The organism is Ruegeria sp. C8, from assembly GCF_056537565.1.
The window spans coordinates 280226-335883 of sequence record NZ_JBQFRV010000002.1; the positions used below are offsets into that span (position 1 = coordinate 280226).

At 59.2% G+C, this 55658-nt stretch carries 55 protein-coding genes (2 of these 55 running past the window's edge); 26 read left to right on the forward strand and 29 right to left on the reverse strand.

Translation table 11 applies throughout. The features are described 5' to 3' along the window. Positions 1–262: the 3' portion of a nicotinate-nucleotide--dimethylbenzimidazole phosphoribosyltransferase gene (cobT, locus tag ACR0KL_RS05020; protein WP_480776690.1), read on the forward strand. The gene continues 749 nt to the left of window position 1, outside the view; only the last 262 of its 1011 coding nucleotides appear in the window; its start codon lies off the left edge, out of view; its stop codon occupies positions 260–262. Positions 263–292: 30 nt separating this feature from the next. Here cobT and ACR0KL_RS05025 read toward each other — a convergent pair whose 3' ends face one another. Together ACR0KL_RS05025 and ACR0KL_RS05030 are read right to left on the reverse strand one after the other, a co-directional pair. Further along, positions 293–2173, reverse strand: coding sequence for a monovalent cation:proton antiporter-2 (CPA2) family protein (locus ACR0KL_RS05025; RefSeq protein ID WP_170677655.1), 1881 nt, complete (start codon positions 2171–2173; stop codon positions 293–295). A 19-nt stretch (positions 2174–2192) separates the two neighbouring features. Beyond that, positions 2193–2648: an Lrp/AsnC family transcriptional regulator gene (locus ACR0KL_RS05030; RefSeq protein ID WP_170376867.1), complete on the reverse strand. Its 456-nt coding sequence runs from the start codon at positions 2646–2648 to the stop codon at positions 2193–2195. A gap of 147 nt (positions 2649–2795) precedes the next feature. Here ACR0KL_RS05030 and hppD point away from each other — a divergent pair, with 147 nt between their 5' ends. Continuing rightward, positions 2796–3893: a 4-hydroxyphenylpyruvate dioxygenase gene (gene hppD, locus ACR0KL_RS05035; protein WP_170665317.1), complete on the forward strand. Its 1098-nt coding sequence runs from the start codon at positions 2796–2798 to the stop codon at positions 3891–3893. Positions 3894–3977: 84 nt separating this feature from the next. On the opposite strand, the gene ACR0KL_RS05040 is transcribed toward hppD, so the two are convergent. Continuing rightward, on the reverse strand, positions 3978–4613 hold the full coding sequence (locus ACR0KL_RS05040; RefSeq protein WP_480776691.1) for a class I SAM-dependent methyltransferase: 636 nt from the start codon (positions 4611–4613) through the stop codon (positions 3978–3980). After that, positions 4606–6477, reverse strand: a complete 1872-nt coding sequence (locus ACR0KL_RS05045; protein WP_170677658.1) for a hypothetical protein — start codon at positions 6475–6477, stop codon at positions 4606–4608. The genes ACR0KL_RS05040 and ACR0KL_RS05045 overlap by 8 nt, the downstream gene beginning before the upstream one ends. A gap of 164 nt (positions 6478–6641) precedes the next feature. Here ACR0KL_RS05045 and ACR0KL_RS05050 point away from each other — a divergent pair, with 164 nt between their 5' ends. Then, positions 6642–7337 carry an SIMPL domain-containing protein gene (locus tag ACR0KL_RS05050; RefSeq protein ID WP_170677660.1) on the forward strand — a complete coding sequence of 232 codons (696 nt, stop codon included), beginning with the start codon at positions 6642–6644 and terminating at the stop codon, positions 7335–7337. Positions 7338–7339: 2 nt separating this feature from the next. Here ACR0KL_RS05050 and ACR0KL_RS05055 read toward each other — a convergent pair whose 3' ends face one another. From ACR0KL_RS05055 to ACR0KL_RS05065, 3 genes are all read right to left on the reverse strand, one after another. Next, complete coding sequence (locus ACR0KL_RS05055) at positions 7340–8050, reverse strand: GNAT family N-acetyltransferase (RefSeq protein ID WP_170677662.1); 711 nt, start codon at positions 8048–8050, stop codon at positions 7340–7342. A gap of 4 nt (positions 8051–8054) precedes the next feature. Next, entirely contained in the window at positions 8055–9347 is a 1293-nt protein-coding gene (locus ACR0KL_RS05060; RefSeq protein ID WP_170677664.1) for an O-acetylhomoserine aminocarboxypropyltransferase/cysteine synthase family protein, read from the reverse strand. A gap of 84 nt (positions 9348–9431) precedes the next feature. After that, complete coding sequence (locus ACR0KL_RS05065) at positions 9432–10421, reverse strand: hypothetical protein (protein ID WP_480776692.1); 990 nt, start codon at positions 10419–10421, stop codon at positions 9432–9434. A gap of 127 nt (positions 10422–10548) precedes the next feature. Here ACR0KL_RS05065 and ACR0KL_RS05070 point away from each other — a divergent pair, with 127 nt between their 5' ends. From ACR0KL_RS05070 to ACR0KL_RS05090, 5 genes are all read left to right on the forward strand, one after another. Beyond that, positions 10549–11181: a cupin domain-containing protein gene (locus tag ACR0KL_RS05070; protein ID WP_170677668.1), complete on the forward strand. Its 633-nt coding sequence runs from the start codon at positions 10549–10551 to the stop codon at positions 11179–11181. A gap of 157 nt (positions 11182–11338) precedes the next feature. Beyond that, positions 11339–12673: an NAD(P)-dependent oxidoreductase gene (locus tag ACR0KL_RS05075; protein WP_170677670.1), complete on the forward strand. Its 1335-nt coding sequence runs from the start codon at positions 11339–11341 to the stop codon at positions 12671–12673. Between the two features lie 46 nt (positions 12674–12719). Next, entirely contained in the window at positions 12720–13556 is an 837-nt protein-coding gene (locus tag ACR0KL_RS05080; RefSeq protein ID WP_170677672.1) for a methyltransferase domain-containing protein, read from the forward strand. A gap of 18 nt (positions 13557–13574) precedes the next feature. Then, positions 13575–14879: an NAD-dependent dihydropyrimidine dehydrogenase subunit PreA gene (gene preA, locus ACR0KL_RS05085; RefSeq protein WP_170677674.1), complete on the forward strand. Its 1305-nt coding sequence runs from the start codon at positions 13575–13577 to the stop codon at positions 14877–14879. A gap of 73 nt (positions 14880–14952) precedes the next feature. Continuing rightward, positions 14953–15432 carry a PAC2 family protein gene (locus tag ACR0KL_RS05090; RefSeq protein WP_170677676.1) on the forward strand — a complete coding sequence of 160 codons (480 nt, stop codon included), beginning with the start codon at positions 14953–14955 and terminating at the stop codon, positions 15430–15432. A 3-nt stretch (positions 15433–15435) separates the two neighbouring features. Here ACR0KL_RS05090 and ACR0KL_RS05095 read toward each other — a convergent pair whose 3' ends face one another. Then, complete coding sequence (locus tag ACR0KL_RS05095) at positions 15436–16050, reverse strand: TetR family transcriptional regulator C-terminal domain-containing protein (RefSeq protein ID WP_170551383.1); 615 nt, start codon at positions 16048–16050, stop codon at positions 15436–15438. Between the two features lie 171 nt (positions 16051–16221). On the opposite strand from ACR0KL_RS05095, the gene ACR0KL_RS05100 reads away from it, so the two are divergent. From ACR0KL_RS05100 to ACR0KL_RS05145, 10 genes are all read left to right on the forward strand, one after another. Continuing rightward, positions 16222–17472 carry a Zn-dependent hydrolase gene (locus ACR0KL_RS05100; RefSeq protein WP_480776693.1) on the forward strand — a complete coding sequence of 417 codons (1251 nt, stop codon included), beginning with the start codon at positions 16222–16224 and terminating at the stop codon, positions 17470–17472. Positions 17473–17563: 91 nt separating this feature from the next. Beyond that, positions 17564–19018: a dihydropyrimidinase gene (hydA, locus tag ACR0KL_RS05105; RefSeq protein WP_170677678.1), complete on the forward strand. Its 1455-nt coding sequence runs from the start codon at positions 17564–17566 to the stop codon at positions 19016–19018. A 54-nt stretch (positions 19019–19072) separates the two neighbouring features. Next, entirely contained in the window at positions 19073–19870 is a 798-nt protein-coding gene (locus ACR0KL_RS05110) for an ABC transporter ATP-binding protein (RefSeq protein ID WP_170376555.1), read from the forward strand. Then, positions 19860–20303 carry an N-acetyltransferase family protein gene (locus ACR0KL_RS05115; protein ID WP_480554576.1) on the forward strand — a complete coding sequence of 148 codons (444 nt, stop codon included), beginning with the start codon at positions 19860–19862 and terminating at the stop codon, positions 20301–20303. The genes ACR0KL_RS05110 and ACR0KL_RS05115 overlap by 11 nt, the downstream gene beginning before the upstream one ends. Then, the gene (locus ACR0KL_RS05120; RefSeq protein WP_170376556.1) at positions 20300–21232 is read left to right on the forward strand and encodes an ABC transporter permease; all 933 of its coding nucleotides are present in this window, start codon (positions 20300–20302) and stop codon (positions 21230–21232) included. The genes ACR0KL_RS05115 and ACR0KL_RS05120 overlap by 4 nt, the downstream gene beginning before the upstream one ends. Beyond that, positions 21229–22074, forward strand: coding sequence for an ABC transporter permease (locus tag ACR0KL_RS05125; protein WP_170677680.1), 846 nt, complete (start codon positions 21229–21231; stop codon positions 22072–22074). Before ACR0KL_RS05120 ends, ACR0KL_RS05125 begins: the two co-directional genes overlap by 4 nt. Positions 22075–22130: 56 nt before the next feature. Next, positions 22131–23120 (forward strand): ABC transporter substrate-binding protein, encoded by a 990-nt coding sequence (locus tag ACR0KL_RS05130; RefSeq protein WP_170376562.1) that lies wholly within the window; start codon positions 22131–22133, stop codon positions 23118–23120. Positions 23121–23279: 159 nt separating this feature from the next. Next, positions 23280–23993 (forward strand): ABC transporter permease, encoded by a 714-nt coding sequence (locus ACR0KL_RS05135; protein ID WP_480776694.1) that lies wholly within the window; start codon positions 23280–23282, stop codon positions 23991–23993. Beyond that, positions 23986–24720: an ATP-binding cassette domain-containing protein gene (locus tag ACR0KL_RS05140; RefSeq protein ID WP_170677684.1), complete on the forward strand. Its 735-nt coding sequence runs from the start codon at positions 23986–23988 to the stop codon at positions 24718–24720. The genes ACR0KL_RS05135 and ACR0KL_RS05140 overlap by 8 nt, the downstream gene beginning before the upstream one ends. Before the next feature lie 20 nt (positions 24721–24740). Beyond that, a complete protein-coding gene (locus tag ACR0KL_RS05145) occupies positions 24741–25556 on the forward strand; it encodes a substrate-binding domain-containing protein (RefSeq protein WP_170677686.1) in 816 nt (271 codons plus the stop codon). A 39-nt stretch (positions 25557–25595) separates the two neighbouring features. On the opposite strand, the gene ACR0KL_RS05150 is transcribed toward ACR0KL_RS05145, so the two are convergent. The 10 genes from ACR0KL_RS05150 to ACR0KL_RS05195 all read right to left on the reverse strand — a co-directional run bounded on the left by ACR0KL_RS05150 (position 25596) and on the right by ACR0KL_RS05195 (position 34772). Beyond that, positions 25596–26468: a helix-turn-helix transcriptional regulator gene (locus ACR0KL_RS05150; RefSeq protein WP_170677688.1), complete on the reverse strand. Its 873-nt coding sequence runs from the start codon at positions 26466–26468 to the stop codon at positions 25596–25598. Then, positions 26469–26594: a hypothetical protein gene (locus ACR0KL_RS05155; protein WP_256439764.1), complete on the reverse strand. Its 126-nt coding sequence runs from the start codon at positions 26592–26594 to the stop codon at positions 26469–26471. 13 nt (positions 26595–26607) lie between these two features. Further along, the gene (locus ACR0KL_RS05160; protein WP_170677690.1) at positions 26608–27870 is read right to left on the reverse strand and encodes a c-type cytochrome; all 1263 of its coding nucleotides are present in this window, start codon (positions 27868–27870) and stop codon (positions 26608–26610) included. Next, complete coding sequence (locus tag ACR0KL_RS05165; RefSeq protein WP_170677692.1) at positions 27871–29076, reverse strand: formate dehydrogenase subunit gamma; 1206 nt, start codon at positions 29074–29076, stop codon at positions 27871–27873. It lies immediately after the preceding gene. Between the two features lie 70 nt (positions 29077–29146). Continuing rightward, the gene (gene fdh3B / locus ACR0KL_RS05170; RefSeq protein ID WP_170376582.1) at positions 29147–29743 is read right to left on the reverse strand and encodes a formate dehydrogenase FDH3 subunit beta; all 597 of its coding nucleotides are present in this window, start codon (positions 29741–29743) and stop codon (positions 29147–29149) included. A gap of 16 nt (positions 29744–29759) precedes the next feature. Beyond that, entirely contained in the window at positions 29760–32654 is a 2895-nt protein-coding gene (locus tag ACR0KL_RS05175; RefSeq protein ID WP_170677693.1) for a formate dehydrogenase subunit alpha, read from the reverse strand. A 133-nt stretch (positions 32655–32787) separates the two neighbouring features. Then, the gene (locus tag ACR0KL_RS05180) at positions 32788–32976 is read right to left on the reverse strand and encodes a ubiquinol-cytochrome c reductase iron-sulfur subunit N-terminal domain-containing protein (RefSeq protein ID WP_170376587.1); all 189 of its coding nucleotides are present in this window, start codon (positions 32974–32976) and stop codon (positions 32788–32790) included. Positions 32977–33033: 57 nt separating this feature from the next. After that, positions 33034–33645 carry a molecular chaperone TorD family protein gene (locus ACR0KL_RS05185; RefSeq protein WP_170376589.1) on the reverse strand — a complete coding sequence of 204 codons (612 nt, stop codon included), beginning with the start codon at positions 33643–33645 and terminating at the stop codon, positions 33034–33036. 3 nt (positions 33646–33648) lie between these two features. Continuing rightward, a complete protein-coding gene (locus ACR0KL_RS05190) occupies positions 33649–34221 on the reverse strand; it encodes a DUF3306 domain-containing protein (protein WP_170677695.1) in 573 nt (190 codons plus the stop codon). Next, the gene (locus ACR0KL_RS05195; protein ID WP_480776695.1) at positions 34218–34772 is read right to left on the reverse strand and encodes a DUF3305 domain-containing protein; all 555 of its coding nucleotides are present in this window, start codon (positions 34770–34772) and stop codon (positions 34218–34220) included. Before ACR0KL_RS05195 ends, ACR0KL_RS05190 begins: the two co-directional genes overlap by 4 nt. Before the next feature lie 262 nt (positions 34773–35034). On the opposite strand from ACR0KL_RS05195, the gene ACR0KL_RS05200 reads away from it, so the two are divergent. Next, entirely contained in the window at positions 35035–36990 is a 1956-nt protein-coding gene (locus tag ACR0KL_RS05200) for a 4Fe-4S binding protein (protein WP_480776696.1), read from the forward strand. On the opposite strand, the gene ACR0KL_RS05205 is transcribed toward ACR0KL_RS05200, so the two are convergent. Then, positions 36984–37712, reverse strand: coding sequence for a c-type cytochrome (locus ACR0KL_RS05205; RefSeq protein ID WP_480776697.1), 729 nt, complete (start codon positions 37710–37712; stop codon positions 36984–36986). The genes ACR0KL_RS05200 and ACR0KL_RS05205 overlap by 7 nt on opposite strands. 108 nt (positions 37713–37820) lie before the next feature. Between ACR0KL_RS05205 and ACR0KL_RS05210 the strand changes: the two genes are divergently transcribed. From ACR0KL_RS05210 to ACR0KL_RS05220, 3 genes are read left to right on the forward strand one after another with little or no spacing between them, the layout of a single operon-like run. Beyond that, positions 37821–38882, forward strand: coding sequence for an Mrp/NBP35 family ATP-binding protein (locus ACR0KL_RS05210; RefSeq protein ID WP_170677704.1), 1062 nt, complete (start codon positions 37821–37823; stop codon positions 38880–38882). After that, positions 38879–39574, forward strand: a complete 696-nt coding sequence (locus tag ACR0KL_RS05215; protein ID WP_170677705.1) for a biotin/lipoate--protein ligase family protein — start codon at positions 38879–38881, stop codon at positions 39572–39574. The genes ACR0KL_RS05210 and ACR0KL_RS05215 overlap by 4 nt, the downstream gene beginning before the upstream one ends. After that, a complete protein-coding gene (locus tag ACR0KL_RS05220; protein WP_480776698.1) occupies positions 39574–40053 on the forward strand; it encodes a DUF6505 family protein in 480 nt (159 codons plus the stop codon). Before ACR0KL_RS05215 ends, ACR0KL_RS05220 begins: the two co-directional genes overlap by 1 nt. Before the next feature lie 6 nt (positions 40054–40059). On the opposite strand, the gene ACR0KL_RS05225 is transcribed toward ACR0KL_RS05220, so the two are convergent. From ACR0KL_RS05225 to acs, 8 genes are all read right to left on the reverse strand, one after another. Further along, on the reverse strand, positions 40060–40560 hold the full coding sequence (locus tag ACR0KL_RS05225; protein ID WP_170677709.1) for a flavin reductase family protein: 501 nt from the start codon (positions 40558–40560) through the stop codon (positions 40060–40062). A gap of 89 nt (positions 40561–40649) precedes the next feature. After that, a complete protein-coding gene (locus ACR0KL_RS05230) occupies positions 40650–42062 on the reverse strand; it encodes an exonuclease domain-containing protein (protein WP_170677711.1) in 1413 nt (470 codons plus the stop codon). Positions 42063–42064: 2 nt separating this feature from the next. Then, positions 42065–42583, reverse strand: a complete 519-nt coding sequence (locus ACR0KL_RS05235; protein ID WP_170677713.1) for a hypothetical protein — start codon at positions 42581–42583, stop codon at positions 42065–42067. 84 nt (positions 42584–42667) lie between these two features. Further along, positions 42668–44491, reverse strand: coding sequence for a DUF294 nucleotidyltransferase-like domain-containing protein (locus ACR0KL_RS05240; protein WP_170677715.1), 1824 nt, complete (start codon positions 44489–44491; stop codon positions 42668–42670). Between the two features lie 102 nt (positions 44492–44593). After that, positions 44594–46378 carry a sodium:solute symporter family protein gene (locus tag ACR0KL_RS05245; RefSeq protein ID WP_170551306.1) on the reverse strand — a complete coding sequence of 595 codons (1785 nt, stop codon included), beginning with the start codon at positions 46376–46378 and terminating at the stop codon, positions 44594–44596. Positions 46379–46393: 15 nt separating this feature from the next. Further along, positions 46394–46678, reverse strand: a complete 285-nt coding sequence (locus tag ACR0KL_RS05250; RefSeq protein ID WP_170376639.1) for a DUF4212 domain-containing protein — start codon at positions 46676–46678, stop codon at positions 46394–46396. 181 nt (positions 46679–46859) lie between these two features. Next, positions 46860–47543, reverse strand: a complete 684-nt coding sequence (locus ACR0KL_RS05255) for an adenylate kinase (RefSeq protein ID WP_480776699.1) — start codon at positions 47541–47543, stop codon at positions 46860–46862. Between the two features lie 7 nt (positions 47544–47550). Next, a complete protein-coding gene (acs, locus tag ACR0KL_RS05260; RefSeq protein WP_170376645.1) occupies positions 47551–49515 on the reverse strand; it encodes an acetate--CoA ligase in 1965 nt (654 codons plus the stop codon). Between the two features lie 416 nt (positions 49516–49931). Between acs and dctP the strand changes: the two genes are divergently transcribed. From dctP to ACR0KL_RS05275, 3 genes are read left to right on the forward strand one after another with little or no spacing between them, the layout of a single operon-like run. Continuing rightward, positions 49932–50948: a TRAP transporter substrate-binding protein DctP gene (gene dctP, locus ACR0KL_RS05265; protein WP_480539717.1), complete on the forward strand. Its 1017-nt coding sequence runs from the start codon at positions 49932–49934 to the stop codon at positions 50946–50948. A 58-nt stretch (positions 50949–51006) separates the two neighbouring features. Beyond that, positions 51007–51636, forward strand: a complete 630-nt coding sequence (locus tag ACR0KL_RS05270) for a TRAP transporter small permease subunit (RefSeq protein WP_170376651.1) — start codon at positions 51007–51009, stop codon at positions 51634–51636. Between the two features lie 3 nt (positions 51637–51639). Then, positions 51640–53043 carry a TRAP transporter large permease gene (locus ACR0KL_RS05275; RefSeq protein ID WP_170376654.1) on the forward strand — a complete coding sequence of 468 codons (1404 nt, stop codon included), beginning with the start codon at positions 51640–51642 and terminating at the stop codon, positions 53041–53043. 262 nt (positions 53044–53305) lie between these two features. Here the strand turns inward: ACR0KL_RS05275 and ACR0KL_RS05280 are convergent, their stop codons facing one another. Together ACR0KL_RS05280 and rocF are read right to left on the reverse strand one after the other, a co-directional pair. Further along, positions 53306–54349, reverse strand: a complete 1044-nt coding sequence (locus ACR0KL_RS05280) for an ornithine cyclodeaminase (protein WP_170677718.1) — start codon at positions 54347–54349, stop codon at positions 53306–53308. Next, the gene (gene rocF / locus ACR0KL_RS05285; RefSeq protein WP_170677720.1) at positions 54349–55269 is read right to left on the reverse strand and encodes an arginase; all 921 of its coding nucleotides are present in this window, start codon (positions 55267–55269) and stop codon (positions 54349–54351) included. Before rocF ends, ACR0KL_RS05280 begins: the two co-directional genes overlap by 1 nt. An 87-nt stretch (positions 55270–55356) precedes the next feature. On the opposite strand from rocF, the gene ACR0KL_RS05290 reads away from it, so the two are divergent. Continuing rightward, a protein-coding gene (locus tag ACR0KL_RS05290) for an Lrp/AsnC family transcriptional regulator (RefSeq protein WP_170376662.1) crosses the window boundary here: on the forward strand, positions 55357–55658 show its 5' portion. 127 nt of this gene lie beyond the right edge of the window; only the first 302 of its 429 coding nucleotides appear in the window; its start codon is at positions 55357–55359; its stop codon lies beyond the right edge, outside the window.

Here is a 55658-nt window from a genome sequence, read left to right on the forward strand (position 1 = left end):
TGGCTTCATCTGTACCTCTGCCGCAGCCTGTCTGGCGCGCGTTTCGCCCTCGGCTCTGGATCACACCATCGCGGGGCACCAAAGCGCAGAAGGCGCGCATGCTGCGATGCTGTCAAAACTGGGCAAGGAGCCGCTGCTGAGCCTCGGCCTGCGTCTTGGTGAGGGATCAGGCGGTGCGCTTGCGATCAACATTCTCAAAAGCGCGGTTGCCTGCCACTCGGGCATGGCAACCTTTGCCGAGGCGGGCGTCTCGGACGGGTAACCTAAGCGCCTGACCGGGCAATTGCTTCGGTCAGGCAGAATCCTTTGCGTGCTGTTCCGCCAATTCCAGCAACGCGGTTTCCAGATCCTTCTCGAGCTTTTGCGCGCGTTCGATGTATTTCGTATTCTCGGACGTGGGCATACCAGGAATCCACAGCTCGGCCAAATCGCGCACGGACGTTCGGTCATGGTGATAGAAGGTCTGTTCGGCCTGCGCGGCCTCGTATTCGCTCAGCCCGATATTCTCCAGCACATAGCGGCCCGCGCGCAAGGAGCTGTCGAACATTTCGCGCACGATGTCATTGGCCCCGGCCTGATACAGTTCATACACATGTGTCCGATCATGAGCTCGCGCGATGATGTGCAGATCGGGGCGCTGGCGGCGGGCGTAGCCGACCAAACGGGTCACCGTCTTTCGATCATCCATCGCAGCGACAAGCACCGAGGCTTTCTCAAGCCCCGCAGCGCGCAGTAGTTCCGGCCGGGTCGGGTCACCCAGAAAGCCTTTTACGCCAAAACGACGCATCAGCTGGATCGTCTCGATATCGTGGTCCAGAACAACGGTCTTGAAGCCGCTGGCCCGGACCAACCGATTGACGATCTGACCAAACCGACCGATCCCGGCGATGATCACGGGGCCTTTCTCGTCGATCTCATCGGGTTCCGGCGCGGCGTTGGTGTCGGCCATCTTGCGAGACAGAAGGTCGTAGATGATGAACAGGAGCGGGGTGATCAGCATGGTCAGCGCTATGATCATCAGCATCTTTTGCGACAGGTCCGGCGGGATGACATTCTGCTGCGTCGAAAACGCCAGAAGGACAAAGCCGAACTCACCCGCCTGGGCCAGTCCAAGAGTGAACAGCCAGTGATCCCGGCCCTTCAGCTTGAAGGCTTTGCCCACGAGATATAGGATGACGCCTTTAACGAGGATGACCAGCAGGGCCAGACCGATCAAGTCGAACGGGTCGTTGAAGAAATAGCCGACGTTGATACCTGCACCGACCGTAATGAAGAACAGCCCTAGGAACAGGCCCTTGAACGGCTCGAGGTCGCTTTCCATTTCATGGCGGAACTCCGAACTGGCCAAAACCACACCCGCCAGAAACGCGCCCAGAGCGGGTGACAGGCCCACCAGTGTCATCAGGAACGAAATCCCGACCACGATCATCAGCGCCAGCGCGGTATACATCTCGCGCAGGCGGGTTGCGTGAATGAATCGAAACAGCGGCCGGGTCAGGTAGACGCCCGCCAGAATGACAAAGGCAATTGCGCCGATGGTGACCAGAGTGACGGCCCAGCCCGGCAGTCCTTCGACCAGAGACAGGCTGTGATGCCCTGCATCATGCAGATGCTCCGCGCCGCGATCGATTGAGCCGTCTGCCTCGATATGCGGCATGGCGGGCAGGGCGAGCAGCGGCAGCAGGGCCAGAATCGGGATGACGGCAATGTCTTGCGTCAGCAGAACTGAGAACGTCGCGCGGCCTCCGTTCGTTTGCATCAAGCCCTTTTCAGACAGGGTTTGCAGCACGATCGCGGTTGAGGACAAACACAAGGTCAAACCGACCGCCAGAGCGACGGACCAGGGGTGGTTCGCGTACATCGCGACACCGGCAATAACGGCGGTGGACAACAGAACCTGAAGCCCGCCAAGACCCAACAGCTTGTCGCGCATATCCCACAGGGCGCGCGGCTCCAGCTCGAGACCGATGAGAAACAGCATCATGACCACGCCGAACTCGGCCACATGTTGCAGGTCCTCGGTCTCGGCACCGACAAGGCCGAGGACGGGGCCGATGATCAGGCCAGCCGCTAGGTATCCAAGAACCGACCCAAGGCCCAACCGAGCCGACAGGGGCACGGCGATAACGGCCGCAGCCAGATAAATAGAAGCCTGATATAGGAAATCGTCCATCTATGTCCTCATTGCCCGCTCAGGTTGGCAGGGGTGCGTCGCGTTTGAGTTGGTCCATCACGATCTGGCTTTGTACCCGTGCCACTGCAGGATGCGGCAGGATCACCTCGTGAAGCAAGCTGTTGAGTGCAGAAAGATCGTCACAATAGACGTGAAGCAGGTAGTCTGCCTCGCCTGTCATCGTCCAGGCACTTGTGATCTCGGGTTGGGTGTTAACCATCCGGGCAAAGCTGGCGGATTGATCAGGGCCGTGAGTGCCCAGATGGACCTGAACGAAGCCCTGAACCTGCAAGCCGAGTTTCAGCGGATCCAGCCGAGCCGCGTAGCCGGTGATATAGCCCTCAGCCTCAAGGCGCTGACGGCGGCGACCTGCCTGGCTGGGGGATAGGTTCAGCAGCTCACCCAATTGATGCGCGGTCAGATGCGCGTCCTTTTGAAGCGCTGAGAGCAGGCGTGTATCGGTTGCATCAAGCATATGCGGCAAGATCTCAAATTTCAGGTCATTCATGCGCAGTTTGCGCACACTTGGATAGTTTACATGAAAACAATGCGCGGAAACAGCACTGCTTAAGGCGTATTTTGGAATCAGCAAAGAAATTCCTGTTTTCGAAGGAGACGCGCCATGGGTCCTTTCCCGCATAACGCCCCGAAATCTATCATCAGTCCCGAAAACCCCGCAGGTACCGACGGGTTTGAATTTGTCGAGTTCGCGCACCCCGAACCGCAGGAGTTGCGTGATCTGTTCGCCAAAATGGGCTTCGATCTGGTTGCGCGCCACAAAACCAAACCTCTGGTCGAGCTGTGGCAGCAGGGCGATGTCACCTACATCCTGAACGCGGACCCCGACAGCTTTGCCGACAAGTTCGTCGCGGAACACGGGCCTTGCGCACCGTCGATGGGCTGGCGCGTTGTGGACGCGCAGAAAGCCTACGAACATGCCGTCTCAAAAGGGGCAGAGCCGTATGATGGCGCGGACAAGACGATGAATGTCCCGGCAATCAAGGGGATTGGCGGATCGCTGATCTACTTCGTCGACCAGTATTACGATACCTCGCCCTACAATGAGGAATTCGCGTGGATTAAAGAATCGAAACCGCGCGGCGAGGGGTTCTACTATCTCGATCACCTCACCCACAATGTCTATCGGGGCAATATGGACAAGTGGTTCAAGTTTTATGGCGACCTGTTCAACTTCCGTGAAATCCGGTTCTTTGACATTCAGGGCAAGTTCACCGGTCTCTATAGCCGCGCGCTGACATCGCCCTGTGGCCGCATCCGTATCCCGATCAACGAGGATAGGGGCGAAACGGGTCAGATCGTCTCTTACCTGAAAAAGTACAAGGGCGAGGGCATTCAGCACATCGCGGTGGGCAGCGAGGACATCTATGCCTCGACCGATGCCATTGCAGAGAACGGGTTGAAGTTCATGCCGGGTCCGAACCAATCCTACTATGACATGTCCAAAGACCGAGTGACGGACCATGACGAGCCGCTGGACCGGATGATGAAGCACGGCATTCTGATCGATGGTGAAGGCGTTGTGGATGGGGGAGAGACGCGGATTCTGCTGCAGATCTTCTCAAAAACCGTGATCGGCCCCATCTTTTTCGAGTTCATCCAGCGCAAGGGGGATGATGGGTTCGGTGAGGGTAACTTCCAGGCCCTGTTCGAATCCATCGAACGTGAACAAATCGAAAGCGGTGAGATTTCGGCGGCCTAAAGCGTTTCGGTTTTACCTGAATCGCCAAGTGGCACGAATGTCCCGAGAACGCTGAAAGCGTGGCAGGGTATTCGTGTCGCAGGTTTAAACCGAAACGCTAAAAGCTGCGCCAAATACCAGCCATGTCCAGGTCACACCAGCGCTCTGGTTGGCCGGTTGTATCGAGTCGGTTCGGGACCTGTGGTGCACCTGCAGGCCCGAACCTAACGCTTGATCAACGATTGCGTCGTTCGAAATCACATAACCAGGTCGGTCCGGAGGGCAGGGGCCATGTCTGAGCGACAAAATCATCCGCCCTTGCGGTCTCAGGCGTTCAGACAGAACACTCATAGCCGTGTGTTGATCGCGCGGCGGCAGGTGGTGCAGGACGCCGATGACCAGAATGGAGTCGAAAACAACACCATCTGGCAGAGCGCTTAGTCTAGGCAGGCAAGCATCAAGCCACCGAACGGATTGCGCGGCATCAACGCGTATCGCGTGGTTGCGAAAGGCATCGACTGGCTCGATCGCCGTCACGTCGCAGCCTCGTTTGGCCAGCCATCGCGCCACCCTTCCAGTGCCCGCGCCTACGTCCAGAACGCTCGCCCCGGTATCCGGCAAGTGATCCAAAACGGGGCGCAGGACATCGGTAGGAGAAAGGCTGTCATAGGCCGGGATCAACTGTTGGGCAGCGTGTTCGTACCCAGCTTTGACTGTCTGAAAATACAGGTCCTCAGCCACGCGGCATTTTCAAAGTCAGGTTGCGGCCCTTCTTCTCATACCGCAACTCACTGTCGCTGATGGCGATGACCTTGCCGCCGTCAATCCGGTCTCCGATCTTGAGCTTTTTGTACCGACCACTCGGAAGCCGGACGAGGGCACGGCGATTTGCAGGTGTGCCATAAACGCCGATCAGGTTCAGCTTGCGCAGGTTCAGAGCATTGTCGATTGTGGCCTGTCGTGCGACCGAGGCCGTTGTCGGGATTTTGGGGGCCACGGATTTCGGCTGGAAGGACCCGGCCTCGTCATTGCTGGACGCGACTGCTGCGGTTGATCCCAGATTTGATCCGCTAGTGCTGGCCGAGGCCACAGCTCGTGCGGGCCGTAGTTTGGGGCGAGGGACGCGAACAACCGCCAATGCAGTGGGTGTGTCGTCGACCTCGGGCTGTACCTGTAGGCTTTCGGGCCGCAATTTGGGTCGCACGACCGCAAGCTCTTCAAGGCTGCGCCCACCCAATTGCGTGCGTTCGAAATTCTCGACCAGATTGCCAGGGCGGGGCCGGGGTCGGAGTTCGGCCAACCTTTGGTTGACCTCATCGACCACGGGTTCTTTTTCGAACCGCACCGGTACTTCAGGCGGGACCTTGGATGGGCGCCCCTGATAAACCACGATACCTTCGGGCGACAGTGCACCTTCTGCGGTCGGTACGACCAGCCCGCGTTCGTCCAGTTCGTATTGTGCGCCTGCTATTGCGGAGCCGGGGATGCGTTCAAAGGCGGCATCCGTGTCGAAACTGCCTTGATCGGGCAGGGCAATCGCGTCGCTGGACAGATCCGGGTTGTGAATAGACGCGAGGTAGAGGTCATCCTCGGAAATCAATGCCGGGGTAAGCGGCGCTTCGGGGGCCTCCACTAGGGTGCCCGCGACCTCTTCGATGTCGCTTTGTGCTTCGGGGTCCTGTGCAATCTGTTCCACAGGCGTCGGCGCGACTTTCAGCGCTTCGAGAATGGCCGCATCTGTCGGGGACAATTCTGGCTGTGCTTCAGGTTCTGGTTTTTCTTCCGCTGCCGGTGCCGCCGCTATTTCGGTTTCAGGCTCTGGACCGGTCTCAGGCAGTGAGGTGTCCTGAGACTGCGGTGCAGACAGTTCGGCCGTGTCATTTTCGGTGGATGTGTCGTTGTCTGGTTCTGCCCCGATTAGAGACCACGCCCAAACACCAACCCCGACGCAGATCAGCGCGGCAATCGCAGGAAACGCCCAACGTTGTCCCTTGTTCGATGCGGGAGGCAACGAGATTGCGGTCGTAGCAGGTTCGGGAGAGCGGAACGCCGTAGGCGCCGCGTCATCCGCTATGGCGTGAACCGTGGGTCTTTCTAGCTCGGGCTCGGGTGAAGGCGCAGCGACCTGCGGTTCGCTGGTCATTTCAAATACAGGCTCGCGCGGAAATTCGGCCTCAGTCGTGGCTGCACTATAGGTGACTGGCAGGAACCCGTGCTGCGCCGCAAATGCCTGCGCTTCGTTCAGCGTCTCGCATGCAACGGCGGCGACAAAGGTGGTCGACCCCTCGGTCGCGCTGTCGTAGGACAGATCGGCCAACTCATACGGCGTTGCCTCGGCGACTGCGGCTTGAACCTCGGACGCGATCTGATCTTCGCTTTGGCCTTCCGTGGGCAGAGCAAGATACCGCACCTGATCTGCGGGCAGCACCAGTTTGCAGCTGAGGTCGTTTTCCAGCGCAAACGCTTTGTCGTGCAGAGCTTTGATCTGGTCACTCAAGTCCGGGGCCGACAAAGGCACTTCGCCAATGTCGTACCATTCACCATCCGAATGGTGTTGAAGGGAAATTCCGGTCGCAGAAAAGGTCAGCGCAAAAGCGGGTTTCATAATCCGGAGGAACCACAGTTAACCATATCAACGCAAATACCTTTGTATTCGCAGGATGATACTAAAGCAGGAACCCGCCGAGGGAAAGAAAAAGCCGGGACTTCCCCTTGTGCGTGTGTGCCCCTCGGACCCATGTTGAGACAGAGTAAGTTGGAGGGATCACCTTGAAGACATTCGCTTTTCTGGCCGCGATGATGGCCGCAACCACCGCCGGGCTGGCACATGCGGAAGAACGTCGCATCAACGTGGATGCCACCGGAACCGTTCAGGTTGCCCCTGATATGGCGACGATCACCCTGGGTGTGACACATCAGAACCCCGAGGCCTCAGAGGCCATGAAGGCCACCTCGGACGCTGTGGCGCAGGTGCTTGCGCGGTTGGGGGAAATGGGCATCGAAGATCGGGATTTGCAGACCCGCGATCTGTCTTTGTCGCCCATCTGGTCGAAACGGAATCAGCAAAATGGGGAACCACCTGAGATCACCGGATTTGTCGCCTCGAACCGTGTATTTGTGCGGGTGCGTGATCTGACCCAACTGGGTGAGGTCATGGACGCGGTCATTCAGGACGGGGCAAACGATTTCAGCGGGTTGAGCTTTGGTCTGCAAGACCCTGAACCGATTGAGGTTCAGGCCCGTGCAAAAGCTGTGAGCGAGGCAACCGCAAAGGCTGAACAACTTGCCCAAGCCGCCGATGTCACATTGGGGCCAGTTCAGACGATCTCGGAGCGTGGTGGCAGTGTGCGCCCGATGGCCGAGATGCGGAACATGGCCATGGCAGACACAGGTGGAGTGCCGGTTGCTGGCGGAGAGATCTCGGTTTCTGTCAGTGTCTCGATGGAGTTCGAGATTTCAGAATAGGCTCACGTTTCCGCGCGGGCCTTCAGCGGTTTTCGTTGCTGGCCCGTTTCGTCAAAATTACCCGGGGACAACCAGTCTTCAAACGCATCTCGAATACGCGGCCATTCGCTGTCGAGGATCGAATACCAGGCCGTATCGCGATTGCGCCCCTTGTAATGTGTCGCTTGGCGGAATGTCCCCTCATAGGTGAAGCCCAACCTCTGGGCTGCACTACAAGATGGCGCATTCAACGCGTCGCATTTCCATTCATAACGGCGATAGCCCAGCTCATCGAACACACGGCGCATCATCAGATACATGACCTCGGTCGATTGCGGCTTGCGCTGCAGCAGGGGCGAGAAGTGGATATGCCCGACCTCGATCACACCGGCGGCCGGTTCGATCCTGAGGTATGATGCCATGCCAACGGGGACATCGTTTGCATCCAGAACCGTGTGAAACATCGGGTCGGCGTCCATGCAGTTCGCGCGAGCCCAGGTTTCGAACTCCTGCTCAGATCCAAACGGCCCATAGGGCAGGTAGGTCCAGTTTCGGTGATCGGCGTCATTGGCAAACGCCCGGAACAATCCGGGCGCATGCCTGTTCACATCAAGCGGCACGACCGAGCAATACTGGCCCTCCATCGGGGTATAAGGCGGCGTGGGGCGCGGGAATTCGCCCGTGACCGGCCGTCCGATGGGTTGACCAAGTGCGTTGGTGTCGTGTCCGCTCATGGCTTTATGCGCTGGCTTTGGCCAAAGCCTGATCCAAATCAGCGATCAGGTCGTTAGCATCCTCGATCCCGATCGAGACTCGCACAACGTTGGGGCCCGCGCCTGCGGCCTCTTGCTGTTCAGGCGTCAGTTGCCGGTGCGTGGTCGAGGCCGAGTGGATGATCAGCGAACGCGCATCGCCGAGGTTGGCAACGTGGCTGAAGATCTCCAATGCGTTCACCAGTTTGATGCAGGCGTCATAGCCACCCTTGACCGCAAAGGTGAACAGGGCACCGGCACCGCGCGGATACTGCGCCTTGACCCGGTCGTGATAGGGCGACGAGGGTAGGCCCGCGTAGGTCACGTAGTCGACCCGGTCATCCGCCTCGAGCCAGGAGGCGATCTTCTGGGCGTTCTCAACGTGGCGCTCCATCCTCAGCGAAAGCGTCTCGATCCCCATCAGCGTGTAATGTGCCGCCTGCGGGTTCATGGTCATACCCAGATCGCGCAGGCCAATGGCGATGCCGTGGAAGGTGAAGGCCAGCGGGCCGAAGGTCTCATGGAATTTCAGCCCGTGATAGGCTTGCTCGGGCTGGCTGAGGGAGGGGAATTTGTCATTCGCCGACCAGTCGAACTTGCCCGAATCCACGATGCAGCCGCCGGTGACGGTACCATTGCCGGTCAGGTATTTGGTGGTCGAATGTACGACCAGAGTCGCGCCGTGTTCAATCGGGCGGCACAGGTAGGGCGTGGCCGAGGTGTTGTCGACGATCAGCGGAATGCCTGCGCCGTCCGCAACATCGGCCAGAGAGCGGATATCGGTGACATAGCCGCCGGGGTTGGCGATAGATTCGCAGAATACCGCGCGGGTGTTTTCGTCGATAGCGGCTTTCACGGCCTCCAGATCATCAGTGTCGACAAATTTGGCCGACCAGCCGAAGCGTTTGATCGTCTGGCTGAACTGCGTGACAGTGCCGCCATACAGGCGGGTCGAGGCCACCACGTTGCAGCCCGGCCCCATAAGCGGGAACAGCGCCATGATCTGCGCCGCGTGCCCCGAGGAACAGCAGACCGCGCCAACGCCGCCCTCAAGCGTCGCGACACGTTCCTGCAAAACGGCGACGGTCGGGTTGGTCAGGCGCGAATAGATAAAGCCCACTTCCTGCAGGTTAAACAAAGCCGCCGCGTGGTCCGCATCGCGAAAGACATAAGCCGTCGTTTGGTAGATCGGAGTCTGGCGCGCGCCGGTTGCGGGATCGGGGCGTGCGCCCGCGTGTATCTGCAGAGTGTCGAAACCGTAGGTAGGGCCGTCAGACATCGTGAAAATCTCCTGTTGGAATGTGCGTTGGCGAATCTGTAGGCTATTGCAGGCCCTTGCACAACGATCCTATGGGCGATCCTGTCAGCGCAGCCAGAGACCTTTGGCCTTGATCGCCTTGCGGATGGCCTGTTCGCGCCCGGGCAGGGCGTTTTGGTCGAACATCTCGCGGATTTTGTGGCCTTTGCCTTGAAATATCAGCCTCTTCATCGGGTCATAGGCCTTGAGGACTTTCTTGACTTTGTTGGGGGCTGAGACGGTTTCGAGCACCTCAATCACGCGGTCACTCTCACGGGCGTAAAGCAGCGGAAACAGGCGATAGTGACAACTGACCGACCCATCAAGAAGCCCGTCCGGCAAGGCATCGCGCCCGCCACCGAATGAGTGGATCACCAGCGGCAGGGCAGCCTGATCCAGCCAGGGATCAAGGTTCTGCCCGGTGAGTTCGGGGATCTCTTCGTCGCGAATGGTTTGCGCGTAGTCCAAGAACCGCTCGCCGAATTGGCGCGGGCGTTTGTAGAAGAAATAGCCTGCGTTGAAATACAGAAACCGCTTCCAGTGTTCCTTGGGCTGGCTGTTATCAATCGAGCTGTCGAAATCCAGACCAAAGCGGTGATAGAGCGCGCTCCAAATCCTCTCGAACCCGGGACCGTAGAGAGTGGGTTTCGGCCAAGTCCCGTCAACCTTGAGCGAGGCGCCGGGGCGTTCGAAATCAAACGGGACCGAGGTCAGGTCGCCGGTGATCAGCGTATCGGTGTCGAAGAAGACAAACGGTTCCCCCTCAGGCAGGGCCAGCAGGGCCTCGATCTTGTTGCCATGCGGATAGCTCTCGCCGAAGACGTGGTTGTCGAAGGGAAGGATCTCGGCGTCCAGCTGATAAAGCGCCTTGCGCACATCCTCGTTCTGGATGCTGGGGTTCTGGCTCCAACGGGGGCCGGGGTTTGGGGTGGCGACATAAAGCTTGCCGTCAAAACCGGGGGAACAGTGGCGTAGCGAGGCGGCGAACAGAAGGGCCTCATATTGCAGGCGGTTATTCTGTCCGATGACGACGATGTTGAATTTCTGCGAAGCCATTCGTGCCTGTTCCTGTCGCCCGTTTTCATTGGGATTACAGCAAGCCGCAGAGGGCGTCAAAACTGTTGGATTGATTTTCGCGTTCTCCATCCCATCTCAAGCAGGAGACTCAAAGCAGGAGGCCGCCATGAGGATCAACGCGGATTTCACCAAACGCGCTGCGGTGCATTTTGATCAAACTGAGTGGGTGCAATCGCCAGCGGCCGGGGTCGAGCGCAAGATGCTGGACCGGATCGGTGAGGAAGTCGCCCGCGCCACTACGATCGTGCGTTTCGCCCCCGGCAGTGCCTTCGCGGCCCATACCCATGATGGTGGGGAAGAGTATCTGGTTCTGGATGGCGTCTTTCAGGATGAAACCGGAGATTTTCCGGTTGGCAGCTATGTTCGCAACCCTCCGACCTCATCCCATACTCCTTCGGCGGCCGATGGGGCGACCATTCTAGTGAAGCTGCATCAATTCGACCCGTCTGACCGGACCGAGGTCAAACGCTCGATCAACGGTCGGGGCGATCTGCGCCTGTTCAAGGATGAGCATGAGGATGTGCGCATCGCGCAATGGGTCGCGGGTGAGGCTATTGATCTGAACGCTGAAGGCGGGCTTGAGGTGTTTGTTATCACCGGCAGCTTTGACGAAGGCGGTGAATCATTCGCCGCGTGGGACTGGCTGCGCCTGCCGCCCGGATCGCAGTCACAGGCCGTTGCGGGGCCGGATGGCGCGCGTGTTTGGATGAAATCTGGGCATTTGACGGGCATGATCTGACCCGATCCCGCATCAATTTTGAGCAAAATAACGGAAATCCGGGTCAAAAGCCCGGATTTTTCATTTTTTGACCGAATGATAAAATTTACCAATTGATAAAAAATCAGAATGTGGCAAGCTGATCCTCACAACAAACATATCTACAGGGAGTAGAGTGATGGCACAGGGCCAGATGGCACCCGGGATTGTCCCAGGGCGGCTTTCCAGCGATGAGCTGACCTCGAATTTCACCGATCTGCATCCGCCTTTGGCCCCGCATGAGGCCGCCGTAGCGGCAGATCGCTGTTATTTCTGCTATGACGCGCCGTGTGTGACGGCCTGTCCGACGGATATCGATATTCCGTTGTTCATTCGCCAGATCCAGGCTGGTCAGCCGCAAGCAGCGGGTCGCACGATTCTCGAGCAAAACATTCTAGGTGGCATGTGTGCCCGCGTTTGTCCGACCGAGACTTTGTGCGAGGAAGCTTGCGTTCGCGAAGCCGCCGAAGGCAAACCGGTCGAGATCGGTCGCTTGCAGCGCTATTCGACTGACACCGTTATGGAAGCGGGCGATCACCCCTTCGAACGCGCCGCGCCTACTGGCAAAACGGTTGCCGTGATTGGGGCAGGGCCAGCTGGTCTTGCCTGTGCCCATCGGCTGGCGATGCTGGGGCATGACGTGGTTATTCACGAGTCCAAGCCGAAACCCGGCGGTCTGAACGAATACGGGATTGCAGCCTACAAATCGACCAATGACTTTGCTCAGGCCGAAGTGGACTGGCTTCTGAAAATCGGTGGCATTGCGATCGAGACGGGCTCGGTTCTGGGAGATACGATTTCGCTGGACGGATTGGTCGAGAACTATGATGCCGTTTTCCTGTCGATCGGTCTGGCGGGTGTGAACGCGTTGCGTGCGCAAGGCACCGAAAAGGACGGTGTGCGGGCTGCTGTGGATTTCATTTCGGATGTGCGTCAGGCCGAAGATCTGGCCCACTTGCCGGTCGGGCGGAATGTGGTCGTGATCGGCGGCGGCATGACTGCGGTGGACGCTGCCGTGAAGTCAAAACTGCTGGGCGCTGAGCATGTCACGATTGCCTATCGCCGAGGGCGCGATGCGATGGGTGCCAGCCGGTACGAACAGGACCTCGCAGCCTCGCATGGGGTGCGGATCCTGACGAATGTGCAGCCGGTCGCCGTTTACGGCAATGGATCTGCGGTCGATATCGAGCTGGAATACACGACCACTCGGAACGGCAGGCTAGAAGGGACGGGTGAGATGATCCGGCTTCCGGCTGATCAGGTCCTCAAGGCCATCGGTCAGACGCTTGAAGGCGCGCCCGAAGGTCTGGCGCTGGACGGCAACAAGATCGCTGTCACCGGGGCAGGGCGAACCTCTCTGGACGGTGTTTGGGCGGGTGGTGACTGCGCCGCGGGCGGCGAGGATCTGACCGTGACAGCCGTGGCCGAGGGACGGGACGCGGCGATGGACATCCACGCAACGCTCGTTTCGTGATAAGATGGGGTATTCACCCCATTTTTTTTGCTGCTGAGGTATCGTCATGTCCCAGATCGAACAAGCTGTTGCCCAACACTACACAACCGGTGCCCTGACCGAACGCGTCCGCGCGGCGCTTGAGGCCAGCGGTATTGACCCGGATGCAGCCACCGTAACCGACCTCAAGGCCGGAGACGAGTTTCATACAGGTGGTGTGAAGGCGACCGATAACTTGTTCGCTCAGCTCTCACCCACCCATGCAACGCGTGTGCTCGACGTTGGCTGCGGTATCGGCGGGACATCGCGCTACATTGTGGATCGGTATGACTCGACGGTCACAGGCGTCGACCTGACGCCTGAGTTTGTCGAAACGGCCAAGACGCTCAGCGATCTTGTCGGACATTCCGACAAGTCAGAGTTTCTGGTCGGCAGCGCCCTCGACATGCCGGTTCCCGATGCTGGGTTCGATCTGGCCGTGATGTTCCATGTTGGCATGAACATCGAAGACAAGGCGGGATTGTTCGCCGAGGTCTCTCGGGCTTTGGCGACAGGTGGAACTTTTGCCTTGTTCGACGTGATGGGCGGTGAGGCGGCTGAGCCGTTGGCGTTTCCTCTGCCATGGTCCACCGTGGCCGAGACGTCCTTCGTCCACGCACCCGATGTCTACCGAGATGCCGCAAGTGCTGCGGGTCTGGAACTGGTGACTGAGACCGACCGTACCGAGTTCGCACTCGCCTTCTTTGAGGAAGCCTTTGCGCGCATGGCCGAAAGCGGCCCGCCTGCGTTGGGCATCCACCTGATGATGGGCGAGACGGCACCTGAGAAGTTCCAAAACTACGTAAAAAACCTGAAGGTCGGGCGCATTCGCCCGACCGAAATGATATTCAAAAAAACCGGCTGAGCCGGGAAGGGAGAAGCCATGGCCGATCTGACGACAAACTTTCTGGGCATTTCCAGCCCCAACCCCTATTGGCTGGCCTCTGCGCCGCCGACGGACAAGGAATACAACGTCCGCCGCGCGTTCGAGGCCGGATGGGGTGGTGTTGTGTGGAAAACGTTGGGGGCCGAGGGCCCTCCGGTCGTGAATGTGAACGGGCCGCGCTATGGCGCGATCTATGGTGCTGATCGGCGGCTGCTGGGTCTGAACAACATCGAGTTGATCACCGACCGCCCGCTAGAGGTGAACCTTGAGGAAATGGCGCGGGTCAAGGCGGACTATCCGGATCGCGCGCTTATCGCCTCGATCATGGTGCCCTGCGAGGAGGAGGCGTGGAAAGCCATCCTGCCGCGCGTCGCCGAGACAGGCGCCGATGGGATCGAACTGAACTTCGGCTGCCCGCATGGCATGAGCGAGCGAGGCATGGGGTCTGCCGTGGGGCAGGTGCCGGAATACATCGAAATGGTGACCCGTTGGTGCAAGAAATACTATGACCGCCCGGTCATCGTGAAGCTGACGCCGAACATCACCGACATCCGCAAACCTGCGGCAGCAGCACGGAATGGTGGCGCGGATGCAGTGTCGCTGATCAACACGATCAACTCGATCACCAGCGTCAATCTGGACACGTTCAGCCCCGAGCCTTCGATCGATGGCAAAGGCAGCCATGGCGGCTATTGCGGCCCGGCGGTCAAACCGATTGCTCTGTCGATGGTGTCCGAAATCGCGCGGGCCGAGGCCACGCATGGTATGCCCATCTCCGGCATTGGGGGCGTGACCACTTGGCGTGACGCGGCCGAATTTATCTCGCTTGGCTGCGGCAATGTGCAAGTGTGTACCGCTGCGATGACCTACGGCTTCAAGATCATTGATGAACTGACGGCGGGTCTGTCCGAATGGATGGACGAGAAAGGCTATGCCAGCGTCGATCAGGTCATTGGTCGGGCGGTGCCGAATGTTACCGACTGGCAGTATCTGAACCTGAACTATGTGGCCAAGGCCAAGATTGATCAGGACCAGTGCATCAAATGCGGCCGGTGCTATGCGGCTTGTGAGGATACCAGCCATCAGGCGATCTCGATGTCTGATGACCGTGTGTTCGAGGTGATGGATGACGAATGCGTTGCCTGTAACCTCTGTGTCGATGTCTGCCCGATCGAAGGTTGCATCACGATGGAGCCGATGGTAGCTGGTGAGGTCGATCCGCGCACCGGCAAGACCGTGCAGCCGGACTATGCCAACTGGACCTCGCATCCGAACAATCCGATGGCGAAAGCGGCGGAGTAAGGGAAACCTTCATCCCTAAAACACCGGTTCGGTGCTACACTGCCGCTGACAGACAGGATCAAAGGAGAATGTCATGCCAGCGGCACCACCGGGCCGGAGCAAGGGCGGCAACAAGGTCACCAAGCTTGACCGTGACACGTCCAAAAAGAACGTTGCCCTCTCCAAGGCCAAGCAACGTGATGCGATGGCCGCCAAGAATTTTCTTCAGCATCAGAAGCAGATCAAACGTGACGTGGACAGTCTTGAGAAGCTGAAACGCTCTCTCGAAGAGATGATGGCGAAGTTGAAGGAAGAGCGTCAGCTGGACCAACGGTTCCTTGGACAGGTGGTCAAAAAGGTCAAGGCGCTACAGAATTTTGACGCCTACGTTAAGGCCTCGGCCAAGGATCACATGGCTGTTGTGCAGCAGCCGAAAATGTATACCGCGATCGTCAAGGATGCCGGAAAAGTGCCCAAGATCAATACGGTCAAAACCATGGGCGACCTGACCATTCTGATCGCCATGGTGATCGTGCTTTTGCGCCGTATTCTGGCGCTGAAACCTGCGAAATAGCGGTTACCTCGTCAGAAGGCGCGTGAACACCTGATCAAGGTAGATTTTCGCGTCGGGGTAGGGATCGGCTTCATCCGAGCCAAGAACGGCGCGGATCTGGACGTCGAAATCTGCGTAGTGCTGGGTCAAAGACCAGATCGAGAAGATCAGGTGATAGGGGTTCACTTCGGCGATATGCCCCTCGGCCATCCAGCGGCGGATCAGGGTCGAGGTTTCATCGACCAGCGCTTTCAGATCTGTGGACAGCACGTCATAGATATGTGGAGCGCCGCGAATGATCTCATTGGCAAACAGGCGGCTTTCACGCGGGTAGTCGCGGCTCATTTCCAGTTTGCGGTGGATATATCCCAACAGCTCGCTCAGAGGATCGCCATCGGGATCGATAGCACGCATCGGGTCTAGCCAAGTGTCCAGAAGACGCTCGAGCAGGGCAGCATAAATCGCGTCTTTACTGCGGTAGTAATAGAGCAGGTTTGGTTTGCTCAGCCCGGCAGCGGATGCAATCTGATCCACGGTTGCCCCGCGAAACCCGTGGGTCGAAAAGACCTCGAGCGCGGCTTCCAGAATCGCAGCGCGATTTTTCTTTTGTATTCTGGTGGGTGCGCGGTCTTTCGGCATGTATCCAACGTGTCTGTTTTTGCGCCAGTTCATAGGGGATTTTGCTGAAAACTCCAGCGACGGCGCGCAATTTCTTGACTGATGTCGAACCCGTGATAGCGTGAGTTTGACCAGTTGGTCAAATCAAGACACCAAAAGCGAGCAAACTCGCAAGCAACAGGGAAGAAGACTATGGCAGCTCCGGCGCAGAATCTCAGGATCAATGGCGACAGGTTGTGGGACAGCCTGATGGAGATGGCCAAGATCGGCCCCGGCGTTGCGGGCGGCAACAACCGCCAGACGCTGACCGATGAAGACGCCGAAGGGCGCGCGCTGTTCCAAAGCTGGTGCGAGGACGCGGGCTGTTCTATGGGTTTGGATCAGATGGGCAACATGTTCGCGCGGCGAGAGGGCACGGACCCGGAGGCGCTGCCGGTCTATGTTGGTTCTCATCTGGATACACAGCCGACGGGCGGGAAGTATGACGGGGTTCTAGGGGTGCTTGGCGGTTTGGAGATCATCCGCACGCTGAACGATCTGGGAATCAAAACCAAACATCCGATCGTGGCGACCAACTGGACGAATGAAGAGGGCACGCGCTACGCCCCTGCGATGTTGTCTTCGGGCGTGTTTGCCGGGATGCACACGCAGGATTGGGCCTATGACCGCGAGGATGCCGAGGGTAAAAAATTCGGCGATGAATTGCAGCGTATCGGCTGGCGCGGCGAGGAAGAGGTCGGCGCGCGCAAAATGCATGCCTTCTTTGAGCTGCATATCGAACAAGGGCCGATACTGGAGGCCGAGAGTAAGGACATCGGCGTCGTCACCCACGGTCAGGGGCTAAGTTGGACCCAGATCACGGTGACCGGCAAGGATGCCCATACCGGCTCGACCCCGATGCCGATGCGCAAGAATGCGGGTCTGGCGATGGCGCGTATTCTTGAAAAAGTGGATGAGATTGCGTGGTCAAATGCGCCGCATGCGGTTGGGGCAGCGGGGCATATTGATGTGTATCCGAACTCACGCAATGTGATTCCGGGCAAGGTGGTGTTCACGGTCGATTTCCGCTCGCCCGAATTGGATGTGATCACTGATATGGAAAATCGCCTTCGTGTGGCGGCTGAGGATATCGTGAACGAAATGGGCCTGCAGATTGAATTCGAAAAGGTCGGTGGATTCGATCCGGTCAAATTCGATGAGGGTTGTGTCGCCGCCGTGCGCGACGCGGCAGAGCGGCTGGGGTATTCCCATACGGATATCATTTCGGGGGCCGGGCACGATGCCTGCTGGATCAACCGGGTCGCGCCGACCGCGATGGTGATGTGCCCTTGCGTAGATGGCCTGAGCCACAACGAGGCTGAAGAGATCAGCAAGGATTGGGCGGCTGCCGGGGCGGATGTTTTGCTGCATGCGGTCGTTGAGACGGCGGAGATCGTGGAATAGGGGGCGCTGCCCCCGTCGCCCACGGGCGACTCCCCCGGGATATTTTTAGCCAGATGAAGCAAGCGGCGCAGACCGCAACAGGGAGTTTGAAATGAGTACTGTTATCAAGAACGGGACCATCGTGACCGCTGATCTGACCTATAAGGCGGATGTGAAAGTTGAGGGCGGCTTGATCACCGAGATTGGGCCGGACCTGCGCGGCGACAAGGAGTTGGACGCCTCTGGGTGCTACGTGATGCCCGGTGGGATCGACCCGCACACGCATCTTGAGATGCCGTTCATGGGGACCTATTCCAGCGACGATTTCGAAAGCGGCACGCGCGCGGCCCTGGCAGGTGGTACAACGATGGTTGTGGATTTCGCGCTGCCCAATCCGGGCGAGAGCCTGCTGGATGCGCTCAAGCGTTGGGACAACAAGTCGACGCGGGCGAATTGTGACTACTCTTTCCACATGGCGGTGACCTGGTGGGGTGAGCAGGTGTTTGACGACATCAAGACGGTGATCGAAACGCGCGGCATCAACACGTTCAAGCACTTCATGGCCTATAAGGGCGCGTTGATGGTGAATGACGATGAGTTGTTTGCCTCGTTCAAACGTCTGGCAGAGTTGGGCGGTACCGCGATGGTGCATGCCGAGAACGGTGACGTTGTAGCCGAGCTGAGCGCTAAACTGCTGGCCGAGGGCAATACCGGGCCCGAGGCACATGCCTATTCCCGTCCGCCGCAGGTCGAAGGCGAAGCGACCAACCGCGCGATCATGATTGCGGACATGGCGGGCGTGCCTTTGTACGTGGTGCATACCTCCTGCGAAGAGTCGCATGAGGCCATTCGGCGCGCAAAGATGCAGGGCAAGCGAGTGTGGGGAGAACCTTTGATCCAGCACCTGACCTTGGATGAAAGCGAGTATTTCCACCACGATTGGGAACATGCGGCGCGGCGGGTCATGAGCCCTCCGTTCCGGAACAAGCAGCATCAGGATAGCCTGTGGAACGGTCTGCAATCTGGCACTTTGAGCGTTGTCGCGACCGACCATTGCGCCTTTACGACCGAACAGAAACGCTATGGCGTGGGTGATTTCACCAAGATCCCGAACGGGACCGGAGGGTTGGAGGATCGGATGCCGATGCTCTGGACCTATGGGGTGAATACAGGGCGTTTAACGCCGAATGAGTTCGTAGCTGTTACTTCAACAAACATCGCCAAGATATTGAATTGCTATCCGAAAAAGGGTGCGGTTTTGGTTGGCGCAGATGCTGATCTGGTGGTGTGGGATCCGGACAAGGCCAAGGTGATTTCGGCCGAAACGCAGCAATCTTCGATCGACTACAACGTGTTCGAGGGTAAAGAAGTGCGCGGGTTGCCGCGATTCACGCTGACTCGTGGTTCGGTTGCCGTGCATGATGGTGAGATCCAGACGCAGGAAGGGCACGGGAAGTTCGTGGCGCGTGAGGCCAACACCCATGTGAACAAGGCGCTGAGCACCTGGAAAGAACTGACCGCCCCGCGCCCGGTGGAGCGGACGGGTATTCCGGCGACGGGTGTCTGACGCATTCGGGCCGCTTGTCGGGCGGCCCGCAATCAAATTTTTCAAGGCTATGGAATGAACACTGACTCTACGACCCAGCCTGTGATCGAGGCAAGGCAGCTGGATCTCACCTTCCAGACGAATGACGGCCCGGTTCATGCGCTGAAAGATGTGAACCTGACGATCGACAAAGGCGACTTTGTCAGCTTTATCGGCCCTTCGGGTTGCGGTAAGACCACTTTTCTGCGCTGCATCGCGGCTTTGGAGACCCCGACCGGCGGCACTCTGACCGTCAACGGCATGACCCCGGATGAGGCGCGGCGCAAGCGGGCCTATGGCTATGTGTTTCAGGCGGCGGGTCTGTATCCGTGGCGGACCATCTCCAAGAACATCAAGCTGCCGCTTGAGATCATGGGTTATTCCGCGTCCGAGCAGGAAGAGCGTGTGAATAAAGTGCTAGAACTTGTTGATCTTGCTGGGTTTGGTGGGAAGTTTCCATGGCAGCTGTCGGGCGGTATGCAGCAGCGGGCCAGTATCGCGCGGGCCTTGGCCTTTGACGCGGATATCCTGCTGATGGACGAACCATTTGGTGCGTTGGACGAGATCGTGCGCGATCACCTCAACGAGCAGCTTCTGGCGCTCTGGGCGCGCACTGAGAAGACGATTGGTTTTGTGACGCACTCGATCCCCGAGGCGGTGTATCTCAGCACTAAGATCGTGGTCATGAGCCCTCGGCCCGGGCGGATTACGGATGTGATCGACAGCCCTCTGCCCAAGGAACGGCCCTTGGATATCCGCGACACGCCGGAGTTTATCGAGGTTGCACACCGGGTGCGGGACGGCCTGCGGGCGGGGCATTCCTATGATGACTGATGGGGCTTCGGATATGATCAGGCGCGCCACGTTGCAGGACGTGCCGGCCTGTGCCCAAGTGATCCATGATTGGGCCTGCCAGACGGATTGGATGCCGGAAGAACTGCCGGTTGAACAACTGACAGCCTTGATTGAAGAGGCGTTCGATCATCGTGAGGTCTGGGTCACCGGTAACCCGGTCGATTGCTATATGTCCGTAGACCCGAATGAGCAGAAGATCGGTGCGCTTTATTGCAGACGGACCGGTCAGGGCATCGGCAAGCGCTTTGTCGACAAGGCCAAAGAGGGACGCGCGTTTCTTTGGCTTACGACACACACGCCGAACACGGCGGCGCAACGGTTCTATAATCGCGAAGGGTTCGAGGTAACAAGCGAAGAGCCTCCCGTGCCCCCGGACACCGTGCCGGTCTACCGGATGGAGTGGCACGCATGAAGCAGGTCTTATCGGTTCTGACTGTGCTGCTGGCCATTGCGGTCCTGTGGTATCTGGCCGTTGCACCAATGAATGTTCGTGTCTCGCTTGATCAGGCGGAACGTGCAGGGGAAACTGTGACGCCCGAGACGTCGAGGGACCGTCAGCAGGTTTCGGTTTGGGTTCTGATGGTGCAGAACCCGTCGCATATCGCAGGTGGTTATGAGCTGGACCGACCGCGCCTGCCAACGCCTGTTCAAGTTGGGCAGGAGCTTTGGAAAACCACCGGCGAAATGGTGATGCGAGGGCGGGCGATGTCGAAACGCTCGTTGATCTATCACGGGTGGATCACGCTGCAATCCACGCTCTGGGGATTTGTGCTGGGCACGGCCGTTGGCATCCTGGGGGCCGTGGCCATCGTCTATTCCCGCGTTGTGGATATGAGCTTGATGCCATGGGCCATCATCAGCCAAACCGTGCCGATCGTAGCGCTGGCTCCGATGATCATCGTCCTGAGTTCTCAGTTGGGGATCGAAGGGCGCGGGGTGCCCAAGGCGATTATCTCGGCTTACCTATGCTATTTCCCCGTGCTGGTCGGGATGGTTAAAGGGCTGCGCTCGCCAGCCGTTTCGCAGCTGGATTTGCTTCAGACCTACAACGCGACGGGCTTGCAGGCGTTCCTGAAACTGCGCTTACCGTCCTCGGTGCCTTATCTGTTTACATCGTTAAAGGTGGGCATCGCAGCTGCTCTGGTCGGGACCATTGTGGGTGAACTTCCCACCGGAGCAATTTCAGGCCTCGGCGCGCGCATTTTGATCGGAGATCAATTCGGCACGCCTCTGGCCATTTGGGCGGCGTTGTTCGCAGCGGCCATTCTGGCGGGTATTCTGGTGACTTTGCTGGATATTCTGCAGCGAGTGACCCTGAAACGCATGGGGATGAGCGCATGAGCTGGTTGATCTTTTCCCTCATCTTCTGGGCTGGTGCCTGGTGGCTGAACGCGTGGCTGGCACGGTCGATCTACCGGGAGTCCAAAGGCGTACGCGTCTTTGTGCCCGTGCTCTTTGGTGTCACACTGCTGATCCTGTGGGAGGGGTTGGTGCAGGGGCTGGGCGTCTCGCCCGTGATCCTGCCGCCGCCGTCAATGGTGGCGCAGACCTTTGTGAACTCGACCGACATTCTGTGGCAGGACTTCAAACAGACTGTGTTCAAAGGGGCATTCACCGGATTTGCAATCGGAGCTACCGCCGCTTTTCTAACGGCCGTTCTAATCGACCGGTCCGTCTTTCTGACCCGAGGGTTGCTGCCCATCGGTAACTTTGTGGCCGCGCTGCCTATCGTTGGAATCGCGCCTATCCTGGTCAGCTGGTTCGGGTTCGACTGGCACTCCAAGGCGGCGGTGGTTGTGGTGATGGTGTTCTTCCCGATCCTTGTGAATACGGTGCAAGGCCTGCGTGAGGCGGATGCGATGCAGCGTGACCTGATGCGGACCTATGCGGCCAGCTACACGCAAACGCTGATCAAGCTGCGCCTGCCTGCGGCCATGCCCTTCATATTCAATGGCCTCAAGATCGCCACGACACTGGCGTTGATCGGGGCGATTGTGGCCGAGTATTTCGGCTCACCCACGCGTGGTATGGGCTTTCGGATTTCAACCGGGGTGGGCAGCCTGTCGATCGACCTCGTCTGGGCCGAAATCGCAGTGGCGGCAATCGCCGGAACAGTGTTCTATGCTTTGGTGGCAGGGCTCGAAAAAATGGTAACCTTTTGGCACCCCTCACAACGCAGATAACAAGACCAACCAGACCCCGAAAACGGGGCACAATTCGTAACAAGGAGAAGATGAAGATGAAAAAGCTACTCAGCGGGGCGGTTGCCGCCTTTAGCCTGGCCGCCAGTGCATCACTGGCCGCCGATGAGGTGACGTTGCAGCTCAAATGGGTCACGCAGGCGCAGTTTGCAGGCTACTACGTCGCGAAGGACAAGGGGTTCTACGAGGAAGAAGATCTGGACGTCACCATCCTGCCGGGCGGTCCCGATATCGCGCCCACACAGGTGATCGCAGGTGGCGGTGCGGATGTAACCGTCGAATGGATGCCGGCCGCATTGGCTGCGCGGGAAAAGGGCTTGCCGCTGGTCAATATCGCGCAGCCTTTCAAAAGCTCAGGCATGATGCTGACCTGCTGGAAGGACGCGGGGATTTCTTCACCCGAGGATCTGAAGAACCGCACCCTCGGCGTTTGGTTCTTTGGCAACGAATTCCCGTTCATGAGCTGGATGAGCCAGCTGGGAATCGACACAGGCGGAAAAGCTGAAAACGGTGTTGAGGTGCTGAAGCAGGGCTTTAACGTCGATCCTCTGCTGCAGCGTCAGGCCGATTGCATCAGCACCATGACCTACAATGAATACTGGCAGGTCATTGATGCAGGCGTGAATCCGGATGAGCTGGTGACCTTCAAGTACGAAGACCAGGGTGTCGCGACGTTGGAAGATGGCCTGTATGTTCTGGAAGAGAACCTGAGCGACGAAGCCTTTGTTGAGAAAATGCAGCGCTTTGTGCGGGCCTCGATGAAAGGCTGGAAATATGCCGAAGAGAACCCGGATGAGGCCGCTCTGATCGTTCTCGACAATGACGCCACCGGGGCGCAGACCGAAGAGCATCAGAAACGCATGATGGGCGAGATTGCTAAACTGACCGCAGGATCGAACGGGGCACTGGACCCGGCTGATTTTGAGCGTACGGTCAGCACGCTGCTCGCAGGTGGTTCCGATCCGGTCATCACCGCGAAGCCGGAAGGGGCGTGGACACATCAGGTGACCGACGCGGCGCTGAACTAAACCTGTCAGGCATTTCTGACGCAAAGACGCGGTCCCAAAACGGGGCCGCGTTTTCTGTTTCGACTGTCGGATTCGTGTATGTACTCTTGGTGAATCTGTAGTAGTATTTCCTTGTAATTTAACGCAAATCGTCCATCCAAGCGCACTCGGAAGGATAAAATGCAAGGATCTGCAGAAGAATTCAGTCACGCCCTCTCTCTCATTCTCGATGGGGATGCAGAGCTATGGGCGATTGTTTTCCTGTCTCTGAAAGTGTCCGTGTTCGCGGTGCTGATCTCGGCGCTGATTGGGATGCCCGTTGGGGCGGCGCTTGCCGTGGCGCGCTTTCCCGGCCGCCGCGCGTTGATCGTGCTGATGAATGCTTTGATGGGCTTTCCACCGGTGGTGGTCGGCTTGTTGGTTTATCTGATGCTATCCCGTTCGGGACCTTTGGGAGTGTTGGAACTGCTCTATACGCCCACCGCCATGATCATCGCGCAGGTGGTTTTGGTCACGCCCATCGTCGCCGCACTGACCCGGCAAGTGGTTGAGATGTTGGCCGAAGAATACTCGGAACAACTCCGTTCACTTGGGGTGTCGCGTCTGGCCTCGGTTCCGGTGTTGTTGTGGGATGCGCGCTTGGCTTTGATTACTGCGCTTTTGGCCGGGTTTGGACGGGCCATTGCCGAGGTGGGCGCCGTGATCATCGTGGGCGGCAACATCAATCACGTCACGCGGGTCATGACGACGACAATCGCGCTCGAGACCTCCAAGGGCAATCTGGCTTTGGCGCTGGCGCTGGGGGCGATCCTGATCGGGATCGCGGTGGCTGTGAACGCCATGGTCAGCGCCGCCAGCCTCCGCGCCGAACGGGAGGGGTTGCGTCATGCGTGATCTGACCTTTGAGATGACACAGTCCCTGCAGGTCCGCGATCTGGTCATCCGGCGCAACGGACAGGTCCTTCTGGATGTGGCTGATCTAACACTGGACGGGCCGGGGCCAACACTGTTGTTGGGTCCGAACGGCGCGGGTAAAAGCCTGCTCTTGCGGTGTTTGCATGGGTTGATCTCACCAGATCAGGGGCAGGTTGTGCAGGATGGCACTCCGCTGAATGCTTCTCATACAGCGCGGCAGGCGATGGTGTTCCAGCAGCCCGTTCTTCTGCGCCGATCGGTGTCCGCCAATCTGGACTTCGTCCTGAAACGGCAGGGGCTGGCGCGTCGCGCACGCAAACTTCGGATTGCCGAGCTGTTGGCCGAAGGAGGCCTTGAGAGCAAAGCCCGCCAGCCCGCGCGGTCCTTGTCGGGCGGGGAGGCGCAACGGCTGGCGATCCTGCGAGCCTTGGCGATGACCCCTGAGACCTTGTTTCTGGATGAGCCGACCAGCGCACTGGACCCAAGCGCTGTACAGACGATTGAGCGTATGATCCTGCGGGCTTCGGCGCGTGGGGTGAGGATCGTCATGGTGACACATGACATCGGACAGGCGCGGCGGTTGGCTGCGGATATTGTCATGATGCAGGGCGGGCGTGTGGTGGAACACGGACCGGCCAAACAGGTTCTGGATGCCCCAGAAAGCGACGCATCACGTCGCTATCTCTCGGGTGCATTGGTTACATAACAAAAACATTGGAGCATGTGATGAGACGGGCAGTTTTGCGCGCAGCGGCGCTTGGGCTTGGGATGATGGCTGGCATAGCCACAGCGGAGGAGCCGTTTATCGTGGTGCAATCCACCACCTCGACCCAGAATTCGGGGTTGCTGGACTATCTTTTGCCGGGCTTTGAGGCGGAAAGCGGCATTGATGTCCGCGTCGTGGCCGTTGGCACTGGTCAGGCCATTCGCAATGCGGTGAACGGCGATGGGGATGTGCTGCTGGTCCATTCCAAGCCTGCGGAAGAGAAGTTTGTTGCGGATGGTTGGGGCGTTGAGCGTTTGGATCTGATGTATAATGACTTTGTTCTGGTCGGGCCAAAATCGGACCCGGCGGGCGTCAAAGGGGGATCAGATATCCTCTCCGCGCTGATTGCGATCGAGGCGGCCGAGGCCGTATTCGCCTCGCGCGGAGATGACAGTGGAACGCATAAGGCCGAGATGAGCCACTGGGCGGATGCCGGTTTGAACCCGACCAGCGCGTCGGGCGAATGGTATCGCGAGACCGGATCTGGCATGGGGGCCACTTTGAACATTGCCAGCGGCATGGGGGCCTATACGCTGACCGACCGGGCGACCTGGCTGTCCTTTGGTAACAGAGGCGATCTGGAGATTCTGGTCGAGGGTGATCCACGATTGTTTAACCAATATGGGGTGATCCTGGTGAATCCCGAGCGGCATCCGAAAACGCGCGCCAATGCCGGGCAGAGATTCATTGATTGGCTGACAGGGCCGGACGGTCAGGCGGCGATTGCGGACTTCCGGCTGGAAGGGCAGCAGGTGTTTTTCCCTAACGCGCAGTAAAATGGCCTGCGGTGAGCGTATTCTTGAAACGATGAAGCGCTAGCCGCTGGCGCCATTGTGGTGGACCTGGCCCAAACCGGTCAGGTCGTACCCCCCAAACTCCGACGCGCGCGTGCGGAACTGATCCGAGCGTATGAAGCGCAGCAGTTTTTGCATCGGCTCGTCAAAATACGCCCGCCGCCAGATCGCCAGATCCAACCGTTCCGAGTGGGTCGGCACGAAGCGCAGGCTGTAAAGGCTGGCCAATGCGCCCAGACCAAACCCGGCCTCAGCCTTGTTGTCGTGCAGAGTGATGGCCAGCTCTTCCTCGGTGCGGGCGCAGGTGGGCAGGGCGGTCAGGTCGTCTCGGGTCAGGCCGTGGGTTGTGAGTTCGGCATCGAACAGACGTTGGCTGGCGGCGCTGTTTTGGCGCAGGACGACGCGGCGACCTCTGAGGTCGTCAAAACCTGCAATGTCCGAGGTCTCCGGAGACAGCAAAAGTCCACGTTGTCGCTGCGCGATCTCGATCAGGACCACAGGGGCCTCACCCAAAGCATCGCGCAGGGATTGGGTGTTGAAGCCATTGTCCTCATGGATATGCAGCGCTGCTGCTTGTGCGCTGCGACTTCCAAGGCGACTGAGACCGTCGAAAGAGCCGTCGTAATACGTCGCGAGGCCAGATCCGCTCTCCCGCAGTGCCCAGTCCAGCAGTGGATCATGGCTGCCCGCGATGATCGGGGGCAGGGGCGGTTCCGCTACCTCTGGGCCAGAGCGGGAGGCGTTAAGCCATGCAATCACCTCGGACCGGGGAAACAGCAGCTTACCCATGGCGCGGACACAGGGCACCTCACCCGAGGAGGCGAGATCATAAGCTTTCCGCTCGCCGATCCTTAACAGGTCGGCCAGCTCTTTCGTCGTCAGGTATTCGGACATTCAGTCGAGGCGCACAGCAGGGCCAGAGGTCGCCTGTTCCGCGCTGAAGCCGATTTGGTTCAGCGCAAAGGGGGCGGCAACAGTGATGACGACCATTGCAGTTGCGGCGGCAAGAAAGGCTTTCATCGTTTCCTCCGGTTCAGTTCGGATCGACCGTTGCGCGGCGCAAAAAGGTGATCAGGTCGTTCCGGTCCTGTTCTTGCGTGATCCGCTGCATCGGCATCTTTGATCCTGGAATGTAGTGATCCGGCCCCTCATCGAAAAGGGCATTTATCGTCTCGTCATTCCAAATGATATCAGAGTCTTGCAGCGTTTCCGAGTAGAAATAACCGGGCAGGGTTCCGGCTTGCCGTCCGAACACTTCATAAAGCGTCGGACCTGCACGGCGTTGCCCGTCCGGTGTCAGGCTGTGACAGATCGAGCATTTTCGGGCAAATTGCCGTTCGCCGTTGCTCATCTGGTCGGGGTCTTTCAAAAAGCTGGGCTCAGACACAGCCATCTGCTCCTGATCCCGCAGTGCGGCGACGGGCCAGCTATACATGGCCTCATCAATTCCGCCCGCATGGATGTTCTGACCGTCAGCCGAGAACGCCAGCGCCCAGACCGGCCCCCGCAGCGTGGCGCGAAAATCTTGGGCAATTCGCCAGTCCACCGTGTCGATCACCATGATGTAGCCTTCGCCATCCCCGACGGCCAAAAGGCTGCGATCGGGGCTGAGGGCCAGCGCCAGAATAGGGCGTCGGTCCAGCGTGAAATCTCTCTCTTCATCCGTGCTGAGGTCGCGGATACGGGTCCCGCCATCCACAGCGCCATAGGCGATCCAGCCGTCTTGTTCGTTCAGGGCAAGCTCATTGATGCCGAAACCATGTTCGACCACGCGCCGGGTTTCCTGGCCGCTGGCCACGTCCCATTCGCGCAAGCTGCCGTCCACGCCCGCTGAGAACAGCCGGGTTCCATCCTCTGAAAACACCACTGCGTTCACACCGCCACCGGCCGGACCCAGCATCTGCGGGGCGGAGCCGTCCACCGGCCACAACCCAATTGTTCCGTCCCAACTGGCTGTTGCCACATGGGTTTTTGAGGCTGCAAGGCCCACGATTTTGCCCTTGTGCTGGCCCACGACCTCTCCACCCGGCCAGCGGCGCAGGGTGAAATCGTCTCCGGCGGAGTAGATGGCAGTGCCGTTGAAAACCACGGAGTTGACGGCGGCTTCGTGGCCCTCCAACCATTCGGGCATTTGATCGGACCACAGGCCAACCGAATTGTCGAAGCTGGCCGTGGCGATCCGCCCGTCAGGTGCGGTTGCGATGCCCATGATTGGCCCGCCATGGCCTTTGAGCGTAAAGAACTCGGACCATGCGGGCAGGGGGATCAGGGCCAGCGCGACGGCGAGCCAGCGCATCTATTCAGCGGGAGAGGCCGCTGCTTTACCCGCCTCTTTTTCCTGCACCTCTTCCAGCCAGAGCGAGTGATGCTCACGCGCCCACTGTTCTTCGACCTCGCCAGTGCCCATGGCGTCAAACGCGCCCTCCATCCCGACCGAGCCGAGGTAAATATGGGCGATAATGATGGCGATGAAGACATAGGCCACCATGACGTGCCAGACCTGTGCGTATTGCATCTCTTCCTGCGGGGACATTTGGACGGGCAGGCTCAGGCCAAGTGCTTGAGGAATGCCGGTGGAGTTGGCGATCGAGAAGGTTTTGGCGAACATCGGCAGTTCGAATGGGAACAGTAGCGACAGGCCGGATAGGCTGATCGAGATACCCAGCAAGATACAGGCCCAGAAGATGATTTTCTGGCCCGCGTTGAACTTTTTGGCGGGCGGATGGCTGCCTTTGGTGAACAATCCCCCTCCGGCGGCCAGCCATTTCAGGTCGGTTTTGTTGGGAATGTTATGGGCGATCCAGTTCACGGTGACGATGATCAAGCCCAGCATGAAAGCCCAGGCGAGGTTGTTGTGCAGCCATTTGCAGCCCTGCGCGATGGTGGCGAAGCCTTCCTTGCCGAAGACCGGGATCAGGAAGTCGCGGCCATAAAGCGTCAGCAGGCCAGTTATACTGAGGATCAGGAACGACCCGGCAAACAGCCAGTGCCCGAACCGTTCAAAACTGTTGAAGCGTAGAACCGTGCGGCCTGTCTTCTCCCCATCAATGCGGATTTTACCGCGGATGAGGAAGAACAGCAGAATGACGGCTGCCATGCCAGCAATAATGTAGCTGCCATACTCACGCAGCGGGCCGGTGCGGAAGTTCCACCACCACATGCCGCCATCCTGAATCAGGACACCAGCGGCAGGCCCTTGAGACGACACCGTTGTATCGGCCGAGCCAAAGCGAATAGCCCGATACACATCGCTATCCGAGGCAACACCGCTTGTTCCGAATTGCCCCAGCAGCCCCTCGACATTGCCCTGACCTGTGTTTTCCGAGCGGTAGGCGTTGTCCACTTTCTCTCCCCGCTGCCGCGCCAAAATATCTTCTAGCGTCGTGGCACCGCCAGTCGAGGCGCGTTCATCCGCGGCAGGGGCCTCGGTCTCGGTGCTTTGGGCAAGGGCGAACTGGGTCAGCCCAAGGGTGAACAGAAGGGCGAAAATGAGACGGAACATCTGGACCTCGGTCAAAATTCCAATGCAGGTGACCCACCTTGGCGGGTCACCTGTTCTTTGCGCAGACGAATTAGCCGTCTTTCTGATCGTAGGCGGTGCCCCAACCCCACGCGCCCGAGCCAAACCCGCGCGCGACGACACGCTCGCGGTAGATGGCCGAGACGACGTCGCCGTCACCGGCGAGCAGGGCCTTGGTGGAGCACATCTCGGCGCAGATGGGCAGTTTGCCCTCGGCGATCCGGTTGCGACCATATTTGGCGAACTCTGCGGTCGAGTGCGTTTCTTCGGGGCCGCCGGCGCAGAAGGTACATTTGTCCATCTTGCCGCGCGATCCGAAGTTGCCCGCCTGCGGATATTGCGGCGCGCCGAAGGGGCACGCGTAGAAGCAATAGCCGCAGCCAATGCACAGGTCCTTGGAGTGCAGGACGACGCCTTCTTCGTTCTGATAGAAGCAGTCGACCGGGCACACCGCCATGCAAGGCGCATCAGAACAATGCATACAGGCCACCGAGATCGAGCGTTCGCCCGGGTTGCCGTCATTGATCGTTACCACCCTGCGGCGGTTGATGCCCCATGGCACCTCGTGTTCGTTCTTACACGCGGTGACACAGGCGTTGCACTCGATACAGCGTTCAGCGTCGCAGAGAAATTTTGCTCTTGCTGCCATTTTTCTCTTCTCCTCCTTACGCTGACCAGATCTTGCAGAGAGTCGCTTTGGTCTCCTGCATCTGGGTCACTGAATCATAGCCATAGGTCTGGGCAGTGTTGGTACTTTCACCCAGCACATAGGGATCGGCACCTTTGGGATATTTCTCCCTAAGGTCCTCGCCCTGGAAATGGCCGCCAAAGTGGAATGGCATGAAGGCTACGCCGGCACCGACCCTGTTGGTCAGCATCGCCATCACCTTGACCTTGCCGCCCTCAGGACCTTCGACCCAGACCTGTGATCCGTCCCTAATACCAAGGTTGTTGGCATCGCGCGGATTGATCTCGACGAACATGTCCTGCTGAAGCTCCGCCAGCCACGGGTTGGACCGTGTCTCATCGCCGCCGCCTTCATATTCGACCAGACGACCTGACGTGAGGATTATCGGGTAATCCTTTGAAAAGTCGTTCTTTTGGATCGAAGCATAAAGGGTCGGTAGGCGATAGGCCTGACGGTCCTCGTAGGTTGGATAGTCCTCCACCAGATCGCGCCGGTTCGTGTAGAGCGGCTCGCGGTGCAGCGGGATCGGATCCGGGAAGGTCCAGACAACCGCGCGGGCCTTAGCGTTCCCGAAGGGCGCACAGCCATGAGCGATCGCGACCCGCTGGATACCGCCGCTGAGGTCGGTTTTCCAGTTGGTCTCTGGTCCCGCAACGGCGTCGATTGCCGCGCGTTCCTCCGCCGTCAGGTCACCATCCCAACCAAGGTCCATCAGCATCTGCATCGTGAATTCGGGATAACCATCCTGAATTTCCGATCCGACGCTATAGACCCCTTCGGCCAGCAGGTTGTCACCATCGCGTTCCACCCCGAAACGGGCGCGGAAGGTCAGGCCGCCTTCGGCCACCGGTTTGGACATGTCATAGAGGTTCGGTGTCCCCGTATGACCCATCTCGGCCGTTCCCCAGCACGGCCATGGCAGACCGTAATACTCGCCGTCGTTGGGTCCACCAATGGCTTGCAGCGTGGTTCTGTCGAACGTGTGCTGGTTGGCCATATGGCTTTTCAGACGTTCTGGCGACTGACCGGTATAGCCGATGGTCCAGAGGCCCGAGTTGAACTCACGCGTGATGCTTTCAACATTCGGGGTTTCCGGGTCGTCCATCTCGATGTTGCGGAACAGACGATCCGCCCAGCCGAACTTGTTGGCGAACTTGGCCATGATGACCTCGTCCGGCAAGCTTTCGAAAAGAGGATCAACCACCTTGTCGCGCCATTGCAGCGAGCGGTTCGATGCCGTGACCGAGCCACGGGTCTCGAACTGGGTACAGGCTGGCAACAGGTAAACGCCATCAGTGCGGTCTTGCAGAACGGCCGAGACGGTGGGATACGGGTCGATCACGACCAGCATGTCCAGCTTCTCCATCGCCGTCTTCATTTCCGTCATACGGGTCTGAGAGTTGGGCGCGTGGCCCCACAGAACCATGGCGCGGACGTTGTTGTCCTGATCCATATTGGCAGGGTCTTCCAGAACACCGTCGATCCAGCGGGAGACCGGAATGCCGCGCTCGTTCTGGAGCGGTTTATCCTTGCCTTCCTTGTCCTTGATCGTGGCGAACTGACCGGCCAGCCATTCGGGATCTTCACCCCAGACACGGGCCCAGTGACCCCATGCCCCTTTCGACAGGCCATAGTAGCCGGGCAGGGTGTGGGACAGAACACCAAGGTCTGTCGCGCCCTGCACGTTGTCATGGCCGCGGAAGATGTTGGTGCCACCACCCGTGGTGCCCATGTTGCCAAGCGCAAGCTGAAGCACACAGTAGGCGCGGGTGTTGTTGTTGCCGTTGGTGTGCTGAGTGCCACCCATGCACCACACAACGGTGCCGGGGCGGTTGTTCACCATGGTCCGGGCGACGCGGCGCAGCTGCGAGCCGGGTGTGCCGGTGACGCGCTCGACCTCATCCGGGGTCCACTTGGCAACCTCTTCCTTGATCTGGTCCATCCCCCAGACACGGGTGCGGATGAACTCTTTGTCTTCCCAGCCGTTGTCAAAGATGTGCCACAGAATACCCCAGACCAATGCGACGTCTGTGCCAGGGCGGAAACGGACATATTCATCCGCATGGGCCGCGGTGCGCGTAAAGCGCGGGTCGCAGACGATCAGAGGCGCGTTATTCTGCTCTTTCGCACGCAGGATATGCAGCAGCGAGACGGGGTGCGCCTCGGCCGGGTTGCCACCAATGATAAAGATGGCCCGGCTGTTGTGCATGTCGTTATAAGAGTTTGTCATGGCGCCGTAGCCCCATGTGTTCGCAACGCCCGCAACAGTGGTCGAGTGACAGATACGGGCCTGATGGTCCACGTTGTTCGTGCCCCAGTACGCGGCGAACTTGCGGAACAGATAGGCCTGTTCGTTGTTGTGCTTCGCAGAACCCAACCAGTACACGCTGTCCGGCCCGGATTCCTGACGGATGTTCATCATGCCGTCACCGATCTCGTTGATCGCCTCGTCCCAGCTGATGCGCTTCCACTCTCCGCCCTCTTTTTTCATCGGATATTTCAGGCGGCGTTCGCCATGGGCGTGTTCGCGGACCGCGGCCCCCTTGGCGCAGTGTGCACCCAGGTTGAACGGGCTGTCCCAACCGGGTTCCTGACCGACCCAGACACCATTTTGCACTTCGGCAACAACTGTACAGCCGACCGAGCAGTGAGTGCAGACGGATTTGATATTCTCAACGGCTTGGTTTGCCGCTGTCTGGGCGCTGGCTTGCGTCACGGTTCCACCCGTGGCGCTGATCGCGGCAAGGCCGCCGATCGTCAGGCCCGAGCCACGCAGGAATGCGCGGCGATCGACGGTTTTCTCGCCGACCTGGGACAGGATACTTGTCCGCTGGGGGCGTCTCGCAACCCCGTTGGTCTTTTTCCTAAGCATTGTTTTCCTCCCTTGCGCGCCGTGTCAGCCACGGCTGGCTTGGTACTTCGCGAACCGACATCAGGGCCAATCGCAACCGTCCGTCGGGTAGATGACATCGTCCGGCGGCTAGGCCGGGCGCAGTCGAGGCGGCTTAGAAGCGCGCGCTTTCCAGATACGCGCGGGTATGCGCGGTGTCCTGCATGCGGGTCTCGTCCGTCGGCAGCTCGGCTGCTTCGGCTTGACCGCTCAGGCTGGCGGCGGCGACAGCAGCGGGCGCTGCGGTTCCGGCCAGTTTGAGGAAGTCGCGGCGGGTTGCGCCTTCTTCCTTGGTCTTGCTCATGGGTGTCTCCTCTCCCATTTGCGATCTAGCGCCTTCTTGGCGCTGGTGAGTGGCGGGTTATGCCGCCGTCATTCGGAATGCCTCACGCTCGATCTCCATGAACACCCGACCGGCCGTCCCGACCGAGGCATAGAGAACCGAAGCTTCGGCAGCTTCCAAATCCGAATAGAAATGTGCGGCCCAAGGGCCGATATGTTTGTTCCAGAACGCTTTTTGATCGTCGAGCGACGCAGCGGTTCCGAACCGGCCCACGATCATGCCCGCCATAATCTCCATCAGCGAAGCGATGTTATCTTCGGGCTCGAACACATTCTTGGCACGGGTAATGCCGCGCACGGCCATATCATTGCGCAACTGAGCCAGAGGTTTTTCGTTCAGGAACCCGGTTAGGTAAAAGCTGGCATAGGGCAGCAGCTCACCACGGCCCAACCCGATGAACAATGCGTTGAACTCGCGTTCCGCGGCGGCGGGTTTGGTCACCTTGGCCACCCGTGCCATGGCTTGAATGGCCTGGCCCAGATCAGTGTCATCGCCGCTTAGCCCCGCCATCTGATCCAACAGCAATTGATCCGGCGGGCCAGCCAGCAGCAGGCCCAGAAAGTTGTAGAAATCCGCGCGCAGCCGATCCTCGGCTGAGATATCCATGTGTTGCGCGTTGCTTGCGGTCATCCGTTATCCTTCGAATTCAAATCTCATGCGGCGCGGGGCCGGGGTATATGGTTCGTCCTCGGGCTCTTCCGCATCAGCTAGAGCCATCGGTTCCGGCGCTGGTTCAGGTTCGGCGAGGGTGACAGGTTCTTCTTCCTCGACAGGCTCGGGGGTGTCGATTTCAGGCTCATCCTCTTCGGCTGCCAAAGCCTCAATATGCGCCAACATCCCTTTGCCGACCTGATAGGCGGTTTGGAGGTTTTCGATTACACAGGCGGCATCGGTATAGTCCTCGCCATAGTCAACCAGCCCATCCACGTTGGCCAGCACCGGGTTCAGCCGCCACAACCGACGCAGGGCGCGGCGGCGCAAGCGGTCGGGGACTGCCTTGGCCATGAAGCCCGACACATCATCGCCAACTTGCAACTGATCGGGGTCGGGCAAGTTGAACTCGGCCAGAATTTCGGCGTCGCTCTTTTCTTCCAACTCGGCCTGTTGCGCCGCAATGGTTTGTTGTTCCGCCGCGATTGCTTCGGCCTCGGTTTCGGCCTGAACTGCTGCCTTGCGGCGGGACCAGAAATCGCGGGGTTGGGTCATTGCAACACCTTCCTCGGTGCGCGGTACACGTCCGAGGTCTGCCGAATACGCGCATCCCCCTTGCCGTCCTCCACAAGGTCCGTGCGTTTCTTGTCACGACGGCGTTTGATGAAAACCTCATCCCGGTGGTGTTCGAAGGTGAAATCCCGAACCCAAGCGATCAGGCCTTCGGTCATGGGGATTTTCTCAACGATCTCTTCGCCGGTATCTGCATAATCCTGCCCCTCGAACGGAGAGGCGGTGATCAACGCCGCATCCATCGGGCGGTTGCCGTCCAGATCATTGCGAAGAACCAGATAGACGGAAGGCTGCCCATCGGAGAGATTGACCATGTAAGCTTCGGTCTCATCGGCCCAGAGGGTCAGGGGCAGGGTGGCGGCGTGGTATTCCACCGCATCACCTTCGCGCCGAAGCTCGACCCAATCAGCAGGGCCTGCACCGGGCAGCAAGGCAACCGCGCGCCAGTTCCACTTCGCCCAGCGAGTTACCCCGGGTGTCTTGCGCACGATGACGCCAACAGGCATTTCAATACGGCTTGCGGCCTTGGCCACTGGCTCCTCCCCGTAAGGCTCTCCCCTGCCTTACCCTAAGTCTACTATGGTACACATAGGGCGGCTCTGCCAAGTCTCAATCGCGTGAAAAACCTCTTGTACGACTAAAGTTTAACAAGTGAAATTCCGAGCGTTTGTGTCAGGAAAAACAGGCGCTCCCAAAGAATTTAATGTGCGATCCTTGGTGTTTGATAAAGACTGGATTGCCAGCCGAGCGATACCATCTAAGGTAACAAGTCAGAAAGCTGTCCGGGGGAGGGACATGGCCACCAAACTTATTCTATGTAACTGCGAAGGCTCGCAACGGGTGGATGCCGACCGTATCGGCACGGCCACCGAGCTGGAGTGCAGCAAAACGCACACCGCCCTTTGCACGCGAGAGCTGGGTGTTGTTGCTGACTTTATGAAGGGGGAAGACCAACTACTGATTGCCTGCGGGCAAGAGCAGGAGGTGTTCCGCGATCTGGCCGAAGATCTTGAGGTTGAATCACCTGCCTTTGTCGATCTGAGGGACCGCGCAGGCTGGTCTGACCAATCCGGTGACGCGGCCCCGAAGATGGCAGCCCTGGCGGCTGAAGCGTTGGTGCCCATGCCCATCTCGCCCAGTGTTGATGTAGTCAGCGAGGGGACCTGTTGCATCGTTGGCCCGGCCGAGGTCGCCTTCGATCTGGCGGAGCGTTTGTCGACTACGCTGGCGGTGACTGTTGTGACGGGAGATGAGACCTCGCCCATCAGCCGCAGCTTTGACGTGGTACGGGGGCAGGTGCGTTCGGTTTCGGGCGCTTTGGGTGGGTTTGTCCTGCGGATCGACGGGTTGCAGCAAATTGCCCCGGGTGGTCGTGGGGCGTTTGGCTGGACCGATCCGCGCGACGGGGCGCAGTCGGCCTGTGACATCCTGATTGATGCGACCGGAGACACGCCACTGGTTCAAGCTCCGGCCAAGCGAGAGGGTTATCTGCGGGCGGACCCGCGCGACCCACTGGCTGTCTCCAAGCTGGCGTTTGATGCAGCGCAGCTGTTTGGGACGTTCGAAAAACCTCTCTATGTGCGTCTTGAGGAAACTCTGTGTGCCCATTCGCGGGCCGAGCAGGTGGCCTGTACCAATTGCCTCGATATCTGCCCGACCGGGGCCATCACGCCCGCCGGAGAGCATGTTGCCATAGATCCCATGATCTGTGCTGGCTGTGGGGCTTGCGCGGCGCTGTGCCCCTCGACCGCGATCACCTATGAAGACCCGCCTGTGTCGGCGGTGCTGTCGCGCATGCATGTCCTGGCCCGGACCTATCGCCGGGCTGGAGGCTCCGCGCCGCGTCTGCTGGTGCATGACGCCCATGGGGCCGAGATGGTCCGACTTGCCGCGCGGTTCGGACGTGGACTTCCCGCCGATGTCATTCCGATGGAGTTGAGTGTGATTTCCGGTTTCGGCCACGCCGAGATGCTGGCCGCTTTGGCCCACGGCTTTGCGAGGGTCGACATCCTGCTGGCCCCCACGACCGAGCGGGACGCGCTGGACCGCGAGCTGGAGCTTGCACAGGCGATCGCGCCGGACGCGGGTCTTGGTTTGATTGATGAGGCCGACCCGGATGCGATGAGCGATCTGCTTTATGCGCAAGAGGTACCGGCGGCACTGACCGATCCGGTTCTGCCGTTGGGGAACCGTCGACAAGTCGCCCGGTTGGCAGCGCAGGCTCTGAACCCTAAGGCCGAGGAGCCTCTAGCTTTGCCCCAAGGCGCACCCTATGGGGCCGTCGCGGTGGATACGGATGCGTGTACGCTTTGCCTCAGCTGTGTGTCGCTCTGCCCATCGGGGGCCCTGATCGACAACCCGGATAAACCTCAGCTTAACTTCCAGCAGGACGCCTGTTTGCAATGCGGTCTGTGCCGCAACATCTGCCCCGAGGATGCCATTGCGCTGGTTCCCCAACTGGACCTGAGCGATGCCGCGTTGTCTCAGCAGGTGTTGAACGAGGAAGAGCCCTTTGAATGTGTCGAATGCGGTGCCCCGTTCGGTGTGAAATCAACGGTGGAGCGGGTCATGGAGAAGCTGTCGGGGATACACCCTATGTTTGCCTCGTCCGAGCAGGCGCGGATGATCCAGATGTGCGACAATTGCCGGGTGGGCGCGCAGTTCAACATGCAGGACAACCCGTTCCAGTCCAAGCCGCGGCCCAAGGTTGTGACGACGGATGACTATTTCTCAAAACGGAAGGATCATTGATGCTGCAGCGGCGCGCCGAGATCCGCTGCGCTGATGACCGAGACAAAGGCCAGGATGGCGTCCAGATCGTCCAGCGTCATCTCAACGGGGTGTATAGGCGACGGACGCGAGGGATCGAAAGGGGGCGTCAGACCTTCGATCTGCGTGAAGGCCGGGTGGGGGTTCAGCGCGAAGAAGGCCTGAAACCTCTCGTCCCAATCGGGCAATGTGCGCAACACGGCGAAAGAGGGGGTAGAACCAAGCCCATTCATGCGGTTCTGCGGGCCGATCACATGGCAGCGACCGCAATGGGTCATCGAAAGCTCCTCACCCAATGCGGTGTTGCCGTCGATGACTTCGGAGGCCTCGGCGCTGGCAACTTCGAAACTGGTACTAAAGGGCGGGCCTTGATCCGGGGCATAGCTTTCGATCGTGCGCTTGCCGATATCCGACAGGAGCCAGTCACGAAAGCGCTCCTGTTTCGGGTCGCCCTGAATGCGCAGGTGATAGACGATGTCGCCACGCGCAAAGACCGGATCGCCCTCGGCACCGGTATTCAACGACATAGCGCCCTCAGCATCGCTGATTACCCGTATCCCGGTCTTGAGTGAAAAGCGCGGAAGAATATGTTGCAAAAGGCCCGAGTTCGAAACTTCGGTCGGGCTGGCCAGGCCAATCGCGTCTTGCGCCCTGGAAGGGGTGGCGGAGAGCGTCAGGCTGAGGCACAAAAGGAAAAAGCGCATGCCCAAGCCTAATCGCCAAAAGGCAAATGCGTCAAATGAACGAAAAGAGACGGAGACACATGCAATGAAAAGCAACCATGCGATGGGGCAGGTTATGGGGATGATGGCATGAGTGTCCGTGACGCGGTTCTTGCAAACTTGAAAAAGATCACTGACCCGGTTTCCGGTCAGGATATCGTCAGCGCGGGCGTTGTGCGCGCCCTGAATGTCGAAGGCGATACCGTGCGCTTCGTACTTGAGATCGACCCCAAACAGGCCGAGCGGATGGAGCCGGTTCGCGCCGCCGCTGAGCAGGCCGCGCAGACGGTCGAGGGTGTTTCGAAAGTGTCGGCGATGATGACCGCGCATTCCGACAAGGCTCCACCGGATCTGAAGCCAAAACCAAAGCCCTCTCAGACTGGTCCGCAGGCTTTGCCTGGTGTGGATCGTATTATCGCCGTTGCCTCGGGCAAGGGTGGGGTCGGCAAGTCCACCGTATCCGCAAACCTCGCCTGTGCCTTGGCGGCGGAGGGGCGGCGTGTCGGGCTGTTGGACGCGGATGTCTACGGGCCGTCACAGCCTCGGATGCTCGGTGTCTCGGGGCGTCCGGCGAGCCCGGACGGCAAGACGATCCTGCCATTGCGCAATCACGGCGTGACCATGATGTCGATGGGTCTAATGACCAATGAAGGTCAGGCCGTCGTTTGGCGTGGCCCGATGCTGATGGGTGCGTTGCAGCAGATGATGAACCAGGTCCAATGGGGCGCGTTGGATGTGCTTATCGTTGACCTGCCGCCTGGCACTGGTGACGTGCAACTGACGCTCAGCCAGAAGTTCCAGGTGGATGGGGCTATCGTTGTCTCAACCCCGCAGGACGTGGCGCTGATCGATGCCCGCAAGGGGATCGACATGTTCAACCAGCTCAAGACGCCGATCTTCGGTATGATCGAAAACATGTCGACCCATATCTGTTCCAACTGCGGGCATGAGGAGCATATCTTTGGTCATGGCGGTGTCGCCTCCGAGGCCGAGGCTCTAGATGTGCCGCTCTTGGGTGAAATCCCGCTGCATCTGGATATCCGGTTGGCCGCGGACGGGGGTGCGCCCATCGTGGTCAGCAAGCCCGACAGCCCACAGGCCGACGCGTTCCGCAAGATCGCGCGCGACCTGATCGCCAAAGGCAACGCATGAGCGAACCGGTCTTTCCCCCTCTGTTGACAGGTCATCCCGCCAAGGGTGGGGAAGACCCGTTCGAAAAGGCCCAAGCCATGGCGGCGCTGGGCTGCGATTCCGGCTCGGTCGTGTACAATATTCAGGCCGATCGCCTGCGCGCGGCCATTGTTTTCGCGCCCGAGGTCGCCTTGCAGGACGCCATGGCGATGCTGCCGCTCTGCGCTGTCGGGTTTCAGAACGCGCTGGGCGCCTTGGCACCGCCAGAAGTGGCGGTGCATCTGGGCTGGGATGGCCTGATCTGCGTGAACGGTGCAAAATGCGGGCACTTCCATGTTGCCGCGTCGACCAGCGATCCCGATCAGATACCCGACTGGCTGGTCGTCGGGTGGGAATTGGTACTGCTGCAAACCAGCGACGCGCCCGGCCAAACGCCGGATGTCACCGCGCTCTATGATGAGGGCTGCGCCGACGTTTCGACAACCCAACTGGTGGAAAGCTGGTCACGGCATATGCTGACTTGGCTCAATCGCTGGTCAGAGGACGGCAACGCGCCGCTACACGGCGAATGGTTGGGTCTTCTGCGCGGCGTCGGAGAACCGATCGAGGGGCAGGGCGTGTTCCTTGGCACGGATGAGCGGTTCGGCATGTTGATCCGCGACGAGGATGAGACCCACCTGCGCCCACTCACAGACCTATTGGAGGCGACCTGATGAAACTGGCCCGCGCGATTCACTTCGACGAAAGCGACATGAACGTGTTCCACTCGCCTGCGCGCACGGGGGAATGGTGCATCTCGGGTGGGTTTGAGTTTTCGAACTGGGGGCAGGGCGATCTGGAAGGGAAAGCCCGACAGGCCTTCGCCAATGGCTGGCTAGGGTTGGAGACCTTTGGCCGTGTAACCTTTGTTGCCGTCACCCAGATCGAACCGGCGGAGAAGGACCAGATCGTTGAAAATCTGGCCGAGCATTTCGTGAAATTCTACGGCGCACCATCGGTCGAAGCCGCGAAGGGTGTGGCGCAATCGGAGATAGACCATATGTCCGAGCTATGCGACGAGCACGCCGCCAACACTCTGCTAACCGTTGCGCGTGAATTGACCGAAAGCGGCGTGCATGAAGCATTCCGCGTGATCACGCCGCAAGAAACACAGCTTGACGCCCTAGCGGTTCACGGCTCGCTTGACGACTGAGGGCCGTCAGATCAGGTCGACAAATCCGCCGAACTGACCGCGCTTGAAGATTAGGCCTTGGCCTGTACGGTACATGACCTGATCCACATGGCCAACCATGATCAGGTGATCGCCCGCTTCGTGGCAGGCGTGCAAATGGCAGTCAAACCGTGCGAGGCAATCGGCGAGTTGAGGCCGGCCCATATTATCTGCGCTCCAGTCTGCATGAGAGAAGTCTTCTCCGTCGCGCGCGAACCGCAGGCTTTGGTCCTGCTGCTCTTGTGCCATGACATGGATGGAATAGTGCTGGCAGTCCGAAAACGCGCCGAACCGGTTGGAATCCTTGGCCAAACACCACAGAACCAGCGGTGGGTCCAGTGAAACCGAGGTGAAGGAGTTCACGGTGATCGCGCGCGGCCCAAGTGCCGTCTGCGTTGTGACGACCGTAACACCTGTCCCGAAACACCCAAGCGCTTCACGAAACGCGGTGCTTTGATCAGGGGTCGGGATAAAAGTCTTCTCGGTCATTGCGCATCTGTTCTCTGCCCGATCGTCAGGTGCCATGACCGTTCCGTATTGTCCATGGTAACTTTGGTTCATCACGTTGAAAAACTAGGTCAGTTCAGGTCCTCCAACAAGCGACCATGTTTGCGGGTCTCGGTGATGATTGCGCCGAAGGTGGTGATTTCCCGCGCTTTCAGCATGGGCAGCATCCGCACAAGCGCCTCAGCCGTGGCCACCGCATCCCCTAGCGCCGTGTGACGGAGCGCTTCGGGAATTTCTACGTCTAGACGGTCACATAGCGCGTCCAGTGTATGCGTCTCGCTGGCGCCAAACAGGACAGCAGACAGAAGCACAGTGTCCAGAATTGGGTGGTCCCATTCAACACCCATCCGTTTGGCGTGACGGCGCAGGAATGCCATGTCGAATGGCGCATTGTGGGCAACAATCACCGCGTCCCGAGCGAATTGGTGAAAGATGCGGCCAGCCTCGCCAATGTCGGGCGCGCCTTGTACCATCTGGTCGCTGACCTTGTGAACCTTGGTTGTGGCCGCTGGGATTGGGATACCGGGATTGACCAACATGTCGATCCGCTCGCCCTCGACGATGCGACCTTTCACGACCCGGACAGCGCCGATCTGGACGATCTCATCCTTGTGCGGCAACAGGCCGGTGGTTTCGGTGTCGAAGACCACAAAGCACAGATCTTCAATCGTTTGGTCCTCGAAGCTACCCGAGGCCGACATGTTCAACAGATCGAAATCATAGACTAGTGGGCGCGCCGCGTCCGGGGCGATCTGCGCCGCGCTGTCGTCGAAGATCAGCATGTATCCGGGCGCATCTCCCAGTGGTTTTACGCGCGCGGCGTAAGTCTGCGCTCCGTCGATGCTGGTCAACGTGCAGGTGACGTCCTGACCGGTTTTGACCAGTTTCGAATAGGCGGCATACAGCGCGTCTGGTTGTAGATAGTCCTCAAGCGCGGCGTTCAGGCGCGGATGTGCGATCTGGGCCAGAACCTCGGCCGCTTGCGCATCATAGAGGACGATCTTGTGGTTCGGGCTGGCAAGCAGCATCGCAACCGGGATTTCGGTCAACAGGGCAGTGAGCCTGTTCTTTTCGGCAGCTAGCTGGGCGGTCTCGGATGCGACAGCCTCGGCCACGCTGAGCGTCTTGTGCGATAGCTGATCCGCCAGCCCAGCCGCGGCCGGGGCAAGGTCGCCCAAGTATTTCGCCGTTTGGACATCCATGTTGCTGCTGACCCCGGCATGCGCGCGCGCGCGCAATTCGGCTGACAGACGCTCAATCGGTTTTGCCACGTTGTCGTCAAACAGCAACCAGACCCCGGCGATCAGGGCCAACAGCCCAAAGGCAATCGCGATCCCGGCAAAAAGGAACGGGTCGAAAAGGGCGGGGTTGCCCTCGCGGGCATAGCTGAACCAAAGCGCCAGAGCGCTGACCGCCAGCCCACCAGCCGCTAACAGGCAGAAGAACAGAAAGATTCTCAGACGCAGACTCAACTTGGTCAGCATGATCAGACTCCGCAGGTGGCCTCGATGATCGGATCGCCGGTCCCGGCTTTGATCCAGTCGGCATTCAGAACGCGGCCATCGTCGCCAAACTCGGCCCCGTCGGCCAGATTGGCCCGCAGGTTTTCGGCGCAGTTTACGACCACAGGGACCTTCGAGACCGGTGCCCAGCGGCCAAAGAAATAGAGCTCGACCAGCCGTTCATCCGGCACTTGTTCGTTCTTGCGCACCGAGTCGGTGTCGATGGCCGCGAATCTGTCCACGAAAGGCACGGCATAGGTCCAAGGGCGGTAAATCGCGCGGCTTTCGACCTCTTGGATGATGCTGACAGTGTCGGGCAGCGTTTCACGAGTGCGGTCGTACCACGAGTATTCGCTGGCGATCGTCATCCCGATCATACCCAGCCCTGCTGCAACCGGCGTGGCCCACCGGGGCAACCGTCCGCCGGTCAGCTTGTTTAGCACCAGCACGATCCCGGCAAAGGCAAAGCCCGCAAATATCGTACCGATCAATTCCAGAAACATTGGTCTTCTCCACCCTTCGGGCGTTCCTTGCCCAGTCTTTTCAATTCAAATACGGTCGCCGAGGGCGATCCTGTTCTCTCGTTTCTAACCCAGCATTCCCTTGCCATGACCAACAGCGGATTGCATGGTTTTCACAACCACAAACGCGTCCCTCAGGTGGCTGCGCTCAAAGTCCGACAGGTTTGTAGGTGGCAGGTAATTGTCGGGTTTTTCCCCGGATTTGACCAGTGCGACCTGATGTTCCAGCCGGGTTTCCGCAATCAGATCATAGGCATCCAGCAAATCACGCGCACCTGACGGGCTTAGGACTCCTGCGGCCTCGGCGGCTTTCAGGCGGGCGCGGGTATTGGCCTCGGGCAGTTTGCCCTGCAGGCTGTAAATTCGCGCCAGATCAACCACGGGTACTACGCCGTTGTGTTTCAGATCCAGCGTATTGCGATGCTCGCCCGAGCGGATGGTGGCAAACCCCCGCAACAGACCCAACGGCGGCGTGTGTTTCAGCGAGTTCGAAATCATGTGCGCGACAAAAATCGAATTCGCATTGGCGGCGTTCAGGGTGTCGGCCTGAAGATCGGCGAACAGCTCGAACGCGCCGCCGATAGGGCGTAGGTCAAACATGACCGAGGCCAGCATCTGCGCTTCGGGGTTCGGTTTTGCGATCCACCCGTTGAAATAGTCGCGCCAGACATGCAGCGGCTGACACCAGCGCGGATTGGTCGCCATCATGTCACCGGGGCAGTAGAAATAGCCGCAGGTATCCAGCCCGTCCGAGACATATTTGGCCAGTTGCGTGAAATAGGCCATGTCGTCTTCGGTCGCCGCATCGTCCAGTATTAGGCAGTTGTCCTGATCGGACACACCTGTCTGTTCCTGCCGTCCTTGCGAGCCGCACGCCAGCCACAGGTATGGCACCGGTGGCGGCCCCAGTTTGGCTTCGGCGAGGCTCAGCAGCCGACGTGTGGCCGTGTCTGCAATATCCGTTATCAGCCGTGTTACGATTTCATGCCGGTTGCCGCCGGCGACCAGCTGCACCAGCAGCTGAGGGATTTCTGCCGTGACCTTGGCCATTTCCTCGGCAGTGTCGGCATGGGCAATTCGGCGAACAAGTTCGGCCGAGTTCACGGCCTGATAATGGGTCAGGTCTGTCTGAGTGACGACCCCGACTAGACGGCCGCTCTCGCAAATCGGGATGTGGCCGATCCCGCGCTCCATCATGACGTGCAGCACATCGGACCCGATGTCAGATGGCGATAGGGTGGTTGGGTTCGGCGTCATAATCCGTGAGATTGGAGTATCCGTGGGCATCGCATCGGCAACAAACTTGCCTGAGATGTCACGCAAGGTGGCGATGCCTACCAGATCGTTGGCCTCTGTCACGCATAGCGATGAAATCCCTTTGTCGCGCATCAGGCGCGCGGCGTCGCGAACCGGCGTCGCGGGCGGGCAGGTGGCCGGATTGTGCGCCATTAGAACGTCAATGGCACTGGTCGCCAAACTCTGCGGACCGCTGCGGCCCCCGCGAGAGCGATCGAAGAACTTCGAGACCACATCATGGTTGTCGATCAACTCTCGCACCAGTTCAGGTGGCAGTACGATCAGCACAGATGGGGTATGGGCGCGTGCTTTGGTCGCGGCTTTGCCGTCTTTCAGAAGCCCGCGTTCACCAAAGGAATTGCGCAAGCCCAGATGCGAAACGACCTCGTCGTTCTCATCCGTGATTTCAACCTGTCCTTCATAGATCACGAATACGCCGGGCAGTTTATGGCCCAGATCGTAAACAGGGTAGTCCTCATCAACCTCCCAGACCTCGATCTGTTTGGCGACTTCATCCAGTACGTCGGCGGGCAGGGCGTCATAAGGATGTACGGATTCCAGAAACCGGGTGATCTGGTCATGGGACAGGGGCATCTAAATACTCCGTGGAACAAAAATCCCGCCCGGTGGTGTGCCGGACGGGAGTAGTGGATCGAAAGACGCGGCCAATGGCAAGAACCTCAGGCCGCATCAAGCTCATTTGTTCTGAGCTGCACCCGCACCACGGGGAATGCGTACGCTTTCGACCAGATCTTTGATCTCCTGCGGAGTCTCTTTGGTCATGCCGGCAACAACATACGCAACTGCGAAGTTGATCATTGCACCGATGGCGCCGAACGAGGTCGACTTGATCGGACCCAGAAGCGGATCAGCATCGGTGAACGAGTTGGTGCCAGGAATGAACAACCAGCCCTTGTGCAGGAAGATATAGACCAGAGTGACAACCAGACCAGCCAGCATACCAGCAACCGCGCCGGTGTTGTTGATGCGGGTCGAGAAGATCCCCATCATCAGCGCCGGGAAGATCGAGGCAGCTGCCAGACCGAAGGCCAAGGCCACAGTTTGTGCCGCAAAGCCCGGTGGGTTCAGACCCAGATAGGTTGCAACCAGGATGGCTACGGCCATTGCGATACGCGCAGCCAGCAGTTCACCTTTTTCCGAGATCTGCGGATTGATCGCACCTTTGACAAGGTCGTGGGACACCGCCGACGAGATCGCCAGCAACAGGCCCGCAGCGGTCGACAGAGCAGCCGCAAGACCACCGGCAGCGACCAGACCGATCACCCAACCCGGCAGGTTGGCGATTTCGGGGTTGGCCAGAACCAGGATGTCACGGTTGAACTTGGTCAGCTCGTTTCCGACCCAGCCTTTTTCTTCCGCGATTGCAGTCATCGCTTCGGACTTGTCGTTGTAGTACTGGATCTTGCCGTCGCCGTTCTTGTCTTCCCAATCCAGAAGACCAGTTTTCTGCCACGTCTGCATCCAGTCATAGCGCGGATCGTTGTCAATTTCCTCGACCGAAACTGCGCCACCTTCGATGCCACCATTGGGCCACATCATGTCGGTGATGTTCAGACGGGCCATTGCGCCAACCGCGGGGGCGGTCAGGTACAGCAGCGCGATGAAGACCAGCGTCCAACCAGCCGACCAACGTGCGTCAGACACTTTGGGAACGGTGAAGAAGCGCATGATGACGTGCGGCAGACCCGCAGTACCGATCATCAGCGACAGCGTGAACAGAACCATGTTCAGCGTGTTCGAGTGGTGGGCCGTGTATTCGTTGAAGCCCAGCTCGGTCACGATGGCGTCCAGTTTGGTCAGCAGAGGCTCACCGCTTGCGGTGTCACCGAACAGACCCAGTGCAGGGATCGGCGTGCCGGTCAGCTGCAGCGAGATGAAGATCGCCGGGATGGTGTAGGCTGTGATCAGCACGCAGTACTGAGCAACCTGGGTATAGGTCACACCCTTCATCCCGCCAAACACCGCGTATGCAAACACGACACAAGCACCGATCAGCAGACCGGATGTGTTCGAAACCTCAAGGAAGCGGCCAAAGGCCACGCCAACGCCGGTCATCTGACCGATCACGTAGGTCACCGACGCAACGATCAGACAGATCACGGCAACGACGCGTGCAGTCTGGCTGTAGAAACGGTCGCCGATGAATTCCGAGACGGTGTATTTGCCGAACTTACGCAGGTAAGGCGCAAGCAGCAGAGCCAGTAGCACGTAGCCACCGGTCCAACCCATCAGGAAGGTCGAGTTGTCATAGCCGGTAAAGGCGATGAGGCCCGCCATCGAGATGAACGAGGCCGCAGACATCCAGTCCGCGGCTGTCGCCATACCGTTGGTGACCGGGTGAACGCCGCGACCAGCAGCGTAGAATTCAGATGTGGAACCCGCACGGGCCCAGATCGCGATGCCGATGTATAGCGCGAAGGATGCGCCAACAAACAGCAGGTTGATGGTAAACTGATCCATTGTCCCCGCTCTCCCTTACTCTTCGTCTACGCCGTGTTCGGCGTCTAGCTTGTTCATGCGCCAGGCGTAGTTGAAGATCAGCACCAGAAAGACCAAGATTGATCCCTGCTGAGCGAACCAAAAGCCCAGATCGGTACCGCCAACAGAAATGCCGGACAGCAGCGGACGCAGCAGGATGCCGAATCCAAACGACACCAGCGCCCAGATCGCGAGGCTGATGTAGATGAGGCGCAGGTTGGCCTGCCAATAGCCCTTATCGGCTTCGGCAGTCTGCGCGGAGTTGGTAGATTGATCCGCCATTGCGGGTTCCTCCTTCGCTTCCTCGTTGGGCGGTCCTTTGCTTCGTTCCTCCAGCGCGCCGGACCGCTTCTCGAATGTGACAGATACCCCGTGGCATCTGACAAAACTCCTCTGTTCCGCCAAGGCGGTTCATCGAAGTATTCTGTTTAAGGATCAAGGCCTTACGGCCTGTCTCCCTCCCTTAGTTCACCGCGCTGGCGACGATGTCCTCCAGGTCGCGCGCGATGTCTTCAATCTTGCCCATGGCGTTCGTCCGCTTCAGAACGCTCTGACCGTCGTAGTAGGTGATCAGTGGGGCTGTCTGTGCGTGATAGGCGCTGAGGCGTGAGGCAACGGTTTCCGCGTTGTCATCGGCCCGGCGCTTGAATTCGGTCCCGCCGCAATTGTCGCAAGTGCCGTCGACCGACGGTTTCTTGAACGTGTCGTGGTAGCCTTCACCGCAACCGGCGCAGGTGTAACGGCCCGAGATCCGGATCACCATTTCGGCATCCTCCACCTCTAGGCTGATCGCGGCGCTGATCTTCTGGTCTTTTTCCGCCAGAAGACCATCCAGCGCCTCGGCCTGAACGGTGGTGCGGGGGAAGCCATCCAGAATGACCCCTTTGGCACAGTCGGGTTCCGCCATACGGTCACGCAGGATGTCGATGACGATCTGGTCGCTGACCAGTTCACCGGCCTCCATCACGGCTTTGGCCGCCTTTCCGGCATCGGTGCCTGCGGCAACAGCCGCACGCAGAAGGTCACCGGTGCTGAGTTGCACTAGACCGAACTTGTCTTCCAGCACGCGCGCCTGAGTGCCCTTCCCGGCGCCCGGAGGGCCGATAAGGATGAGAACAGCAGGAGTTGTCATGGTCGCAGCGTCCATCATGCCCTCACTTATTCGCTCGGTTTGCGATCAGGTCGTCGACGACCGACGGATCGGCCAGAGTTGACGTATCGCCCAACGAGCCAAAGTCGTTTTCGGCGATCTTGCGCAGGATACGGCGCATGATCTTGCCCGAGCGTGTTTTGGGCAGACCTGGGGACCACTGAATGACGTCAGGCGAGGCGATCGGTCCGATCTCGGTCCGAACCCAGGTGCGCAGCTCTTTCAACAGCTCATCCGAAGGCTCACGGTCGTTCATCAGAGTGACATAGCAATAGATGCCTTGTCCTTTGATTTCATGGGGATAGCCCACCACGGCGGCCTCGGCCACTGCGGCATGCGCGACCAGCGCGCTTTCGACCTCGGCGGTGCCCATGCGGTGGCCCGAGACGTTGATCACGTCATCGACGCGGCCAGTGATCCAGTAGTCACCACCTTCGTCGCGACGGCAGCCGTCGCCGGTGAAGTAGTAGCCTTTGTAGTCCGAGAAATAGGTCTTCTCGAACCGCTCATGATCGCCCCAGACGGTGCGCATTTGACCGGGCCAGCTGTCCTTGATGCACAGAACACCTTCTACACCGTTTCCTTCAATCTCGACGCCGGATTGCGGGTCCAAAACCACCGGTTCGATGCCAAAGAACGGTTTCATCGCCGAGCCGGGCTTCATCGCATGCGCGCCGGGCAAGGGGGTCATCAAGTGACCACCGGTTTCTGTCTGCCACCACGTATCGACGATCGGGCATTTGCCCTTGCCGACAACCTCGTTGTACCAGTTCCAGGCTTCCGGGTTGATTGGCTCACCCACGGTACCCAAAACTTTGAGGTCGCTGAGATCGTGCTTTTCGACCCACTCACTTCCTTGTCCCATCAGGGCACGGATCGCGGTTGGGGCTGTATAGAACTGGTTGACCTTGTGCTTGGCACAAACTTCCCAGAAACGACCTGCATCCGGGTAGGTAGGCACGCCTTCGAACATCAGGGTTGTGGCACCATTGGCCAGCGGACCATAAACGATATAGCTGTGGCCAGTGACCCAACCCACGTCTGCCGTACACCAGTACACATCGCCTTCATGATAGTCGAAGGTGATCTCATGGGTCATTGCGGCATAGACCAGATAGCCGCCGGTAGTGTGAACCACACCTTTGGGCTGGCCGGTCGAACCCGATGTGTACAGAATGAACAGCGGGTCTTCCGCGCTCATCTCGGCTGGGGCGCAATAGTCATCGGCCTCAAGCGCCATTTCGTTGTAGTCGTAGTCACGACCATCGATCCAAGTGGTCTGACCACCCGTGCGTTTGACGACCAGGCATTTTACGCTGTCCTTGCAGTGCAGCAATGCCGCGTCAGCGTTCGATTTCAGCGGCGTTTTGCGGCCGCCGCGCGGGGCTTCATCTGCAGTGATGACGACTTTGGCGTCGCAACCGTTAACACGGGCCGCCAGAGCGTCAGGCGAGAAGCCTGCAAAAACGATCGAGTGAATCGCACCGATGCGCGCGCAGGCCAGCATGGCATAGGCGGCCTCGGGGATCATCGGAAGGTAGATGATGACGCGATCACCTTTACGAACGCCCATCGATTCCAGAATATTGGCCATGCGGCAGGTGCGGCGGTGCAACTCGGCATAGGTGATGTGCTGGGCCGCGTCATTTGGATCATCCGGTTCCCAGATGATTGCGGTCTGATCGCCGCGGGTTTCCAGATGGCGATCCAGGCAGTTGGCCGAGACGTTCAGAGTACCATCGGCATACCAGTTGATCTTGACCGAGCCGAAGTCGTAGTTGACATCCTTGACCTGCGTAAAGGGTTTGATCCAGTCGATCCGCTTGCCGTGTTCGCCCCAGAACGCGTCCGGGTCGCTAACCGATGCGGCATACATCTCGTCATATTTCGCGGCGTCGACATGCGCCCGCGCAATGGTCTCTGCGGTTGGCGGATAGGTCTTGGCATCTGCCTGGGCAGCGGTGGTCATGTTGAGGCTCCTCCCTCTAGGCTGGATAACTATGGGACGTCTCTTGCCCGTTCTTTGAGCATTGTCGATCCCGTTCCTCCCCAATCGAAGTATGGCCGGGTTCAGAAAATAATGAAATAAATTGCCGTATTCCTTGGATTTGTTTGTAAAGAAATTTTTCCGAACGAAGTAAATTAGTCAAAAAATTATGCTGCGCTGAAAATTTACGTAAAAAAACAACAATAAAAGTGTAATTTTTTTGATCGGCCCATGAGGGGCGTTTCCGTGGTGATCCGCAGCTATGTCGTCGAACAACAAGAGTCAAAAGATGTGCTTGAAAATCACCTATCGGGAAGCAGGGGTTGGCACATATACATGTTGGCGCTAGCATCTTTTCAAGCGCCTCGGGAGGGGGCGCATCAAAGGGAGAAGATATTATGAAAAAGATGCTGAGCGGTGCCGCCGTCGCCGCCCTTGGCGTTGCCTTCGTGTCCGAGGCCGCAGCCACCGAATGGAACGCCTCGGTCTGGGGCAAGCGCCGCGCCTTTACCGAACATGTCGAAAAACTGGCCGAGTTGGTTTCGGAAAAAACCGGTGGAGAGTTCACGATCAATGTCAGCTATGGCGGCCTGTCGAAGCCGCGCGAGAACCTGGATGGCATCGAGATCGGCGCATTCGAGATTGCGCAGTTCTGTGCCGGTTATCACCGCGACAAAAACCGCGCGATTACCGTACTGGAGCTGCCGTTTCTGGGTGTGAACAATCTGGAAGAAGAGGTTGCCGTCAGCCATGCAGTCTATGATCACCCAGCGGTGGCTGATGAGATGGCGCAATGGAATGCGCGCATTCTGATGACCTCGCCGATGCCGCAGTACAATCTGGTTGGCACCGGCGATCCGCGCGATAACCTGGCGGCGTTCGAGGGCATGCGTGTTCGCGCAACAGGTGGTCTGGGCAAAGCGTTTGAGGCCGTGGGCGGTGTCCCAACCTCTGTCCCTGCGACTGAGGCGTTTAACGCCATGGAATCCGGTGTGGTCGATACGGTCGCCTTCGCGCAGCACGCGCACCTGTCCTTCGGTACGATCAATGAGGCGGACTGGTGGACTGCGAACCTCAACCCCGGCACCGTGAATTGCCCGGTGGTTGCGAATATCGACGCGTATGAAGCGCTGTCGCCTGAGCACCGCGAAGCGCTTGATAGCTCGATTGATGAGGCCATTGAGCATTATCTGGCTAACTATGCTGGGCTTCTGGAGCAATGGGATAGCGTCCTGGAAGAAAAGGGTGTGCAGAAGGTAATGATCGACGACGCGGTCATTGAAGAGTTCCGCGCCAAGGCCGCCGATCCGATCCGCGAACAGTGGATTGCAGATATGAGCGCGCAGGGCCTACCAGCGCAGGACCTCTACGATTTAGTTCAGACTACGCTGACGCAACAGCGCGGCGGCAACTGATCGCATACGCCGGGCGCGTCCTAGCGCCCGGCCTTTCTTGACAAAGGGGATCACCGGAATGGCGGGACAGGCCACGGTGCTGGAGGATGGCAGTCGCCTCAGCCAGATCGATCAGCACTTGCTGAAGTTAGAGCGGGCTCTCGCCTTGATCAGCGGAATAGCCGTCTTTGGACTGATGGTCCTGGCCGTCGTCTCGGTCAGCGGCCGCAACGCGATAAACGCGCCGTTGCCGGGCTATGTGGACTGGATTGAACAGGCGATGCCACTGATCGCCTTTCTCGGCATCTCTTACGTGCAGCGCGATGGCGGCCATATCCGGATGGACATTGTGATCTCGCGTCTGCACGGACGGGCGCTGTGGTTGTTCGAGCTAATCTCGGTCATCCTGATCCTTGTCCTGATGCTGGCATTGGTCTGGGGCAGTTGGTCCCATTTTGACCGATCCTTTGATTTCGGCGCGCCGATGTGGAGCCGCGACAGCTCAATTGACATAGGCATTCCGCTTTGGCCCGCGAAACTGCTGGCCCCGGTGGCGTTCTCGGTCTTGTCACTTCGGCTGGTGTTGCAGATCTGGGGCTATGGCCGCGCGTTTGTTCTTGGGCTTGAGGCCCCCGTGGCTGTGCCCTTGATCCAAGACGCCGCCGCACAGGCTGCTGCAGAGGCAGAGCAGTTCGAAGGGCAGGACTAACAGATGGACACGATTGACATCGGCCTTTGGGTAACGGCTGGGCTGCTGGTCCTTGTGGTCACGGGCATGCGAGTGGCCTTTGCTGCAGGTCTGGCAGGGTTGTTCGGCTTGGTTTGGATTTTCTGGGCAAAGTTCGGGTACGATCCCGACCGGTTTGGCAAAGCGCTCACCGTCGCGGTCAAAACAGCAGGGCAGGTGCCCCATTCAAAGGTCGCCGCCCATACGCTTAGCCTGATCCCGACCTTCATTCTGATCGGCTACCTTGCCTACTACGCGGGCCTGACGCGCGCGCTATTCGAAGCGGCTAAACGATGGATCGCTTGGGTTCCCGGAGGCCTCGCGGTCTCCACCATATTCGCCACGGCAGGGTTTGCCGCCGTTTCTGGTGCCTCGGTCGCCACCTCGGCTGTGTTTGCCCGGATCGCGATTCCCGAGATGCTGAGCGTTGGCTACAACAAGCGCTTCGCCGCAGGCGTTGTCGCTGCTGGGGGGACGCTGGCCTCGCTGATCCCGCCGTCAGCCATCCTTGTGATCTATGCCATCATCGTTGAACAGGACGTCGGCAAGCTGCTGCTGGCGGGCTTCATTCCCGGAGCGTTTTCTGCCGTGATCTATGGCTTGCTCATTGTCGGTATCGCGGTTGTGTTCAAATCCGTTGGCCCTCCTGTCACCGGTTTCACTTGGAAACAGCGGTTCCAAGCGCTTCCTGGGGCGATCCCGATCGTTGCCGTCATCCTGATCATCATCTGTTTCGTCTACAACCCATTCGGCGAACAGGCTTGGGGCACCCCAACCGAAGGCGGGGCCATAGGCGCGTTCATCGTCTTCTGTTTCGCCCTGGTTCATGGCATGCGCTGGCCTGAATTCAAATCGGCTCTGTTAGAGACAGCGAAGCTGACGGCCATGATCTTCTCTATCATCTGGGGCGTACTGATCTACGTGCGGTTCCTGGGCTTTGCAGACCTTCCGGGTGCATTCTCGGATTGGATCACTTCGCTTGAGATGTCGCCGATGCTGATCCTGATCTGCATCCTTCTGGCCTATGCCGTGTTGGGGATGTTCATGGATGCCATCGGGATGTTGCTGCTGACATTACCCGTCGTCTATCCCGCTGTTATGGCCCTGAACGGAGGGGAAACCGTCAGCGCCGCAGACAGCGCTTTTGGCATGTCCGGCCCAATGTGCGCGATCTGGTTTGGGATATTGGTGGTGAAAATGGCTGAATTCTGCCTGATCACGCCACCCATTGGTCTGAACTGCTTTGTGGTCGCTGGGGTACGGCCAGACCTGAGCGTTCAGGATGTTTTCAAGGGGGTCACCCCGTTCTTCCTGGCAGACGCCGCCACGATCGCGCTTCTAGTGGCATTTCCGGGCATCGTTCTCTACTTGCCGTCTTTGGCTGGCTAGGAGTTTGCGAGGCTCTGCCTCGCGCTCCGGGATATTTTTAGCCAGATGAAGCAGGGATCCGCTCTCCAACGTCAACGTCAGAGAGCTTCACCTGGCGCGGTCATCGGCGTCCCCGCCTGTACCGCAAAAACAAGAGTACCGAGCCTAGGTTAACGATCCGTTTCTTCATCTGGCTATAAATATCCCGGGGGAGTCGCCCGGAACGGGCGGCGGGGGCAGAGCCCCCAATTCGACAGTGGCTCGGTGCGGGATCGGAAGGAAGTTAGCCCGCGCGCATGAGCATCCCAAACAGATCGCGGGGATCGTCAGGGTCGGCCAGCATGTCCAGCGGCTCGAAGAAGTCAGTCTCCGCGACTGCGCTCTTGATGACGCGCAGAGCCGAGAAGTCCTCAATAGCGAAGCCGACACTGTCGAACAGAGTAATCTGTTTGTCGTCTGTCCGACCGCGTGCCTGACCGGTCATCACTTGCCACAGTTCAGTGACGGGATGATCATCCTCCAAAGCCTGAATTTCGCCTTCGATCCGCGTCTGCTCGGGGTATTCCACGAATATCTCCGAGCGCAAAAGGATGTCGCGATGCAGTTCGGTTTTGCCGGGGCAATCGCCGCCAATCGCGTTGATGTGGACGCCCGGGCCGACCATGTTATCGGTCAGGATCGTGGCATATTTCTTGTCCGCGGTGCAGGTGGTGATGATCTGCGCGCCCTCAATCGCCTCTTCGGCGGTTTCGCAAGGCACTACGTTCAGGCCTTTGCCTTGCAGGTTGGCAGCGCATTTGGCGGTGGCGTTCGGGTCCGTATCGTAGAGCCGCACGGTGTCGATGCTGCACATGGCCTTGAAGGCCAGGCATTGGAATTCGGACTGCGCGCCATTGCCGATCATGGCCATGGTGGTGGCACCCTTGGGGGCCAGATACCGACCGACCAAAGCCGATGTCGCCGCCGTCCGCAGGGCGGTCAGGATGGTCATCTCGGTCAGAAGGGTCGGGTAGCCCGTGTAGACATCCGCGAGCAGTCCAAAGGCCGTTACTGTTTGCAGCCCTTCAGACGTGTTCTTTGGATGGCCATTGACGTATTTGAACCCGTAGGCCTCACCATCCGATGTCGGCATGAGTTCGATCACCCCATGCGGGGAATGCGCCGGAATCCGCGGGGTCTTGTCAAAGCTTTCCCAGCGTTTGAAATCGGCCTCGATCTGCTCAGCGATCCTTATGATCAATTTTTCAACGCCGACATGGTGAACCAGCCGCATCATGTTGTCGACGGAAACAAAGGGCACCAGGGCCTTGTCAGAAGGTGCAGTCATCAGAAACTCCGAGTGGGGCGGTCAAAGATCCGGCGTCCCATCAGGGATGCGGCCAAGTCGACCATGAGTTTTGCGGTGCGTCCGCGTTCATCCAGAAAGGGGTTCAACTCGACCAGATCGAGTGAGCAGACCAGCCCGCTTTCATGCAGAAGCTCCATGACCAGATGGGCTTCGCGTTCGGTGGCGCCTCCGGGCACGGTGGTTCCGACAGCGGGGGCGATCGCGGGGTCGAGGAAGTCGACATCTAGTGAGACATGAAGCATGCCGTTCTCAGCCCTCACGCGGTCCAGAAAGGCCATGAGAGGCGCCTTGATCCCGTGCTCGTCAATGCTGCGCATATCGGCCAGCATGGCATGGTTCTTCTCAAGCGCGGCGCGTTCAGCGGGATCGACCGAACGCAATCCGATCATACCAACGCGATTGGTTGGAACCACCGCAGGCAAGGGTGGAAAATCCTCGAACCCGTGTTGACCGGTGAAATAGGCGACAGGTGTTCCATGCAGGTTGCCGCTGTCTGTACTGCCGGGGGTGTGAAAATCGCTATGGGCGTCCAGCCACAGAACGAACAGAGGCCGGTCGATGCGCTGTGCATGATCCGCCATTCCGGCCACGGTTCCCATCGACAAGGCATGATCGCCGCCCATGAAGATTGGCACACCTTGGGGCGAGACTTCGGCAGCGACTCGGGCCAAAGCCTGCGTCCACCCAATGCACTCGGGCAGGGCGAAAAGGTGGGAGTGGTCCGGGGTCTCCACCGCATCCGGGGCGGCATCTCCGTAGTCGATCACCTTATGACCAAGATCCGCAAGCGCGCGATCCAGCCCGGCCACACGGTAGGCATCCGGCCCCATTCGGCAACCCTGCCGACGCTTGCCCGCGTCCATGGGGGCGCCAACCAAAACTATGTTCTTCGTATCCATATGCTTCATGTAACGTGGCAGTCTGTCTTGCGTGAAGAGAGCAAATTGCTCAATAAGAAAGATGAGTATCCGAAAAGGAAGCTATTCATGGACGATTTGGATAACAGGCTGCTCAGCGCTCTACACCGGGATGCGAGGGCGTCGCTGTCTGAACTGGCCGAGACGCTTGGCGTCACGCGCACGACCGTTCGTAGTCGGCTGCAACGCCTCAAGCAATCGGGCGAGATCGTGGGCTTTACCGTTCAGACCAGGCGCGATGTGGCGCAAAGCCCGGTCCGGGGCCTGATGATGCTTGAGATCGAGGGGCGCGGGACCGAACGCACAATGGCCCGTATCGGAGCTCTACGGCAGGTGCGCGCCGTGCATTCGACAAATGGAAGCTGGGACCT

Bases quoted from the DNA above. Each gene is read 5' to 3' on its own strand.
- ACR0KL_RS05025 (WP_170677655.1), bottom strand. From the start codon at position 2,173: ATGGACGATTTCCTATATCAGGCTTCTATTTATCTGGCTGCGGCCGTT.
- ACR0KL_RS05030 (WP_170376867.1), bottom strand. From the start codon at position 2,648: ATGCTTGATGCAACCGATACACGCCTGCTCTCAGCGCTTCAAAAGGAC.
- hppD (WP_170665317.1), top strand. From the start codon at position 2,796: ATGGGTCCTTTCCCGCATAACGCCCCGAAATCTATCATCAGTCCCGAA.
- ACR0KL_RS05045 (WP_170677658.1), bottom strand. From the start codon at position 6,477: ATGAAACCCGCTTTTGCGCTGACCTTTTCTGCGACCGGAATTTCCCTT.
- ACR0KL_RS05055 (WP_170677662.1), bottom strand. From the start codon at position 8,050: ATGAGCGGACACGACACCAACGCACTTGGTCAACCCATCGGACGGCCG.
- ACR0KL_RS05060 (WP_170677664.1), bottom strand. From the start codon at position 9,347: ATGTCTGACGGCCCTACCTACGGTTTCGACACTCTGCAGATACACGCG.
- ACR0KL_RS05065 (WP_480776692.1), bottom strand. From the start codon at position 10,421: ATGGCTTCGCAGAAATTCAACATCGTCGTCATCGGACAGAATAACCGC.
- ACR0KL_RS05070 (WP_170677668.1), top strand. From the start codon at position 10,549: ATGAGGATCAACGCGGATTTCACCAAACGCGCTGCGGTGCATTTTGAT.
- ACR0KL_RS05075 (WP_170677670.1), top strand. From the start codon at position 11,339: ATGGCACAGGGCCAGATGGCACCCGGGATTGTCCCAGGGCGGCTTTCC.
- ACR0KL_RS05080 (WP_170677672.1), top strand. From the start codon at position 12,720: ATGTCCCAGATCGAACAAGCTGTTGCCCAACACTACACAACCGGTGCC.
- preA (WP_170677674.1), top strand. From the start codon at position 13,575: ATGGCCGATCTGACGACAAACTTTCTGGGCATTTCCAGCCCCAACCCC.
- ACR0KL_RS05090 (WP_170677676.1), top strand. From the start codon at position 14,953: ATGCCAGCGGCACCACCGGGCCGGAGCAAGGGCGGCAACAAGGTCACC.
- ACR0KL_RS05095 (WP_170551383.1), bottom strand. From the start codon at position 16,050: ATGCCGAAAGACCGCGCACCCACCAGAATACAAAAGAAAAATCGCGCT.
- ACR0KL_RS05100 (WP_480776693.1), top strand. From the start codon at position 16,222: ATGGCAGCTCCGGCGCAGAATCTCAGGATCAATGGCGACAGGTTGTGG.
- hydA (WP_170677678.1), top strand. From the start codon at position 17,564: ATGAGTACTGTTATCAAGAACGGGACCATCGTGACCGCTGATCTGACC.
- ACR0KL_RS05110 (WP_170376555.1), top strand. From the start codon at position 19,073: ATGAACACTGACTCTACGACCCAGCCTGTGATCGAGGCAAGGCAGCTG.
- ACR0KL_RS05115 (WP_480554576.1), top strand. From the start codon at position 19,860: ATGATGACTGATGGGGCTTCGGATATGATCAGGCGCGCCACGTTGCAG.
- ACR0KL_RS05120 (WP_170376556.1), top strand. From the start codon at position 20,300: ATGAAGCAGGTCTTATCGGTTCTGACTGTGCTGCTGGCCATTGCGGTC.
- ACR0KL_RS05125 (WP_170677680.1), top strand. From the start codon at position 21,229: ATGAGCTGGTTGATCTTTTCCCTCATCTTCTGGGCTGGTGCCTGGTGG.
- ACR0KL_RS05130 (WP_170376562.1), top strand. From the start codon at position 22,131: ATGAAAAAGCTACTCAGCGGGGCGGTTGCCGCCTTTAGCCTGGCCGCC.
- ACR0KL_RS05135 (WP_480776694.1), top strand. From the start codon at position 23,280: ATGCAAGGATCTGCAGAAGAATTCAGTCACGCCCTCTCTCTCATTCTC.
- ACR0KL_RS05140 (WP_170677684.1), top strand. From the start codon at position 23,986: ATGCGTGATCTGACCTTTGAGATGACACAGTCCCTGCAGGTCCGCGAT.
- ACR0KL_RS05145 (WP_170677686.1), top strand. From the start codon at position 24,741: ATGAGACGGGCAGTTTTGCGCGCAGCGGCGCTTGGGCTTGGGATGATG.
- ACR0KL_RS05150 (WP_170677688.1), bottom strand. From the start codon at position 26,468: ATGTCCGAATACCTGACGACGAAAGAGCTGGCCGACCTGTTAAGGATC.
- ACR0KL_RS05155 (WP_256439764.1), bottom strand. From the start codon at position 26,594: ATGAAAGCCTTTCTTGCCGCCGCAACTGCAATGGTCGTCATCACTGTT.
- ACR0KL_RS05160 (WP_170677690.1), bottom strand. From the start codon at position 27,870: ATGCGCTGGCTCGCCGTCGCGCTGGCCCTGATCCCCCTGCCCGCATGG.
- ACR0KL_RS05165 (WP_170677692.1), bottom strand. From the start codon at position 29,076: ATGTTCCGTCTCATTTTCGCCCTTCTGTTCACCCTTGGGCTGACCCAG.
- fdh3B (WP_170376582.1), bottom strand. From the start codon at position 29,743: ATGGCAGCAAGAGCAAAATTTCTCTGCGACGCTGAACGCTGTATCGAG.
- ACR0KL_RS05175 (WP_170677693.1), bottom strand. From the start codon at position 32,654: ATGCTTAGGAAAAAGACCAACGGGGTTGCGAGACGCCCCCAGCGGACA.
- ACR0KL_RS05180 (WP_170376587.1), bottom strand. From the start codon at position 32,976: ATGAGCAAGACCAAGGAAGAAGGCGCAACCCGCCGCGACTTCCTCAAA.
- ACR0KL_RS05185 (WP_170376589.1), bottom strand. From the start codon at position 33,645: ATGACCGCAAGCAACGCGCAACACATGGATATCTCAGCCGAGGATCGG.
- ACR0KL_RS05190 (WP_170677695.1), bottom strand. From the start codon at position 34,221: ATGACCCAACCCCGCGATTTCTGGTCCCGCCGCAAGGCAGCAGTTCAG.
- ACR0KL_RS05200 (WP_480776696.1), top strand. From the start codon at position 35,035: ATGGCCACCAAACTTATTCTATGTAACTGCGAAGGCTCGCAACGGGTG.
- ACR0KL_RS05205 (WP_480776697.1), bottom strand. From the start codon at position 37,712: ATGCGCTTTTTCCTTTTGTGCCTCAGCCTGACGCTCTCCGCCACCCCT.
- ACR0KL_RS05210 (WP_170677704.1), top strand. From the start codon at position 37,821: ATGAGTGTCCGTGACGCGGTTCTTGCAAACTTGAAAAAGATCACTGAC.
- ACR0KL_RS05215 (WP_170677705.1), top strand. From the start codon at position 38,879: ATGAGCGAACCGGTCTTTCCCCCTCTGTTGACAGGTCATCCCGCCAAG.
- ACR0KL_RS05220 (WP_480776698.1), top strand. From the start codon at position 39,574: ATGAAACTGGCCCGCGCGATTCACTTCGACGAAAGCGACATGAACGTG.
- ACR0KL_RS05225 (WP_170677709.1), bottom strand. From the start codon at position 40,560: ATGACCGAGAAGACTTTTATCCCGACCCCTGATCAAAGCACCGCGTTT.
- ACR0KL_RS05230 (WP_170677711.1), bottom strand. From the start codon at position 42,062: ATGCTGACCAAGTTGAGTCTGCGTCTGAGAATCTTTCTGTTCTTCTGC.
- ACR0KL_RS05235 (WP_170677713.1), bottom strand. From the start codon at position 42,583: ATGTTTCTGGAATTGATCGGTACGATATTTGCGGGCTTTGCCTTTGCC.
- ACR0KL_RS05240 (WP_170677715.1), bottom strand. From the start codon at position 44,491: ATGCCCCTGTCCCATGACCAGATCACCCGGTTTCTGGAATCCGTACAT.
- ACR0KL_RS05245 (WP_170551306.1), bottom strand. From the start codon at position 46,378: ATGGATCAGTTTACCATCAACCTGCTGTTTGTTGGCGCATCCTTCGCG.
- ACR0KL_RS05250 (WP_170376639.1), bottom strand. From the start codon at position 46,678: ATGGCGGATCAATCTACCAACTCCGCGCAGACTGCCGAAGCCGATAAG.
- ACR0KL_RS05255 (WP_480776699.1), bottom strand. From the start codon at position 47,543: ATGGACGCTGCGACCATGACAACTCCTGCTGTTCTCATCCTTATCGGC.
- acs (WP_170376645.1), bottom strand. From the start codon at position 49,515: ATGACCACCGCTGCCCAGGCAGATGCCAAGACCTATCCGCCAACCGCA.
- dctP (WP_480539717.1), top strand. From the start codon at position 49,932: ATGAAAAAGATGCTGAGCGGTGCCGCCGTCGCCGCCCTTGGCGTTGCC.
- ACR0KL_RS05270 (WP_170376651.1), top strand. From the start codon at position 51,007: ATGGCGGGACAGGCCACGGTGCTGGAGGATGGCAGTCGCCTCAGCCAG.
- ACR0KL_RS05275 (WP_170376654.1), top strand. From the start codon at position 51,640: ATGGACACGATTGACATCGGCCTTTGGGTAACGGCTGGGCTGCTGGTC.
- ACR0KL_RS05280 (WP_170677718.1), bottom strand. From the start codon at position 54,349: ATGACTGCACCTTCTGACAAGGCCCTGGTGCCCTTTGTTTCCGTCGAC.
- rocF (WP_170677720.1), bottom strand. From the start codon at position 55,269: ATGGATACGAAGAACATAGTTTTGGTTGGCGCCCCCATGGACGCGGGC.